Source organism: Roseateles oligotrophus, from assembly GCF_025717515.1.
Lineage (GTDB): Bacteria > Pseudomonadota > Gammaproteobacteria > Burkholderiales > Burkholderiaceae_C > Paucibacter_A > Paucibacter_A oligotrophus.
Window position 1 is genome coordinate 56,225 of record NZ_JAJIRN010000010.1, and the last position, 57,671, is coordinate 113,895.

The 57,671-nt window shown below is 63.0% G+C and carries 47 protein-coding genes (2 of these 47 running past the window's edge); 20 read left to right on the plus strand and 27 right to left on the minus strand.

Features of this window, described 5'->3' with window-relative positions:
• Positions 1-3, plus strand: the final stretch of a protein-coding gene (locus LNV07_RS21160; RefSeq protein WP_263573180.1) for an ATP-binding protein. Its footprint begins 1,263 nt before the window's first position; only the last 3 of its 1,266 coding nucleotides appear in the window; the start codon falls outside the window, past its left edge; its stop codon occupies positions 1-3.
• A gap of 52 nt (positions 4-55) precedes the next feature.
• On the opposite strand, the gene LNV07_RS21165 is transcribed toward LNV07_RS21160, so the two are convergent.
• The 3 genes from LNV07_RS21165 to LNV07_RS21175 form a co-directional block, all read right to left on the minus strand.
• Positions 56-2,158: a M13 family metallopeptidase gene (locus LNV07_RS21165; RefSeq protein WP_263573181.1), complete on the minus strand. Its 2,103-nt coding sequence runs from the start codon at positions 2,156-2,158 to the stop codon at positions 56-58.
• Between the two features lie 64 nt (positions 2,159-2,222).
• Positions 2,223-3,488, minus strand: a complete 1,266-nt coding sequence (locus tag LNV07_RS21170) for a nitronate monooxygenase (RefSeq protein ID WP_263573182.1) — start codon at positions 3,486-3,488, stop codon at positions 2,223-2,225.
• Between the two features lie 186 nt (positions 3,489-3,674).
• Positions 3,675-4,583, minus strand: a complete 909-nt coding sequence (locus LNV07_RS21175) for a LysR family transcriptional regulator (protein WP_263573183.1) — start codon at positions 4,581-4,583, stop codon at positions 3,675-3,677.
• 101 nt (positions 4,584-4,684) lie between these two features.
• Here LNV07_RS21175 and LNV07_RS21180 point away from each other — a divergent pair, with 101 nt between their 5' ends.
• Positions 4,685-5,698 (plus strand): hypothetical protein, encoded by a 1,014-nt coding sequence (locus tag LNV07_RS21180; protein ID WP_263573184.1) that lies wholly within the window; start codon positions 4,685-4,687, stop codon positions 5,696-5,698.
• On the opposite strand, the gene pip is transcribed toward LNV07_RS21180, so the two are convergent.
• The 6 genes from pip to LNV07_RS21210 all read right to left on the minus strand — a co-directional run bounded on the left by pip (position 5,684) and on the right by LNV07_RS21210 (position 13,880).
• Positions 5,684-6,652 carry a prolyl aminopeptidase gene (gene pip / locus LNV07_RS21185; protein ID WP_263573185.1) on the minus strand — a complete coding sequence of 323 codons (969 nt, stop codon included), beginning with the start codon at positions 6,650-6,652 and terminating at the stop codon, positions 5,684-5,686. The genes LNV07_RS21180 and pip overlap by 15 nt on opposite strands.
• Positions 6,653-6,682: 30 nt before the next feature.
• Positions 6,683-10,342 (minus strand): hydantoinase B/oxoprolinase family protein, encoded by a 3,660-nt coding sequence (locus LNV07_RS21190; protein ID WP_263573186.1) that lies wholly within the window; start codon positions 10,340-10,342, stop codon positions 6,683-6,685.
• 124 nt (positions 10,343-10,466) lie between these two features.
• A complete protein-coding gene (locus tag LNV07_RS21195) occupies positions 10,467-11,666 on the minus strand; it encodes a class I SAM-dependent methyltransferase (RefSeq protein WP_263573187.1) in 1,200 nt (399 codons plus the stop codon).
• Positions 11,667-11,754: 88 nt separating this feature from the next.
• Positions 11,755-12,321 (minus strand): single-stranded DNA-binding protein, encoded by a 567-nt coding sequence (locus LNV07_RS21200; RefSeq protein ID WP_263573188.1) that lies wholly within the window; start codon positions 12,319-12,321, stop codon positions 11,755-11,757.
• Positions 12,322-12,417: 96 nt separating this feature from the next.
• Entirely contained in the window at positions 12,418-13,479 is a 1,062-nt protein-coding gene (locus LNV07_RS21205; protein WP_263573189.1) for an FAD:protein FMN transferase, read from the minus strand.
• A gap of 11 nt (positions 13,480-13,490) precedes the next feature.
• Complete coding sequence (locus LNV07_RS21210; RefSeq protein WP_263573190.1) at positions 13,491-13,880, minus strand: c-type cytochrome; 390 nt, start codon at positions 13,878-13,880, stop codon at positions 13,491-13,493.
• 361 nt (positions 13,881-14,241) lie between these two features.
• Here LNV07_RS21210 and nosZ point away from each other — a divergent pair, with 361 nt between their 5' ends.
• The 10 genes from nosZ (at position 14,242) to LNV07_RS21260 (ending at position 25,887) form a co-directional block, all read left to right on the plus strand.
• A complete protein-coding gene (gene nosZ, locus LNV07_RS21215; protein WP_263573191.1) occupies positions 14,242-16,170 on the plus strand; it encodes a TAT-dependent nitrous-oxide reductase in 1,929 nt (642 codons plus the stop codon).
• Positions 16,171-16,240: 70 nt separating this feature from the next.
• A complete protein-coding gene (locus tag LNV07_RS21220) occupies positions 16,241-18,871 on the plus strand; it encodes a NosR/NirI family protein (RefSeq protein ID WP_263573192.1) in 2,631 nt (876 codons plus the stop codon).
• Positions 18,868-20,127 (plus strand): nitrous oxide reductase family maturation protein NosD, encoded by a 1,260-nt coding sequence (locus LNV07_RS21225; RefSeq protein ID WP_263573193.1) that lies wholly within the window; start codon positions 18,868-18,870, stop codon positions 20,125-20,127. Before LNV07_RS21220 ends, LNV07_RS21225 begins: the two co-directional genes overlap by 4 nt.
• Positions 20,096-21,049: an ABC transporter ATP-binding protein gene (locus tag LNV07_RS21230; protein ID WP_263573194.1), complete on the plus strand. Its 954-nt coding sequence runs from the start codon at positions 20,096-20,098 to the stop codon at positions 21,047-21,049. The genes LNV07_RS21225 and LNV07_RS21230 overlap by 32 nt, the downstream gene beginning before the upstream one ends.
• A gap of 1 nt (position 21,050) precedes the next feature.
• A complete protein-coding gene (locus LNV07_RS21235) occupies positions 21,051-21,866 on the plus strand; it encodes an ABC transporter permease (RefSeq protein ID WP_263573195.1) in 816 nt (271 codons plus the stop codon).
• Positions 21,863-22,396 carry a nitrous oxide reductase accessory protein NosL gene (locus tag LNV07_RS21240; protein WP_263573196.1) on the plus strand — a complete coding sequence of 178 codons (534 nt, stop codon included), beginning with the start codon at positions 21,863-21,865 and terminating at the stop codon, positions 22,394-22,396. The genes LNV07_RS21235 and LNV07_RS21240 overlap by 4 nt, the downstream gene beginning before the upstream one ends.
• A gap of 6 nt (positions 22,397-22,402) precedes the next feature.
• Complete coding sequence (locus tag LNV07_RS21245) at positions 22,403-23,035, plus strand: nitrous oxide reductase accessory protein NosL (RefSeq protein WP_263573197.1); 633 nt, start codon at positions 22,403-22,405, stop codon at positions 23,033-23,035.
• 95 nt (positions 23,036-23,130) lie between these two features.
• Positions 23,131-24,246, plus strand: a complete 1,116-nt coding sequence (locus LNV07_RS21250; protein ID WP_263573198.1) for a sensor histidine kinase — start codon at positions 23,131-23,133, stop codon at positions 24,244-24,246.
• 82 nt (positions 24,247-24,328) lie between these two features.
• A complete protein-coding gene (locus LNV07_RS21255; RefSeq protein ID WP_263573199.1) occupies positions 24,329-25,084 on the plus strand; it encodes a LytR/AlgR family response regulator transcription factor in 756 nt (251 codons plus the stop codon).
• On the plus strand, positions 25,081-25,887 hold the full coding sequence (locus LNV07_RS21260; RefSeq protein WP_263573200.1) for a head GIN domain-containing protein: 807 nt from the start codon (positions 25,081-25,083) through the stop codon (positions 25,885-25,887). Before LNV07_RS21255 ends, LNV07_RS21260 begins: the two co-directional genes overlap by 4 nt.
• Before the next feature lie 139 nt (positions 25,888-26,026).
• On the opposite strand, the gene LNV07_RS21265 is transcribed toward LNV07_RS21260, so the two are convergent.
• The gene (locus LNV07_RS21265) at positions 26,027-26,548 is read right to left on the minus strand and encodes a cupin domain-containing protein (protein ID WP_263573201.1); all 522 of its coding nucleotides are present in this window, start codon (positions 26,546-26,548) and stop codon (positions 26,027-26,029) included.
• A gap of 29 nt (positions 26,549-26,577) precedes the next feature.
• Between LNV07_RS21265 and recQ the strand changes: the two genes are divergently transcribed.
• On the plus strand, positions 26,578-28,455 hold the full coding sequence (gene recQ, locus LNV07_RS21270; protein ID WP_263573202.1) for a DNA helicase RecQ: 1,878 nt from the start codon (positions 26,578-26,580) through the stop codon (positions 28,453-28,455).
• Between the two features lie 2 nt (positions 28,456-28,457).
• Here the strand turns inward: recQ and LNV07_RS21275 are convergent, their stop codons facing one another.
• On the minus strand, positions 28,458-29,993 hold the full coding sequence (locus tag LNV07_RS21275) for a DUF1501 domain-containing protein (protein WP_263573203.1): 1,536 nt from the start codon (positions 29,991-29,993) through the stop codon (positions 28,458-28,460).
• A gap of 9 nt (positions 29,994-30,002) precedes the next feature.
• Positions 30,003-31,811 carry a DUF1800 domain-containing protein gene (locus LNV07_RS21280; protein ID WP_263573204.1) on the minus strand — a complete coding sequence of 603 codons (1,809 nt, stop codon included), beginning with the start codon at positions 31,809-31,811 and terminating at the stop codon, positions 30,003-30,005.
• A 251-nt stretch (positions 31,812-32,062) separates the two neighbouring features.
• Here LNV07_RS21280 and LNV07_RS21285 point away from each other — a divergent pair, with 251 nt between their 5' ends.
• On the plus strand, positions 32,063-33,355 hold the full coding sequence (locus LNV07_RS21285; protein WP_263573205.1) for a GMC family oxidoreductase N-terminal domain-containing protein: 1,293 nt from the start codon (positions 32,063-32,065) through the stop codon (positions 33,353-33,355).
• On the opposite strand, the gene LNV07_RS21290 is transcribed toward LNV07_RS21285, so the two are convergent.
• The 7 genes from LNV07_RS21290 to glk form a co-directional block, all read right to left on the minus strand.
• Positions 33,352-33,819, minus strand: coding sequence for an Lrp/AsnC family transcriptional regulator (locus LNV07_RS21290; protein WP_263573206.1), 468 nt, complete (start codon positions 33,817-33,819; stop codon positions 33,352-33,354). The two genes, LNV07_RS21285 and LNV07_RS21290, sit on opposite strands and share 4 nt — an antisense overlap.
• Positions 33,820-34,145: 326 nt before the next feature.
• Positions 34,146-35,660 carry a tryptophan halogenase family protein gene (locus LNV07_RS21295; RefSeq protein ID WP_263573207.1) on the minus strand — a complete coding sequence of 505 codons (1,515 nt, stop codon included), beginning with the start codon at positions 35,658-35,660 and terminating at the stop codon, positions 34,146-34,148.
• The gene (locus LNV07_RS21300) at positions 35,657-36,664 is read right to left on the minus strand and encodes a cupin-like domain-containing protein (protein WP_263573208.1); all 1,008 of its coding nucleotides are present in this window, start codon (positions 36,662-36,664) and stop codon (positions 35,657-35,659) included. The genes LNV07_RS21295 and LNV07_RS21300 overlap by 4 nt, the downstream gene beginning before the upstream one ends.
• Positions 36,665-36,666: 2 nt before the next feature.
• Complete coding sequence (locus LNV07_RS21305) at positions 36,667-37,386, minus strand: SapC family protein (protein WP_263573209.1); 720 nt, start codon at positions 37,384-37,386, stop codon at positions 36,667-36,669.
• Positions 37,383-38,927: a tryptophan halogenase family protein gene (locus tag LNV07_RS21310; RefSeq protein ID WP_263573210.1), complete on the minus strand. Its 1,545-nt coding sequence runs from the start codon at positions 38,925-38,927 to the stop codon at positions 37,383-37,385. Before LNV07_RS21310 ends, LNV07_RS21305 begins: the two co-directional genes overlap by 4 nt.
• A 177-nt stretch (positions 38,928-39,104) precedes the next feature.
• On the minus strand, positions 39,105-42,059 hold the full coding sequence (locus tag LNV07_RS21315) for a TonB-dependent receptor (protein ID WP_263573211.1): 2,955 nt from the start codon (positions 42,057-42,059) through the stop codon (positions 39,105-39,107).
• A 204-nt stretch (positions 42,060-42,263) separates the two neighbouring features.
• The gene (gene glk / locus LNV07_RS21320; protein ID WP_263573212.1) at positions 42,264-43,256 is read right to left on the minus strand and encodes a glucokinase; all 993 of its coding nucleotides are present in this window, start codon (positions 43,254-43,256) and stop codon (positions 42,264-42,266) included.
• 221 nt (positions 43,257-43,477) lie between these two features.
• On the opposite strand from glk, the gene LNV07_RS21325 reads away from it, so the two are divergent.
• On the plus strand, positions 43,478-44,836 hold the full coding sequence (locus LNV07_RS21325; RefSeq protein ID WP_263573213.1) for a glycoside hydrolase family 30 protein: 1,359 nt from the start codon (positions 43,478-43,480) through the stop codon (positions 44,834-44,836).
• Positions 44,837-44,855: 19 nt separating this feature from the next.
• Here the strand turns inward: LNV07_RS21325 and LNV07_RS21330 are convergent, their stop codons facing one another.
• From LNV07_RS21330 to LNV07_RS21365, 8 genes are read right to left on the minus strand one after another with little or no spacing between them, the layout of a single operon-like run.
• Positions 44,856-45,566: a molybdopterin-dependent oxidoreductase gene (locus tag LNV07_RS21330; protein ID WP_263573214.1), complete on the minus strand. Its 711-nt coding sequence runs from the start codon at positions 45,564-45,566 to the stop codon at positions 44,856-44,858.
• A 16-nt stretch (positions 45,567-45,582) separates the two neighbouring features.
• A complete protein-coding gene (locus LNV07_RS21335; RefSeq protein WP_263573215.1) occupies positions 45,583-46,671 on the minus strand; it encodes a hypothetical protein in 1,089 nt (362 codons plus the stop codon).
• Positions 46,672-46,726: 55 nt separating this feature from the next.
• The gene (locus tag LNV07_RS21340; protein WP_263573216.1) at positions 46,727-47,575 is read right to left on the minus strand and encodes an alpha/beta hydrolase family protein; all 849 of its coding nucleotides are present in this window, start codon (positions 47,573-47,575) and stop codon (positions 46,727-46,729) included.
• Positions 47,576-47,587: 12 nt separating this feature from the next.
• Positions 47,588-47,995 carry a DUF6463 family protein gene (locus LNV07_RS21345; protein WP_263573217.1) on the minus strand — a complete coding sequence of 136 codons (408 nt, stop codon included), beginning with the start codon at positions 47,993-47,995 and terminating at the stop codon, positions 47,588-47,590.
• 3 nt (positions 47,996-47,998) lie between these two features.
• Positions 47,999-48,394, minus strand: a complete 396-nt coding sequence (locus LNV07_RS21350; RefSeq protein ID WP_263573218.1) for a DUF4345 domain-containing protein — start codon at positions 48,392-48,394, stop codon at positions 47,999-48,001.
• On the minus strand, positions 48,391-49,734 hold the full coding sequence (locus LNV07_RS21355; RefSeq protein WP_263573219.1) for an ABC1 kinase family protein: 1,344 nt from the start codon (positions 49,732-49,734) through the stop codon (positions 48,391-48,393). The genes LNV07_RS21350 and LNV07_RS21355 overlap by 4 nt, the downstream gene beginning before the upstream one ends.
• Complete coding sequence (locus tag LNV07_RS21360; RefSeq protein WP_263573220.1) at positions 49,724-50,239, minus strand: DUF2867 domain-containing protein; 516 nt, start codon at positions 50,237-50,239, stop codon at positions 49,724-49,726. The genes LNV07_RS21355 and LNV07_RS21360 overlap by 11 nt, the downstream gene beginning before the upstream one ends.
• Positions 50,236-50,970 carry a TetR/AcrR family transcriptional regulator gene (locus LNV07_RS21365; protein WP_263573221.1) on the minus strand — a complete coding sequence of 245 codons (735 nt, stop codon included), beginning with the start codon at positions 50,968-50,970 and terminating at the stop codon, positions 50,236-50,238. Before LNV07_RS21365 ends, LNV07_RS21360 begins: the two co-directional genes overlap by 4 nt.
• Before the next feature lie 132 nt (positions 50,971-51,102).
• Between LNV07_RS21365 and LNV07_RS21370 the strand changes: the two genes are divergently transcribed.
• From LNV07_RS21370 to LNV07_RS21390, 5 genes are all read left to right on the plus strand, one after another.
• Positions 51,103-51,705: a TetR/AcrR family transcriptional regulator gene (locus tag LNV07_RS21370; protein WP_263573222.1), complete on the plus strand. Its 603-nt coding sequence runs from the start codon at positions 51,103-51,105 to the stop codon at positions 51,703-51,705.
• Between the two features lie 216 nt (positions 51,706-51,921).
• Positions 51,922-52,830 (plus strand): alpha/beta hydrolase, encoded by a 909-nt coding sequence (locus LNV07_RS21375; protein ID WP_263573223.1) that lies wholly within the window; start codon positions 51,922-51,924, stop codon positions 52,828-52,830.
• 170 nt (positions 52,831-53,000) lie between these two features.
• Positions 53,001-55,097, plus strand: a complete 2,097-nt coding sequence (locus LNV07_RS21380) for a GGDEF domain-containing protein (RefSeq protein WP_263573224.1) — start codon at positions 53,001-53,003, stop codon at positions 55,095-55,097.
• Positions 55,094-57,121 (plus strand): GGDEF domain-containing protein, encoded by a 2,028-nt coding sequence (locus LNV07_RS21385; RefSeq protein WP_263573225.1) that lies wholly within the window; start codon positions 55,094-55,096, stop codon positions 57,119-57,121. Before LNV07_RS21380 ends, LNV07_RS21385 begins: the two co-directional genes overlap by 4 nt.
• A 13-nt stretch (positions 57,122-57,134) precedes the next feature.
• A protein-coding gene (locus LNV07_RS21390; protein WP_263573226.1) for a SulP family inorganic anion transporter crosses the window boundary here: on the plus strand, positions 57,135-57,671 show its start. It continues 1,122 nt past the right edge of the window; only the first 537 of its 1,659 coding nucleotides appear in the window; its start codon is at positions 57,135-57,137; the stop codon falls past the right edge of the window.

The window sequence follows — 57,671 nt, forward strand, 5'->3', positions numbered from 1 at the left end:
TGAGCGGGAGGGCCGAGCAGCAGGTCGTCGCTGCCCCACCCCCCGGGCGAGCTGCTCACCAGACCTTGCAGCGCTTGGCGTCGGGCTTGACCATGGCCTGGCCCGGCTTGCAGGCAAAAGCCTTCTCGAACTCCGGCATATTGACCGTCACGCCGTTGATCCGGTAGCGGCCCGGTGAGTGCGGATTGGTCGCGGCCTGCACGCGCAGCGATTCGGGGCGCGCATTGTTGCAATCCCATTGGGCAAAGCCGACAAAAAAGCGCTGCTCCGGCGTCAAGCCTTCACGCGGCTCTAACTTCATGTTCGCCGTGTGGGCTTTCCAGGCCGTCATCGCCAGCACCATGCCGCCCAGGTCGGCCAGGTCCTCGCCCAGGGTCAGCTTGCTGTTGATCTTGATGTCATCGACGATGGTGTACTGGGCATACTGGTCGGCCACACAGGCGGCGCGCTGCTCAAAAGCCTTGCCATCCTTCTTGCCCCACCAGTCGCGTAGATTGCCCTTGGCATCGAACTGCCGGCCCTCGTCGTCAAAGCCGTGGATCAGTTCATGGCCGATGGTGCCGCCGGTATTGCCGTAGTTCGGCGCGGCGTCGATCTTGGGATCGAACAGCGGCGGCTGCAGCACGGCAGCGGGGAAGTTCATGTCATTCATCTGGCCCGAGTAATAGGCATTGACGGTTTGCGGCGTCATGCCCCATTCGGCCCGGTCCAGCGGCTTGCCGATCTTGGCCAATTGCCGCCGGGCCTCGAAGGCATTGCCGCGCTGCACATTGCCGAGGAAGTCGCCCTGGGCCACCGTCAGCGCGCTGTAGTCGCGCCACTGATCGGGGTAGCCGACCTTGTTGACGATGGCATGCAGCTTCTCCATCGCCCGCTCCTTGGTGGCGGCCGACATCCAGCTCAGGGACTTGATGCTGACGGCCATCGCCGCTTCGATCTCCTGCGTCATCTCTTGCGTCATCGCCTTCAGCTCGGGGCTGAAGTTGTCGCGCACAAACTCCTGACCCAAGGCCTCGCCCAGTTGCGCATCCACCAGTTCGACGCAACGCTTCCAGCGGGGCTTGAGCTGCGGCACGCCATTGAGTGTGTGGCCAAAGAAGTCAAAGTCGGCCTGCACCAATTCAGCGCTCAAATGCGCCGCTTGGCTGCTCAATAACTGCCAGCTCAGATAGGTCTTGATGTCCTCCAGAGAGCTCTTCTTCAACAAGTCGCCGACGGCCTTGAAGAAGGCCGGTTCGGTGACGTTGTACTCATTCAGGTCCGCCGGCAGGCCGAGCGCCTGCCGGTAGTTGGTCCAGTCGAAATTTGGCGTTAGCGCTTGCACGCCTCTGGCATCAAATTTGTGAAAAGACTTGTAGGGATCTCGCTTGTCGACCTGCGTCAAACTGGCGCGCGCCAGCGCTGTTTCGGTGGCCAGTACGCTGCGTGCGGCCTGGGCCGCAGCCTGTGGCGCCTTGCCCATCAGCTCAAACATGCGCGCCACATGGGCGACGAACTGCTGGCGCAGTTTGACCGACTTTGGGTCGCTCTTCAGGTAGTAGTCACGGTCCGGCAGACTGATGCCGCCGGCCGAGGCGAAGGCAATCACACGGCTGGAATCGGCAAAGTCCTGGCCCGAGCTCAGCGAAAAATAGAAGCGCGCATTGTTGGTGGCCAATTGCAGCTCGGCCAACAGGGCCGGCAGCTGAGTTTTGCCATCTACGGACTTGATCCGGTCCAGCAGCGGTGCCAGCGCTTGCAGGCCGCGCGCATTGGCGGCGTCTTCGTTCATGCAGGCGCCAAAATAATCGCCCATCTTGATCTGGTTGGCGCTCAAGGCCGCTTTGTCGGCGCTGTTCTGAGAAGACGCGGCCAGCTTAACCAGCGTGCCCCAGAGATAACGCTGATTCTCGACTGCCAGCTTGTTGTAGACCGACCAGCGGGCCTGATCGTCCGGGATCGGGTTGTTCTTGATCCAGCCGCCGCAGCTGTATTGGTAGAAGTCCTCGCAGGGGTCAATGCTGCGGTCCATTGCCTGCACGTCCAGGCTGGGCGTGTAGGGCAGCGCGCTCAGCGGCTGCTCGAGTGCGGCGGACGGTGCGCTGATGGCAGCGCTGCAGGTAAGCGCCAGCGCGAGGCCGTAGCTGAGATTCGATAAGAGGCGGATGGACTTGGACATGAATGGGTTCTCTCGTGAAGAGAGGGCATTCTCACTCATGCCAAGGCCGGACCTCTGGGTCTGCTCAGGCGCTGACCGCCAGCTCCGGTTCGGGCAGCTTGACCTGGTTGTCGGTGCTGAACTGATAGTCCTTGAACACATGCTCGGCGCTCAGCAATTGGTAGCTGCCATCGGGGTTGCGGTGGGTGGTGTCTTTCAGGCGCCAGGTCAGCTGGCCGCAGGTCCAGATGTCGAAGTTGCGCATATGGGTGCACAGACAGGTCTTGTCGCCGACCGAGACGCGGCGCTCGCCCGGATGCGCGGCCACCTCGCGGTTGTAAGACGTGATGTAGGCGCATTTGCCATTGGCGTCGAGCAGGTAGCCATAGGCCTCGCAGTTAGGCCGGATGCCGTCGCCGATGCCGGGGCTGGCCTTGATCATGCGCATCGGGTAGCCGGTCGGCGAGATTTCGTTGACTTCGATGTCGGCCTCGCTGGCCTTGAAGTACTCCTGCTTGATGTCGTCCGGCAGCCCGCATTCGCGCGTGACGGTGAAGCGCGTCGCGACCTGCACGGCCGAGGCGCCCAGCTCCAGAAAGCGCACCGCATCGCTGCCGGTGAAGATGCCGCCTGCGGCGATCAACGGGATGTCCAGCTTTTCGGTCAGCAGATATTGGTGAATTTCGGTGACGATTTTTTCCAGGTCGTATTCGGCCCAGTCCATGCCAAAACCCAGGTGGCCGCCGGCCAGTGGGCCTTCGATCACCACATAGTCGGGCAGGCGATTCAAGCGGCTGTTCTTCTTCAGGAACAGCTGCAGCGCGCGCAGCGAGGACACGATGATGCCCAGCTTGGCCTCGCGGAAACGCGGGTGCTCGGCGATCAAGGCGAGTGAGCCCAGGTGCAGGCCGGCCGCCAGCGTGATGCCGTCGATGCCGGCGTCCAGCGCGGCATTCATGCGCACGCTGAGCGTTTCCTTCGGCCCATTCATCGTCAACTTTTCCATGCAGTTGATGAAGATCAGGCCATTGCCCTGTTTGCGCGCCATGGTCTTCTCGACATGCAGGCGGGTCGCCTCGGCCAAATGTTCCAGATTGAATTTGACGTCCGATTTGTCTTCCGACGCGACGTTGTACTGGAACTGCGCCTGCTTGGCCTTGGTGTACTTGGTCTTGTAGCGGCGATCGGTCAGCGTGTTGACCATCGCGTCCGAGATATGGCCGATGCCGCCCAGGCGGGCCGCTTCCAAAGCCAGATCAGTGGAGGAAATATCAACCCCCATGCCACCAATCACGATGGGCACCAACTCATGACGGCCCATCTTCAGGCGGAAATCATCCAGACGTTTCATTGTTCTACTCTTAACTTTTGAGGTGTTGACTCGGCCAACGTCGCCGAGACTACGGACTCTCGGCCAAACGGCGAGTGTGCAAAAAAAAGACTCTCTTTGTCTTGTCTTGCAACAAGACTTGACGCCCCGTCACAAATTTACGTGGGCGCAAGTATCGCCGCCAATCGGCGACGATTGGGCAAAACCTCATTCATCCAATGCCAATGCCGGCCCCAGCGACGCGCAAACAAAGTCGACAAAGCTGCGCAGCTTGGCGCTGGGCCGCGCCTCGGGGAGGCGCACGATGTGCATAGCGCGGGTCGGCAGCGCCCATTCGGGCAAGACCGGCAGCAACTCCCCCGCAGCCAAAGCCGGTGCCAACAAGGCGTCGGACTGCAGCACGATGCCGATACCGGCCTGCGCCGCATGCAGCAGGGCCTGGCCGTTATTGCAAGAAAACTGCGCCGGCACCGGCAGCGGCACCGCCACCGTCTTGCCCTGACGCGTAAAGCGCCAGACTGGCGCATCGCCCCAGGCGGCGAAGCCCAGCAAGACATGGGCGGCCAAATCCTGCGGCGCCGTCGGAGCCCCGCAGCGCGCCAAATAGGCCGGGCTGGCCGCCAGCAACATGCGCGCGTCCGCCAGGCGCAGGGCAATCACCGCGTCATCAAGCAAGGGGCCGGAGCGCACCGCGCAATCAAAGCCCTCGTCGGCCAAATCGATCAGCCGGTCGTTCAGACTCAGTTCGACCCGCACCTGCGGCTGCGCGGCCATATAGCGCGCGATCACCGGCACCAAGCGATGCGTGCCCCAGGACAGCGGCGCCGATACCCGCAGCAGGCCTTGTGGCTCGCTGCGCAAGGCCTCGGCCACATGGTCGGCCGCATGGACGCTAGCCAGCACATCGCGGCAGCGCTCCAGATAGGCGGCACCGATTTCGGTCAGGCTGTGGCGGCGGGTGGTGCGATCCAGCAAGCGCGCCTTCATATGGGTCTCGAGCGCGCGCACATGGTTGGCAATCATCGTGGTGGACAGGCCGAACTCGTCCGCTGTCGCCGAGAAGCTGCCCTTCTCAGCCACCCGAACAAACACCGCCATGCTGGTCAGCCTATCCATTCAACACTCTCGCTTTCAGCACTTTGAAATTTTCGCTAGTTTATCCATTGATAGTTCGCAATAAGAATGGCGGCCAGTTTCAGTCAACCCGGAGTACGAGCATGGTTCAGCAAGTTTCTTTCACCCGCCTCTTGATCACTTGCGCGCTGCCGCTGGCCTTGATGAGCGCATCAATACGCACCACGGCAGCGCCAAGAAGCCAAGCACAAGTGCTGCCGCTGCCGGCCGACTGGTATCCGGAAAGCGTGGCGGCCGGGTCGGACGGCAGCCTCTATGTCGGCAGTTGGCGCCAGGGCGCGGTGCTGCGCCTGCGTCCCGGTGCCCGAGCGGGCGAGGTGCTGGTCGCCCCCGGCTCCAACGGCCTGGCCAATGCGCAGGGCTTGCTGGTGGACGCCAAACGCAATGCGCTCTGGGTGTGCTCCGGCAATAGCGGCTTCACCACCGTGGCGCAGACGCCCAGTGCCTTGAAGCGCTACGAGTTGACGACCGGCAAGCCCGTGGCCAGCTACGCCATGCCGGACGCCGGCTATTGCAATGACCTGGTGCAGGACGGCCCAGGCAATTTGTACATCACCGATTCCTTCCACCCACGCATCCTGCGCCTGCCGGTCGGCGCCTCGGCACTGCAAGTGTGGAAGGACGACCCCTTGCTCGGCGGCGCCGGCCCCTACCCCGGCCTCAACGGCATCGCCTTTGATGGCGAACACAGGCTGATCGTCAGCCTGGTCGTGGCGGTGCCGTATGTTCTCGGCATTAGCGTCGGCAGTGACGGTGCGGCCGGGCCGGTTGCTCCCATCAATGCCGAGCGCATGCTGAACAATGTCGATGCGATCCGCGCCGTCAAGCCGGGGCAGCTGATCCTGTTCGAGAGCAATGCCTTTGGCAGCCGGCCCTTCGGCGGGCAAATCAGCAGCGCGCGGATTGACGGCGAGAAGCTCACGCTGCGGCCTTTGGTGACGGGGCTCAACGAACCCTCTTCGGGTGCGGTATTGGGCGGGCGGGTTTTTTTCATCGAGTCCAAGTACCCGCTGCTCACCCAATCCCCGAACGGCGAAGCCGGCATCCCGAGGGGCGTGCCCTTTGATCTGCAGTCGCTGGAATTACCCAGCGAATAGCGCCTGCGGCTTGATGACGGCGGCCAATTTGGCCACCGCCTCGGTGACGCTAGCGACCATCAACTTGCCGCCATGCCCTTCTCCGTCGACCACCACAAACTCGCTGCCCGGCCATTGTTTGTGCAGTTGCCAAGCGGTATCCAGCGGCGAGCTGATATCGAGCCGGCCATGGATCAAGACGCCGGGCAGATGCGCGATCTTGTGCATATTCGAGCGAATGTCCGCAGCTTGCAAAAAGGCCGCATGCTTCCAATAGTGGATCACCAGCGTCGCGAACAGCAGGCGGAACTCGGGGTCTTGATAGCGCGGGTTAGGTGAGCTGTTCGGGTCGAGTGAAACATGCACATCTTCCCAAGCACACCACGCTTGAGCGGCCGCGGCTCGGATGGCGGCATCGTCGCTACGTATCTGCCGGTAATAGGCGTCGATCAGGCTTTCGCCGGACTCGGCTTGGGCCGCCTCGGCAAATTTTTCCCATTCACGCGGAAATATCAAACCCATGCTCTGCGTCAGCCAATGCACTTCGGCCGCCGTCGTCGTCGTCACGGCCGCCAAGACCAGCCCCGACACCCGCTCCGCATGGGCTTGCGCATAGGCCAGCGCCAGCGTCGTGCCCCAGGACGCACCGTAGATCAGCCAGCGCTCCACGCCGAGATGCTGCCGCAGCAACTCGATATCGACGATCAGATGCTGCGTGGTGTTCGTCTGCAAGTCCGCGGCGGGATCGGTCGCCCGCGGACGGCTGCGGCCGCAGCCTCTTTGCTCGAAGGACACGATCAAAAATACCGCCGGGTCGAAGTGGCGCCTATACCCTGTCATGATGCCGCCCCCGGGGCCACCATGCAGATACAGCGCCGGCAGCCCCCGCGGATTCCCCGAGCATTCCCAATAGATTTCATTGCCATCCGTGGTGGCCAAATGGCCACTTGCAAACACATCAATCGGCGGAAACATGGTCAAGCAATTCCTTTAATGGGGTCAGGTTCATTTAATTTCAGCCCCGTAGCCGCCACCGCCCGGCGTGCGGATCACGAACATATCGCCGGCTTGCATCTCGGCCTGGCCGATATGCGACAGCGGCTCGACGCTGCCGTCCGAGCGCTCGACCCAGTTCCGGCCCGGCGCGCCGGCCTCGCCCCCAGCCATGCCGAAGGCGCCATGCTGGCGTCCGTTGCTCAAAATCGACGCCGTCATCGAGGCGAGAAAACGCAGCCGCCGCTCGCCGCCATCGCCGCCCTGCCAGCGTCCCGCGCCCCCAGTGCCGGGCACGATTTCGTAAGACTCCAGCCGCACCGGGAAGCGGAACTCCAAGACCTCGGGGTCGGTCATGCGGGAGTTGGTCATATGCGTTTGCACGACGCTCGTGCCGTCAAAGCCCGACCCCGCGCCCGACCCGCCGGAGATGGTCTCGTAATACTGGTGGCTGGCATTGCCGAAGGTGAAGTTGTTCATCGTGCATTGGCTGGCCGCCATCACGCCCAAGGCGCCATAGAGCGCGTTGGTGACGCAAGAAGAGGTTTCCACATTGCCGGCCACCACCGCGGCCGGATGGCGCGGGTTGAGCATGCAGCCCTCGGGGGCGATCACCTTGAGCGGCTTCAGGCAACCGGCATTGAGCGGGATCGCATCGTCCACCAAGGTGCGGAACACGTACAAGACGGCCGCCATCGTGATCGATCGTGGCGCGTTGAAGTTATTGCTTAGCTGCTCGCTGCTGCCACTGAAATCGATCAAGGCGCTGCGCTCGGCGGCATTCACGCGCACCGCCACCTTGATCTGAGCGCCGTTGTCCAGCGGCAGGCAGAATTCGCCGTCTTTCAAGCGGGTGATGACACGGCGCACCGACTCCTCGGCGTTGTCTTGCACATGCTGCATATAGGCCGCGACCGTCGCGGCGCCATATTGCGCAACCATCGCCCGCAGTTCCTGCGCACCTTTTTCATTCGCGGCGATCTGCGCCCGCAGATCGGCCATATTCTGGCTCGGATTGCGCGAGGGATAGGCGCCGCTGCTCAAGAGCGCGAGCATCTCGGCCTCGCGCAGCACGCCGGCCTCGACCAACAGGAAGTTGTCGATCAACACACCCTCTTGCTCGATCGAGCTGGAGAAGGGCGGCATCGAACCCGGCGTGATGCCGCCGATATCGGCATGGTGGCCACGCGAGGCGACGAAGAAGCTGGGGCGACTTGCCGCTGCTTGGTCCAGGAACACGGGCGTTACCACTGTGATGTCGGGCAGGTGCGTGCCGCCGTGATAGGGGTCGTTCAGCACATAGACATTGCCGGGCGCCATTGAAGGGTTGCACGCGATCACGGTGTGAATCGACTCGCTCATCGAGCCTAGATGCACGGGGATATGCGGCGCATTGGCGATCAGATCACCGTCGGCGCTGAACAGCGCGCAGGAGAAGTCGAGCCGCTCCTTGATATTGACCGAGTGCGCGGTGTTCTGCAGGCGCAAGCCCATCTGCTCGGCGATATTCATGAACAGATTGTTGAAGATCTCCAGCATCACCGGATCGGCTTGCGTGCCGATGGCAAAAGTTTGGGCCCTTGCTCGCATACGACGCAGTTCGACGCAGCCGTCCGCCATCACCTTCGCCTGCCAGCCAGGGTCGACGACGGTGGTGGCATTGCGCTCGGCCAGGATCGCCGGCCCGTCGATCTGCGCGCCGGCAGTGAGCCGCTCACGCACAAACAGCTGCGCGGCGCGCCAGCCGGCCGGCTGCTCGTCGGCCGGGCAGTACATGCGCAGCTCAGCATCCGGCATGGGCCGGTGCGGCGCGGGTTCGGTCAGGCTCTCGGCCTGCGCCAGCGCCTCACCGGCCGCTATGCACTCGACTGCGACCGCTTCGATGATCAGCTCGCGGCCCGGCATCAGGAAGGCGAAGCGCTGGCGATAGGCGACCTCAAAGGCGGCCCGCAGCTCGCTCGTGCCGGCGCCATCGAACAATTCGCAGCTCAGCGCGGTGTCGGTGCCCTGGTAGCGCAAATGCAATCGCGTGACTCCGCGCAGCGAATCGCTTGCCGCGCCTTGGGCCCGCAGTTCGGCTCTCGCCTCTTCGGCCAATAACTCGGCCCGCGCTTGCGCCGCGGCGAGGCCGGCTTCATCGAGGACTTGCTCGACCGAGGCTTCACGCATCGCCATGCGGTCGGCCAGGCCCATGCCGTAGGCGCTCAAGACGCCGGCGAAGGGATGGGCCAGCACCCGGCTCATCCCCAAGGCATCGGCGACCAGACAAGCGGCCTGGCCGCCGGCACCGCCAAAGCATTGCAAGGTGTAGCCCGTAACGTCCAGTCCGCGCGCCACCGAAATACGCTTGACCGCATTGGCCATGCTGCCGACGGCGATCTGCAGCGCGCCACTGGCGGCCTCCTCGGCAGCTACCGGTCGCCCGGCTGCGATAGACATCTCGGCCGCCATCGCCGTGAAACGCTGCGCAGCAGCCTCTCGGTCCAGCGGCTGATCCGCCTGCGGGCCAAACAGCTTGGGGAAAAAGTCCGGCTGTATGCGCCCCAACATCACGTTAGCATCGGTAGTAGCCAACGGCCCGCCGCGCCGGTAACTGGCCGGCCCGGGGTTGGCGCCGGCCGATTCCGGGCCGACGCGCAGGCGCGCGCCGTCAAAGCGCACGACGCTGCCGCCGCCCGCCGCCACCGTGTGGATGCTCAGCATAGGCGCACGCACGCGCACGCCGGCCACTTCGGTGTCGAAGGTTCTTTCCAGCTCACCGTTGAAGTGGCTGACGTCGGTCGAGGTGCCGCCCATGTCGAAGCCGATCAACTTGCTGTGGCCCGCCGCCAAGCCGGTGCGCACCATGCCGACGATGCCGCCGGCCGGGCCGGACAGGATCGCGTCCTTGCCCTGGAAGTGATGGGCCTCGGTCAAACCGCCTGAGCTTTGCATGAAGAACAAGCTGACGCCCGGCATTTGACCCGCGACCTGATCGACATAACGGCGCAGGATGGGTGACAGATAGGCATCGACGACGGTGGTGTCGCCGCGCGGCACTAACTTCATCAATGGGCTGACCCGGTGCGAGACCGAAATCTGCGTGAAGCCGATCTGCTGCGCCAGACGCTCGGCCAGCAACTCATGCGCCGGGTATCGATAAGCATGCATGAAGACGATGGCGCAGGCGCGCAGGCCGGCGTCATAAGCGGCTTGCAAATCCAATTTGAGCGCCGACTCGTCCAGCGGCAGCACGCAGTCGCCCTGTGCACCGAAGCGCTCATGCGCCTCGATCACGCGGCTGTACAGCAACTCGGGCAAGACGATCTGGCGCGCAAACAGCTGTGGCCGCGCCTGGGTGGCGATGCGCAGCGCGTCGCGAAAACCGCGTGTGGTGACCAGCAAGGTCGGGTCGCCCTTGCGCTCAAGCAAGGCGTTGGTGGCGACCGTCGTGCCCATCTTCACGCAGTCGACCAGCGCCGGCGTGATCGCTTCGCCCGGCTTGAGGCCGAGCAAGCGCCGAATCCCCTCGACCGCCGCGTCGCGGTACTGCTCGGGGTTCTCGGACAGCAGCTTCAGCGTGTGCAGCGCCCCACCCGGCGCGCGACCGACCAGATCGGTGAAGGTGCCGCCCCGGTCGATCCAGAACTGCCAACGGTCGGCACTGAGGGGCGCGGCTTGAGCTTGCTTCATCTTCAAACTGGGGTCAGGTTCATTTAATTTCCAAATTGGGGTCGGGTTCATTTACTGAAAGTTAAATGAACCTGACCCCAAATCGACGAGCGACGAGCGGCGTGCGCAGGAGGCGGCAGCGAGGTCAGGCGGCGGCCAAGCGCCACAGCGAGGTCAGTTCGGCCGAGCGGGCCTTGAACAACGGGTCGAGTTTGTCCTTGGCGCGCGAATGCTGAGGCTTGACGTCGCTGCGATCGACCACGCGCAGGCCGGCGGCGGCGATCCAGCCCAGCAACTCGTCACGGCTGCGCAGCCCCAGATGTTCGGCCAGGTCCGACATGATGAGCCAGCCCTCGCCGCCCGGAAGCAGATGGGCGGCGAGCTGATTCAAAAAGCCCAGCAACATCCGGCTATCAGGGTCGTAGACAGCATGCTCGAGTGGCGAGTTAGGCCGCCAAGGCAGCCAAGGCGGGTTGCAGACGATCAGATGCGCCTGGCTCGACCCCGGCGGATACAGATTTGCCTCCAGCAATTCGACCCGTCCGGCCACGCCGAGCGCGGCAAGATTCTCGCGGGCGCAGGCCAAGGCGCGCGGATCCTGGTCGGTCGCCACCACATGGTTGACGCCGCGCTTGGCCAGCAGCGCCGCCAGCACGCCCGTGCCGGTGCCGATGTCAAACGCGATACCAGCCTTGCCGCTGCTCTTCAAGCTGCTCGGCAGCGGCGCATGCGCGACCAGGTCGAGATACTCTCCGCGCAGCGGCGAGAAAACGCCGTAATGCGGAATGATGTCGGCCTTCAGCGCGCCGACATGGACGCCTTTTTTGCGCCACTCATGGGCGCCGATCAAGCCTTGCAGTTCGCGCAAGGAAGCGACGTAATGCTCGCCAGGCCCGTCCACTGCGCCGCGCGCCTGCGCACCGGCCTCGCGCACATCGGGCGCGCGGCGCAAGGGCACGCCATGGTCGGCATCAAAAGGCAAGAGCAGCATATTCAAGACCCGCGAGCGCTGTGCCTGGGCCTTGCGTTGTGCCACGAAGCTTGCATGCGCCGAGGCTGGGGCCTGGCCGGGCTTGGCCGCCTTGGCTGCGGCACGCTCGGCCTTGGAGTCGACCCGGCGCTCCATCGCCTGCATCAGCAGCTTGGCGTTCTGGAAATCTCCGCACCACAGCAAGCCTATGCCTTCGCAAGCCCATTTGTAGGCGCTATCCGCATTGACGGTGTCGTCCACGACGTACACGCGCTTGGGGGCGGGCTGATCTGACATCGAGCGCCAGCGCGCATGGGCGGGCTGGTCTTGGTTGTCGATCCAGCGGATCTGGCTTGCGTCGGCTTGTGTATTCATTGCGTATTCTCGTTCCAATCCCGAAAAGCAAACAGCCGGCAAACCTTGGCTTGCCGGCTGTTGAGTTGCACTTCAAACCAAGTTTGGCTTAGAACGGGATATCGTCATCCATGTCATCGAAGCCGGTCGCCGACCGGGGTGCGGGGGCCGCAGCGCGAGGCGCCGGGGCGGCCGCACGCGGAGCCGGTGGACGAGCCGCCGGAGCGCGAGCGGGCTCACCGTACTCATCGCCACCGCCATATCCGCCACCGCCGCCACCGCCAGCGCCACCGCGGGCCTGACCGCCGCCGTAGCCACCGCCGCCACCTTCATCGCCGCCATCACGGCCGCCGAGCAGCTGCATTTCGTTGGCGATGATTTCGGTCGTGTAGACGTCTTTGCCTTCCTTGTCGGTCCACTTGCGCGTGCGCAGGCGGCCTTCGACATAGATCGGCTTACCCTTCTTGCAATATTGGCCGACGATTTCGGCCATCTTGTCGTTGAAGACCACGCGGTGCCATTCGGTCTCTTCCTGCTTCTCGCCGGACTCGCGGTTCTTCCAGCTGCGGGAAGTCGCCAGGCTGATGGTGCAAAAGGCCACACCGCTGGGGTTGTAGCGCAACTCGGGATCTTTGCCCAGGTTGCCGATGAGGATTACTTTATTGACCGAGGCCATGATGGGCTTTCTTTCTTGCTTGCACTTGCTTATGTCTGGAGCCGGGATTATGCCGCCGCGGCGCTTGCGCAGCGGCGGGTTATCCCTCGGCGAGCACTAAGCTGTCCGACGACGCAGCGCCTCGGCCATGCCGGCGGACTGCCAAACGCTGCCGTCTTGGTCAACGATCAGGCCCGCCAAACCTGCGCTGGCTTCGATGTGCCGGCGCCCCGCCGCCAAACCATCGACCATGATGGCCGCGCCGAGCCCATTGACCGCTTTCACCGCCCGGCTGCCCTGTGCCAACAGGCTGAGCCCATGCGGCCCTTGAGTTGGCCGGCCGCTGCGCGGGTCGAGGATATGGTGCTGCCGCTGGCCGTCTTGCGAAACAAAGCCACGCTCGTAGTCGCCACTGGAGGCCAGCAGGCCTTCACCTTCGAGCGCCACCACGCCCAAGAGCTGCTGCGGTTGGCGCGGATCGCGCAGGCCCACCCGCCAAGGCCGGCCCTGCCAATTACCGCGGTAGAAAACATCACCGCCGCCATTGATCAATGCGTTGCGAATACCCTCGGCGGCCAAAATACGCATGCCGGCCTCGAGTATCGGCAACTTGGCAATACCACCCAAGTCCAAGGCCATACCGCGCTCGCTCAAATAAGCGGTTCCGGCAGTTTGATTCAATATCAGGCGCCGATAATCAATTAATTTAGCCTGCCGATTTAATAACTCATCGCTGGGTTTTGCAATTTGACCCAAATCAAAGCGCCAAGCCTTCAGGGCGCCGACGGTCATATCAAAAGCGCCGCCGGTTTGCTGCGCCAAGGCTTGCCCATCCAGCAGGACGCGCATCAACTCGGCCGGCACCGCGACCGGCTGCACGCCCGCCATCAAGCCGATGGCGCTGACCGGGCTGGTCGGCACGTAGCGGCTCATCATATTGCTCAGCCTGGCCATTTCCGCATAGGCGCGTTCAACCGCCAGCGTCAAGCGCGCCGGCTCGCTGCCCTCGACCGCAATGTCAAGCTGCGTACCCATCAGACGGCGCGAACTGCGCTGCTGAATCGGGCTTGCGCCCCGCGCCGAGCCAGCCAAGCTCAGCAGCCCGCCACCCAAAAGGGGCAGGGCCATGACCAGACGCCGGCGACCGATATCGGTGCTGGCTTCGGCTCTACTGCGCATAGACAGATGCCTTACTTCGACAAGGCAACCATGTGATCGACGGCGGCCTTGACCTCGTCATCGCTGAGCGTGGAACCACCGCCGCGTGCCGGCATCATGCCCTTGGCGCCGGTAAAGCCTTCGATCGCGTGCTTGTAGAGCAGCTCATTGCCCTGGGCAATGCGCGGGCCCCAATCGGCCTTGTCACCGGGCTTGGGCGCACCGGCCACGCCGGCCGCATGGCACATCGCGCAGGTCTTGCCGAAGATGCTTTTACCCAAGGCGTTCTCGGGGGCGGCAGCGGCAACCACCGCCGGCGCGGCCGCACTTGCAGCGGCGGGCGCGGCCGCCTGCTCCTTCTGGCCGCAGGCCACCAACAAGGTCAGCACGGCAGCGGCGGCAAGAGTTGAAACAATTCGCATAGAAACCTCTTCAAATGACATTAATGCCGATTCTAAAAACCTGCGGCCGAAACACCAGAGGGCAGAGGGTATTTATTTCGTTTCCGGACCTATATTTTGTTTTCTTAAACCAGTTCAAGGTTCCGATTCTGATACTGGAGAACCATTCGTTCATCCATTTTCAGCAGCCATCCAGCCCCATGCCATTCCACCGATTCAGTCGCCGCCCGCGCGCTTGCGTGTGGGTACGGCCATTGATGGCTTTGGCCGCAGCGCCGCTGCATGGCGACTCACTCACCCGGCTCCGCCCTACTCGAAACCGTCGCCACCAGCGCGCGGACGGACCTCCCTCGAACCCAATCCAAACCCGATGAGGAAAACCATGAACGAAAAAGACAAAAACAGCCTTGAAAACGGCACCGGCCTGGGCCGCCGCCGTTTCATCAACAGCGCCGCGCTGGCCGGCATGAGCTTGGGCGCACTGGCTTGCACCGACAAGTCGAGCACCGCCGTGGCGCCGGCCGCCTCCGGCGCCGCACCCGCCACCCACACCGGTGGCGCCGGCAGTGCTGCGCACCTGAAGCCGGGCGAGCTGGATACCTATTACGGCCTCTGGAGCGGCGGCCACACCGGCGATATGCGCGTGCTGGGCCTGCCGTCCGGCCGCGAGATCACCCGCATTCCTTGCTTCGTGCCGGATGCGCTGGTCGGCTGGGGCCACACCAATGAGTCCAAGAAGATCATGGGCACCAAGGCCGACGGCAGCCTGCGCTACAGCGTCGCGGACACCCACCACACCCATGCCTCCTACAAAGACGGCAACTACGACGGCCGCTACGCCTGGATCAACGACAAGATCAACAGCCGCATCGCGCGCATCCGGCTCGACTACTTCGTCTGCGACAAGATCACCGAGCTGCCCAATGTGCAGGGCTTCCACGGCATCTTTCCGGACAAGGCCGACCCGGTCGACCCCAAGATCAACTACACCACCCGGGTCTTCTGCGGCGGTGAGTTCTCGACCCCGCTGCCCAATATCGGCTCGGACGACGCCAGCACCTATCGCTCGCTGTTCACCTGCGTCGATGCCGAGAGCATGGAAGTGCGCTGGCAAGTGCTGATCGACGGCAACTGCGACCTCACCGCCACTTCTTATGACGGCAAGCTGGCGGCGACCAACCAGTACAACACCGAGATGGGTGCCAAGTACGAGGACATGATGTCCGCCGAGCGCGACGCCTGCCTGTTCTTCAACATCGCCCGCATCGAAGAAGCCGTCAAGGCCGGCAAGTTCAAGACCTATGGCGACTCCAAGGTGCCGGTGGTGGACGGCACCCATGCCGCCAACAAGGACGCCAAGACCGCGCTGACCGCCTATGTCTCGGTGCCCAAGAACCCGCACGGCGTCAACGCCAGCCCGGACGCCAAGTACTTCATCTGCGCCGGCAAGCTCTCGCCCACCGGCACCATCATCGAGCTCGCCAAGGTGCTTGATTACTTCGACGGCAAGCTGGACTCCGCCGACAAGGCCATCGTGGCCGAGGTCGAGCTGGGTCTGGGCCCCTTGCACACCGCCTTTGACGGTCGCGGCAATGCCTACACCACGCTGTTCCTGGACAGCCAGGTGGTCAAGTGGAACCTCGAAGCCGCGATCAAGTTCCACGCCGGCGACAAGAGCGCCAAGTACGTGGTCGACCGCATCGACGTGCAATACCAGCCGGGCCACCTGAACGCTTCGCAGTCGGAAACGCGCGCCGCGGACGGCAAGTATCTGGCCGTGGGTTGCAAGTTCTCCAAGGATCGCTTCCTGCCGGTCGGCCCGCTGCACCCGGAGAACGAGCAGTTGATCGACATCTCCGGCGACAAGATGGTCTTGATGGCCGACCACCCGGTGCGCGGCGAGCCGCATGACTTCATCATCTTCAAGCGCGAACTGCTGAGCCCCAAGCAGGTCTACAACCTCGACGACTTCCCCAACGCCATCAAGGACCCGAAAGACTCGGGCGTGTTCCGCAAGGGCAACAAGGTCGAGGTCAAGATGACCAGCCAGGCGCCGGCCTTCAGCCTGCGTGACTTCAAGGTCAAGAAGGGCGACATCGTCACGCTGACGCTGACCAACCTGGACAAGATCGAAGACCTGACGCACGGCTTTGCGATCCCCAAGCACAACGTCAACTTCATCGTCAATCCGCAAGAGACCGCCTCGGTCACCTTTGTGGCCGACAAGCCCGGTGTGTACTGGTGCTATTGCACCCACTTCTGCCACGCTTTGCATTTGGAAATGCGTACGCGGATGATCGTCGAGGCCTAAGCCGCTGAGACCCAGGCAGCGCGCGGACTCGAGCCCCGCCGCTGCCTCCCCTGCACGTCAGAAAGAGTAGATGAAATTGCAATGTCGGAACTTGGCGGCCAAGGTAGATTTCTACCTGGCCGCATTTCTTTTTTTACTGCTGAATCTCTGCGCGCACACCGCACAGGCGGGCGCTTACGAGGCCCAGTTGCCAGCCGACCTGCACACCGCCAAGGACATGTGCGCCATCCTGCCTTGCGCCGCCGTTTTCCCCGGCGCCAAGAGCTTCTCCGAGCGCCTCGGCTCGCCGCCCTATGTCGAGGCCTACGGCGAGCCGCAGCCCGACGGCAAGAAGGCGCTGCTCGGCTATGTGATGCTGTCCACCGACATCACCGACACGCCCGCCTACTCGGGCAAGCCGGTGGTCACGCTGATTGGCATGGACCGAACGGGCCATTTCGTCGGCACCCAGGTGCTCAAGCATTCCGAGCCGATCCTGCTGCTGGGCATCCCCGAATCGGCGCTGCTGAAATTCAATGCGCAATACCTCGGCAAGTCGGTCGCCGACAAGATCGAGGTCGGCCAGTCACGCCCCGATGAAGGCGTGCTGGGCCTGGACGCGATCTCGGGCGCCACCGTCACCGTGATCGCCCAGAACCAAGTCATGCTGGCCTCGGGCCAGGCGGTGGCGCGTCAGGTCGGCATCCTGGCGCCAACCCTGCGTGAGCCCGCCAACTATGCGGGCAAGGGTCAGGTCTACAGCTGGGCCGAGTTGGTCAAACTCGGCGCCGTGCAAACCTTGCGAGTCAAGCCGGAGCAGGTCGGGCTGGAGCGTAGCGCGGAGCCCTTCATCGAACTCTGGTTCGGAGACCTGAATCACCCCGATGTCGGCAGCAGCCTGATCGGCGCCCACAGCTGGCAAAAACTGCATGCGCAATTGAAGCCGGGCGAGCATGCCTTCTTCGTCGTGCGCAGCGCCGGCATCGAGTCCTTCAAGGGCTCGGGCTTTGTGCGCGGCGGGCTCTATGACCGCGTGCAGGTCAAGCAAGGCGCGGACAGTTTCACCTTCCGCGACCTCGACTATCTGAACCTCTACGGCCTCGAAGCGGCCGGTGCGCCGAGCTTCAATGAGTCGGCGATCTTCATCATCCGCGGTAAATCATTCTCGGCCGCCTATCCTTGGAAATTATCCTTCCTCGGCAACCGCGTCGACCGCGCCACGGGCACGCGCAGCTTCACCAGTTTCGACGCCAAGATCTGGCTCGATGACAGCCTTTTGCAAGGCGGCCGCCCGGCTCTGCAGGAAGCCGCCGCGCCTTGGGTGCAGGTGTGGAAGACGCGCGCGGTCGAGATCAGTCTGTTCGTCGCCTTGCTTCTGATGGTGACCGTGGTCTACGCCTTGCGCGAAAAGCTGACGCGGATGTCCACGCACAAGAACAAATGGCCGGTCAACGCCTTCAAGTACAGCGCCTGGGCGCTGAGCATCGGCTTTGTCGGCTTCGGTGCGATGGCGCAGCCCTCGATCACGCAGGTGTTGACCTGGTTCCACTCGCTGCTCTTCCAGTGGACCTGGTCGCTGTTCCTGACCGACCCCTTCATCTTCGTGTTCTGGATCTTCATCATCCTGACCGTCTTCCTGTTCGGCCGTGGCCTGTTCTGCGGCTGGATGTGCCCGTTCGGTTCGCTCTCGGAGGCGATCTACAAGCTCGGCGAGAAGATCGGCCTGAAGCGCTTCCAGGGCCATCTGCCGGCGGCATGGCATCACCGCCTCAAATGGGTCAAGTACTCGATCTTCTTCGGCCTGTTGACGGTGTCGATGTTCTCGATGGGGCTGGCCGAAATCCTCGCCGAGGTCGAACCGTTCAAGACCACCTTCCTGGTCGGCATCACGCACCGGGCCTGGCCTTATGGTCTGTTCGTGTGCCTGATCCTCGGCAGCTCGCTGTTCATCGAGCGGCCCTATTGCAAATACATCTGCCCGCTCGGCGCGGCGCTGGCCATGCCCAGCACCTTCCGCTGGTTCGGTCTCAAGCGCAAGCAAGACTGCAACAGTTGCAAGGCCTGCGCGGTCGGCTGCGGCTCGCTGGCAATCGATGCGGCCGGCCGCATCGACCATCGCGAATGCCTGCATTGCCTGGATTGCATGATTCTCTATACCGATACGAAAGGCTGCCCGCCCTTGGCCAAGGAGCGCAAGCGGCGCGAGCGCGACGGGCTCTTGATCACGCCGATCGGGCGCGATGGCTATTACATTCCGATCGAGCCGCTGGTGATGATGAATCCCAAGGTCGCTAACGGCCCAGATCCCCGCATGCCGACCGATCCGGTCGCGCCAAGCCACAAGGCCGGCGCCAAAGGCCTGAGCTGGCTCTGGCAAGAGCTGGTCGACCACCTCTGGCCCTGGAGTCGCGACAACTGGAAAACCCAGAAGGCGCTGCAATTCGCCGGCTTCTCGCTGGCTATCGCTGCCACGCTGGCCTGGGTGCTGGCAGGCACCGGCCGGCTGTCGCAAAGCGCCATTTTGAGCTGGTGGTTCGGCTGGAGCGTCTATGAGGTCTTGATCCGCCTGTCGGGTAAGCGCTATGTCAAGGACGGCCCTTGGTGGCAGGCGAATTACCGTTATGCCAATGTGATGGACATGCTCAGCTATGTCGGCTTCAAGAACCTCTTGATCGGCGCCGTGCTGTTCCTGAGTCTGAAGACGCTGGGGCTGCTGCTATGAGACTGCTGGCCCTGCTCTTGCTCTTGCTCGGTGCGGCGCTCGGCGCGCAGGCCGCGACCGTTCGCGTCGCGCCGGGTGCGGCCCTGCAACAAGCGATAGACAGCGCACAGCCAGGAGATACCGTCGAAATCGAACGTGGCCATTATCTCGGCAACTTCACCGTCGACAAGGCGCTGACGCTGCGCGGCATCAATCGCCCGACGCTGAGCGGCGGCAACCAGGGCGACACGATTCGCGTCACCGCGCCGGACGTGACGATTGAAGGCCTGATCGTGCGCGACTCGGGCGCCAGCCTGAAGGATCAGAACGCCGGCATCTATCTGCGCCCCGGCGCCCACCGCGCCGTGGTGCGCCATAACGACCTGACCTACAACCTGTTCGGCCTGTGGATAGAGAAAGCCAATGATGTGCGCATCGAGCACAACATCATCACCGGCAAGCGCGAGCTCAACAGCTCGCAGCGCGGCAACGGCATCCAGCTCTACAACACCGACGGCGCCCGCATCACCGGCAACAATATCGGCTTCGTCCGCGATGCGCTCTATGTGGACGTTAGCCATCACGCGATCTTCAAGGGCAACAAGCTGCACCACAGCCGCTACGGCAGCCACTACATGAACTCCTACTACAACCTGTGGGAGGACAACGACAGCTATTACAACCGTGGCGGCCTGGCGCTGATGGAAGTGCGCAACCAGATCGTGCGCGGCAACCGCACCTGGGGCAATAGCGACCACGGCATCATGCTGCGCACGCTGCAGGACTCGGTGGTCGAGAACAATGTGATCGCCGGCAATAACCGCGGCTTCTTCATCTACGACGTCGAGTACGCGACGCTCAAGGGCAATCTGGTGGTGGACAACCATGTCGGCGTGCACCTGTCGGCCGGCTCGACCCGCAATATCGTCGAGGGCAATGACTTCATCGGCAACCGCGAGCAGATCCGCTATGTCGGCGCGCGGGATGAAACTTGGGGAAAAAACTCGGGCAATCATTGGAGCAACTACCTCGGCTGGGACCGCAATGGCGACGGCGTCGGCGATGTGCCCTATGAAGCTAACGACATGGTCGACCGGCTGAGCTGGCGCCATCCGAGCGTCAAGCTGCTGATGGCCAGCCCCGCGATACAGGCGCTGCGCCTGGTCGGTCAACAATTTCCGGTCTTGCGTGTGCCCACGGTGGTCGATCCGGCCCCGCGCATGCAGCCCAGCAACAAGCAATGGTATGAATGGCGTGACAAACATTTCCAACGATGAAAGAGCCGGGGCTGCAATAGAGCTGCGGTCCGTCAGCAAAACCTACGGCGCCATCCAGGCCGTGGACGGCGTTGACCTGCGCGTTGAGCGCGGCGAGATCTTCGGCCTGATCGGCCATAACGGCGCCGGCAAAAGCACCTTGTTCAAGATGATGCTGGGGCTAACGCCGGCCAGCAGCGGTGAGATTTTGATCAACGGCGGCTCGGTCGCCGGCAAGGGCTTTCGCGCGACCCGCCGATCTTTGGGCTATCTGCCCGAGAACGTGGTGCTGTACGACAACCTCAGCGGCTTGGAGACGCTCAAGTTCTTCGCCAAGCTCAAGGGCGCCGATCTCAAACAATGCGCACCGACGCTGGAACGCGTTGGCCTGGCCCATGCCGGCAGCCGCCCCTTGCGCGAATATTCCAAAGGCATGCGGCAGCGGCTCGGCTTCGCGCAGGCCTTGCTGGGCAAGCCGCAGGTCTTGTTTCTGGACGAGCCGACCAATGGCCTGGACCCGCAGGCGATCCGCGATTTCTATCTGATCTTGCGCGAGCTGCGCGATTGCGGTGTGACTATTCTGATCACCTCGCATATCCTGGCCGAGCTGCAGGAGCGGGTCGACCGTCTGGCCATCATGGTGGCCGGCCGCATCCAGGCCTTGGGCACCGTGCAAGGTCTGCGCGAGCAGCAGCAAGCCCCTTTGCAGATTGAGCTGCGCCTGAGCGAGGTGGACGCGGTATTCGCCCGCCAATCGCTGAGCGAACTGAGCGGCGTCTCATGCAGCAGTTCAACGCTTGGCCTGAGCGTCAACTGCCCCCGCGAGGCCAAGCTGGCGGTGTTGGGCGTCGCCACCGGCCTGGGCGCCAGGCTGTTGGACCTGAGCATCACCGAGCCCTCGCTCGAGGATCTCTTCTTTGAACTCGGCAAGGCCCAGAACTAGTATGGAACTCAGTCAAATCCTGACCCTGGCGGCCAAAGAATTCCGCGACCGCATGCGCAACCGCTGGGTCTTGGCGGTGGCGCTGGTGTTCACCGCCTTCTCGCTGGTGATCACCTATTTCGGCGGCGCCAGCAGCGGCCAAGTCGGCCCGCGCTCGATCGAATTCATCATCGCCAGCCTGGTCAGCCTGGTGATTTATCTGATCCCCTTGATCGCGCTGCTGCTCGGCTTTGATGCCATTGTTGGAGAGCGCGAACGCGGCTCGCTCGACCTGCTCTTGGCCCTGCCCATCACCAAGCTGGAACTGCTCTTGGGCAAATACCTGGGCCTGGCCGCTGCGCTGACCTTGTCGACGCTGGGCGGCTTTGCGCTGGTCGCCGGGCTCTTGTACAGCCAATTCGGCTGGGCCGGCCTGTTCCATTACCTCGGCTTTATGTTCAGCAGCACGCTCTTGGGCCTGGCCTTTCTGAGCCTGGCGGTCTTGCTGTCGGTCTTGAGCCGCGAGCGCACCCGCGCCTCCGGCATGGCCATCGCCTTGTGGTTCTTCTTTGTGCTGGTGTTTGACCTGTTATTGCTCGGCGCCTTGGTCGCCAGCAGCGGCGACTTTGGCGGCGAGGCCTTGGCCTATCTGCTGCTGCTCAACCCGGCCGATGTGTTCCGCATTCTCAATATTTTTTCGCTCGACGATATGCGCCGCCTCTACGGCCTCGCCAGCATCGTGCCGCCCGCCTTGGCCAAGCCCTGGTTGATGGCGCTGGTGATGGGGGCCTGGATTGTTGTGCCGCTCGCCTTGGCTCGCTGGAGATTCAAAACATGAAGACAAACATCAATCGCCGTCGTTCACTCTTGCTGTTCGCGGCCGCCACAGCCATCGCACTCGGCGGCTGCGGCCGCCAGGACGAGGCCAAGCCGCTGGTGGCGCTCGAGATCGACCCGCGCACCACCTGCGATCTTGACGGCATGCTCTTGGCCGATTACCCCGGCCCGAAGGCACAGATCCACTTTGTCGGCGTGGCTGCACCGATGTTCTTCTGCGACACGGTCGAGTTGTTCAACACCCTGTTGCGGCCCGAGCAGGTGCGCGCCATTGCCGGCGTATTTGTGCAGGACATGGGCAAGGCTGATTGGGAACAACCGCGTGGCCATTGGATAGACGCCAAGACCGGCATCTACGTCTTGGGCAGCAAACGCCATGGCTCGATGGGGCCGACCATCGCCAGCTTCGCGCAAGAGGCCGAAGCGCAGGCCTTCGCCAAGCAATGGGGCGGCCGCGTGCTGCGCTACGCCGAGATCAAGCCCGAGATGGTGGACCTCAGCGGCGGCGCGCTGCACGACAGCAAGATGTAGGGCTGGATGTTGAATTTCTGTTCGCCCTCGGCGCCAGGGCTCGGCCGGTTCGGGCGCTTGGCCTGGGCGTCATTGCTGACGCTGGCCTTGGCCGGCAGCTTGCAGCTGCTGCCCGGTCGTCCCTCGGTTCCGGCCGAGGCGCCACCCGGCGATGTCTGCCTGGTCGCGCCGCCTACCCCTTACGACCCGCGCTCAGGCTTGGATCTATTGGCGGCGCGCGCAGTGCCGCCGCATGCCCGTTGCCCGGTCTGCGGCATGTTCCCGGCGCGCTCGCTTGAGTGGGCCGCGCAAGTGATCTTTGCCGACAACGGTGAGGCCCAGTTCTTCGACTCGCCGCTGTCGCTGTTCATCTATCTGCAGGATGTGGCCCGCTTCAGCCGGGGCCGCAACGCCGCCGAGATCGGCGCCAGCTATGTGACCGACGCCTCCAGCGGCGCCTTGATCAGGGCCGAGACCGCCATCTATGTGCAGGGCTCCGACGCGCTCGGCCCGATGCGCGCCGGCAACCTGCCGGCCTTTGCGGATGCCGCCGGCGCGCAGGCTTTTGCAGACAAACGCGGCGGGGCCTTGCTGCGCTTCGAGCAGATCGATGCCAAGCTGCTGACTCGCATGGACGCACGCGGGCCTCATCGGCATTGATCCCCCAATCCCGGCAGCCCGCACAACAGCCCCCATTTCCCGCAAATGATCGCCCGCTCGGCGGTCGGCGGCACCGGCCTGCCTAAGATGGCGCCATGGACACCCAGATAGTCAAACCCAAACCCAAGGCCGGCCTCAGCAGCCGCAGCCGGTTTTGGCTCGCCTATGCCGGCATTTGCCTGGTGACCTGGTCGCTCTTTGTGCTGGCCGGCACCGATTACAAAAAGGGCGCCTGGGAGGTTTGGTCGGCCGTCTATGAGGCCAGCATGAGCTTGTGGGGCCCGACGCTGCTGGGCGTGGCCGTCTACCCCTGGGTGCGGCGCCTGCACCGGGCACAGCTCGGCTTGCTGGCCTTGCTGGGCCTGCACGCCATGGCCGCCTTGCTCTTCAGCGCCCTCTGGCTGATGGCCGATTTCGTTCTGGCCAGCCTGCTGTTCGGCCCCGAACATGCGCATGCCACGCTGAGGCAAGCGGCGCTGTGGCGCACCATCACCGGCTTGTTCGTCTATATGCCACTGGCGACCGGCTTCACGGCCGTGCTGAGCGCGCAACAGGCCCGCACCAGCGCGCTGGCGGCCGCGCAGGCCGAGGGCGCCTTGGCGCGGGCCGAGCTGGCAGCGATCAGCGGCAAGCTCAATCCGCATTTCTTGTTCAACACCCTGAATTCGCTGATCGCCTTGACGCGCAAAGATGCCAAGGCGGCCGAAACCGCCTTGATGCGCTTCTCGGACATGCTGCGTTATGTGCTCGACAGCAAGCGCGGCGTGGCCGACCGCGTCACGCTGCGCGAGGAGCTGGATTTTGTGCGCGACTACCTGGCGCTGGAGACGCTGCGCATGGGCGCCCGCCTGCGCCTCGACTGGGAAATCGCCGAGGAAACGCTGGACGACGAGATCCCGCCGCTGACCTTGCAACCGCTGGTGGAAAACTGCATAGCTCATGGCATCGCGCCCAGCGTCGGCGGCGGCACCATCGGCATCGCCGCACGCCGCGATGCGCTGACTCGAGGCTTGGTGCTGACGGTGCAAGACGACGGCGCCGGCTGCGAGCCCGCAAGGCTGGATCCAAGCCAAGCCCCCACACAACGCCAAGGCATCGGTCTGGGCGCGCTGCGCCGCCGCTTCGCACTCGACTACGAGGGCCGCGCCCGCCTGCAGATTCACACCGCACCCGGCGCGGGTTTCCGCGTCGATATCTGGATACCGCAATGACTTCAAACAAACGCCGGGCCGCCCCAAGTTGTTTGCCCCCCTCGGGGGGTTGGCGACGTATTCCGTCGGCAAGGGGACTCACATGACTCAACGCATCACCACCTTGATTGCCGAAGACGAGCCGCTCGCCAGCGAGGCGCTGGCCGAGTGGGTGGCGCAGCTGCCGCAGCTGGAGTTGGTCAGCGTTTGCGCCGACGGCCTCTCGGCCTTGGCCGAGATCCGCCGCTTGCAGCCCGGCCTGATCTTCATGGACATCAATATGCCCGGCATGACCGGTTTGCAGGTCTTGCGCACGCTGGCGGAAACGCAGGACGGCGGCGAGCACCGCGTCATCTTCACCACCGCCTATGACGAGCACGCGCTGGCCGCCTTCGAGCTGCACGCGGCCGACTACCTGCTCAAACCCTTCACACAGGAGCGCTTCAACGAAGCGGTTGAACATGCGCTGCGTTCCGTCGTTAGCAGCGCTCAGATCAGCAGCACGGTCGCAGCGGCGGCCGAAGACAGCAGCCCCTTGACGCGCATCCTGGTACGCGACCAGGGCAAGATCTTTCCGCTGCAGGTAGACGCGATCGAGTACCTGCGCTCCGACATCAAGTACACCGCGGTGGCCAGTGCCGGCAAGCAATTTCTGGTGCGACTGCCCATCACCTCGTTCGAGCAGCGCCTGGACCCGCAGCGCTTCTTGAAACTGCAGCGCAGCTGCATCGTCAACCTCGACTTTGTCGTCTCGATGACACCGGACGAGAACTCGCAATTGATCGTGCAAATGCAAGATGGTTCGCGCTTCACCGCCAACCGGGATGTCTCCAAAAAACTTCGGGAGCAATCGATATGAACAAATTAGCAATCGCCATGGGCTGCTTGCTTGGGCTGTTGGCAAGCAGCGCCTTCGGCCAGGCTCAAGCCAAAATTGTCGTCAGGCAAGGCGTTGAGGGCCGCCTCTATACGCCGGGGCCGTTCGAGCGCATCGAGCTGGCCGGCTCGGCAAATGTGAGGCTGCTGCAGGGCGAGTCAGACGAGCTGTTCATCGTTGGCGACGCCCAGGAGCAAGAAGGTGTGACGGTCACCCTGGCGCAAGGCCGCTTGGATTTCCGCAGCCACACGGGCTGGAAGATTTGGCCAGCCAAGCGCCTGCAGGTCGAGGTGACGGTGCGGCAGTTGCAGGAACTCGTGCTCTCCGGGGCCAGTGACCTGCAGGCCCCCGCCAAGTTCAAGGCCGGCCCTTTGCTCATCAAACTGTCCGGCGCCGGCTCGGCCCGCTTTGACGATTTGAACGCCGAGCGGCTGGAATTCAGCATCTCCGGCGCCGGCGAAGGTTTCTTGCGCGGGCAGGTCAATCTGCTGGACTTGAAGATTTCGGGCAAAGGCAGGTTGGCGGCCGAAGACCTGCAGGCCCACACCGCCAATGTCAGAATCAGCGGCATCGGCAACGCCGAACTGTGGGTCAGCGAGAAGCTGAATCTGGATATCTCCGGCGTTGGGCAAATTGCCTACTGGGGCCAACCCACGGTGTCGCGGACGACCTCGGGCATTGCCAAGGTGCTTGCGCGCGGCGACCGGAAAGCGCCGCCGGTGCTGCCGGCAATGCCAGCAATGCCCGCGCCACCAGCCGCTCCGGCTGCGCCAGCTCGGCAGTGAAGTTTTCGTAGCGAGCGGTCGTCAGACTAGGCGGACGGAGCACAGAAACCGGAACGTACTCCCTGTACGTGAGGATTTCGAGCATCCGGCCAACGACGTCTGGCGATCGCGCAGTAGAAAATTCGCTGCCAGCCTTGCCTCAGCGTTCGCCGTCCCAGTAATCCAAGGTGTTATCGCGCCGCTGGATAAAGGCGGGGCCCTTGGAGAAGACCGCAATTTTCTCCGAGTCCGGGTATTCGCAGACCTCGGGCCGGTCTTGCGTGCTGATCGACAGATATTTCAACTCGGCGTCCGAAGTGTTGATGATGTGATGCGGATACTCGGGACCGCAGGGAATAAAGATCACATCGCCGGCCTTGATGGCGAGCATCTCGCCAGCCACCCGCAAGGTACCCGAGCCTTCCAGCACAACGAACATTTCCTCCTGGCTGTGGTGGAAGTGATAAGGGCAGCTCTGCTTGCCGGGTGGCACGGTGTCAACCCCGCAGCCGAGCTTGCGCGCGACGGTGCCCTCGGACACTCCGCCGACCATGCTGTCGTAGACCGGCTCGCGCAGGAAGCGCTCGCGCGGAATCTCCAAGAAGTTGCGGATCAGCTTCTGGCGCAGCTCGGTAACTTTGTCAGCGGACTTGTCGATGCTGGGGTCGGTCTGCGAATTCATGCGGGTTCTCCTGGACAATGGGGCGACTCATGAGCCAGCTTACGCAAAAATCATCCCCCCTAAACATCTTGCAAGAGGTGTTTGGCTACCCAGTTTTCCGTGGTGCTCAGGCCGAGATCGTCGATCATGTGAGCGCCAACGGCGACGCCCTGGTCTTGATGCCTACCGGCGGCGGCAAAAGCCTCTGCTACCAGATTCCGGCGATCGCCCGTCACCGCGCCGGCCAGGGCGTGACGGTCGTCGTCAGCCCTTTGATCGCCTTGATGCATGACCAGGTCGGCGCGCTCGAAGAAGCCGGCGTGCATGCGGCCTTTTTGAACTCGACGCTTTCCGGCGAGCAGGCCGCCCATGTCGAACGCGAGATGATGAGCGGCCGCCTGGTGATGCTGTACGCCGCGCCCGAGCGCATCAGCAACCCGCGCTTCCTGGCCCAAATGGATTCGCTGCATGAGCGCGGCTTGTTGAGCCTATTCGCCATCGACGAGGCGCATTGCGTCAGCCAATGGGGGCATGACTTCCGCAGCGACTATCTGGCTCTGAGCCTACTGCATGAACGTTACCCCGAGGTTCCGCGGATTGCCTTGACGGCCACCGCCGATGACCTGACCCGTGCCGACATCATCGAACGGCTGCGCCTGGAAGAAGCGCAGATTTTCATCTCGTCCTTTGACCGGCCGAACATCCGCTATGCGATCGTCGAGAAGGACAAGCCGCGCGAGCAGTTGCTCCGTTTCATCCGCGACGAACACGAGGATGACGCCGGCATCGTCTACTGCCAGAGCCGCAAAAAGGTCGAAGAAACCGCCGCCTGGCTGGAGGGCGAGGGCCTGAAGGCCTTGCCCTATCACGCCGGCTTGGATGTGGCGGTGCGCCAGCGCCACCAGGACCGCTTCCTGCGCGAAGACAGCGTGGTGATGGTCGCGACGATCGCCTTCGGCATGGGCATTGACAAGCCCGATGTGCGCTTCGTCGCGCACCTGGATCTGCCCAAGAACATCGAGAGCTATTACCAGGAGACCGGCCGTGCGGGCCGCGACGGCGCCCCGGCCGAGGCCTGGATGGCTTACGGCCTGGCCGATGTGGTGAACCAGCGCCGCATGATCGACGAAAGCCCGGCCGGTGAAGAGTTCAAAAAAGGCCAGCGCGGCAAGCTCGATGCCTTGCTGGCGCTGGCAGAGGCGACCGATTGCCGGCGCGTGCGGCTACTCGGTTACTTCGGCGAAGCCAGCACCGCTTGCGGCAACTGTGACAACTGCTTGAACCCACCGGCCACCTGGGACGGCACCGACGCCTCACGCAAGCTCTTGAGCTGCATCTACCGTTTTCACCAGAACGGCGGCCAGCGTTTCGGCGCCGGCCATTTGATCGACGTGCTGCGCGGCAAGGTCACCGACAAGGTCACCCAGTACGGCCATCAGACCTTGAGCACCTGGGCGGTTGGTGCCGACCTGCCCGAGCAGCAATGGCGCGCCGTGCTGCGCCAGCTGATCGCCTTGGGTCATGTGGTCGCCGAGGGCGAATACACGACGCTGGCCCTGGCCGACAGCGCCCGCGCGGTCTTGAAGGGCGAGGTGCAACTGCTTTTGCGCGTGCCGACGGTGGCGCCGAAAAAGGGCAAGCTGGCGCGTGGCGGCAGTAGCAGTAGCAAGCCGGGAGGTGCCGGCCGCAGCGCGGCGCCGATCGAGTTGGATGAGGAAGCGCAGGCTCGCTTCGATCAGCTCAAGGCCTGGCGCGCCGAGGTCGCCAAGGAACACAGCCTGCCCGCCTATGTGATCTTTCAGAACGTCACGCTGGCCGAAATGGCCCGTCTGCATCCACAGACCCTCGACGAGTTGAGCGGCATCAGCGGCGTCGGCGCGAAAAAACTGGAGGCCTATGGCGAGCAGATTCTGCGGGTGCTTGAGTAGGCTCAGGCCATAAACCCCAAGTCCCGCTTGGCCGCGTCGAAGTTCTTCAGATTCGGAAAGATGTCGGCCAGATTGCTGTCCGACACCCCCATCCAGCGGCCCAGCGTGGCGCCGAGCTGTTCGACCGAGGTTTCCGGTAGCAGGCTGCCATTGCCGAGCTGGTTGGGGCTACTGTCGAAGTCATTGTTCTTGGCGTTTTTGGCCCCGACGACCGGGAACTTGCCGTAGAACTCGCGCCCCTTGACCGCGCCGCCCATCACGAAGTGGTGACTGCCCCAGCCATGGTCGGTGCCATCGCCATTGCTGGTGAAGGTGCGGCCAAAGTCGCTCGCGGTGAAGGTGGTGACGCTGTTGCGCAGGCCCATGGCGCCGAGCGTGTTGTCAAAGTAGGCCAAGGCCTGCGAGAGCTTGGCCATCAAGTCGGCTTGGGCGCGGTTCTGGCCGTCATGCGTATCGAAACCACCCAGGCTGACGAAGAAGACCTGCCGGCCCGCGCCCAAGGCGCTGCGTGCGCCCATGGTGCGTGCCACCACTTGCAACTGCTGAGCCAAGGAGTTAGTTGACTTGGCGCCGGTCAAGGGGTTGTCGTATTGCAGCAGCGGGTCGGCTGCGCCATTGGCCAGGCCGGGCGTGCCATAGGGTGCGCTATTGGCGGCCGGCAAGGCGCTACCGATCAAGGCCTCGGCCGCCAGCGAGCGACTGACCACGGTCGCGTGATCGCGCGCTATCAGGTCGTTGCTGCGGCCGCCGCGCATCACGGTGCGCATGCGCTCCAGCGCCGTGGTGGAGCCGAACAAGCTGCTGTCGCTGCCACCGATACGGATCGCGCCACGGGTGCTGATCTGGTACTGCAGCGCCTGCTTGCCACTCAAAAACACCGCATTGCCGCCGGCCGAGACGGCACTGAAGATGGGCTGAGTATTGCCCGCCATCAAGAGGTCGGCAAAGCGCCCACCCCAGCCCACCGTCGCGCCTTCGGGTGTCAGCGACTGCCAGGTCGACTGCTGGTCGTTATGGGAATACAGACCCGGCGGCCGCGCAAAACTGGCGATCTTCAGATCCGCCTTGGTCGTTGGCCGCACCAAGGGGCCGATATTGGGCAGCACCGCCAAACGCCCGGCGGCGAACAGGTCGCGCACGCCGCCCATGCTCGGATGCAGGGCGAAGCTGCGGCCTTGCGAGGTGATGGGGTTGATGGCGAGCACGCCGCCAAGCCGTTCGGGCGAGCCCGCACCGGCATTCATCTGCGGGGCAGTGCCGGGCGCCAACAGCGCGATCGACTCGGGCGCTTGATTGCGCACCTGGCTGTAGGCGGCCCAGGACTCGGTGTCAGTCGGCAAGACCATATTGAAGGCGTCATTGCCGCCGAACAAGAACACGCAAACCAGCGCCTTGTAGTCCCCGGCGGTTTGTGCGTTAGCACTGCCGAGCGCGGCCAGATTCATCGCCATCGGCGCCGCAGCGCCTAGGCCGGCATAGCGAGCAGCCTGGGCCAGGAAGGCGCGGCGGGAGGCGGGGGAGTTGAAGTTGCTTTTCATTGCAAGCCCTTATTTTTGGACCAAATATTCCGGCGCCACCAGCGCCAGATAGACGCCCAGCTTGGCGCGATTCAAGGACTGGTCATCGACGGTCTTCTTGTTGCTGCCGTCGGCCTTCAGCGCATCGAGCTTGGCCGACTCAACCGCCGCCACCATCTCGGCCTTCAGCGCCGCATTGCTGCGGCCCCCAAGCAGCTGCTTGCTGACTTGCTCGACCAGCTCGCTGGGCTTGGCCGCCAGCGCGACAAAGGCCGTCAGATCGAACTGCACATCATTGCGGGCGGCCTTGTAGTCCAGGCCGCGCTGGCCCAAACCGTTGGCCACGGCGCCCTTGATGTAATTGGCGTAGCCGGCCACCGAGGTCTCCTGCACCAATTGCAACTCCGGCATGGTCAGGCCGGCGGCGCCGCTTTCGCTGCCGGGCGCCACAAAACCGGGGCGGTAGAAATTGAACACCGAGGGCGAGCGCAGCGGTGACTGACCGAGCTGGGTGGATGGGTCGTCGGTGGCGCCGATCAGCCAGGCACCGCTGTCGCTGCTGGCGCCGAGTGCGCGCAGTGCCGCCGTTAGGCGCAAGACCGGCTCTTGCAGCTTGCCGTAGCTCGGCTGCGCGGCCGAACCGGCGTCACGGGCCTCGCTGTCCAGCAAGATGGCCTTGACCATCGCCTTCATATCCCCAGCGCCAAAGGCCTTGGCGACCCGCGCCACATAGGCCGGGCTGGGATTGCTGGTAACGAGGCGCTGAATCATCTGGCGGCCGATAAAGGGGCCGACATTGGCGTGCGTGGCCAAGGCATCCAGGCCGGCCTTCAGGCTCGCCGCCGGGTCGGCCTTGGCCTGTGCCGCCACGACCTTGCCCAAGAAACGCTTCTCGCTGATCGAGTGAAACTGGCTATAGCCTTGCATGGCCGTGATCGCACGGTCGGCTTGGCAATAGTCGGGGCACCAGCCCCAGAAGCGCCCGTCCGCGGTGTCGGGGCCATCCCAGCTGAAGCCGGTGAAGACCTTGGCCATGCCGGCGATATCGTCCGCCGTGTAGCTGGGCTTGGGGGCAGCGGCTTCCAGCTTGGCGCTGCCGTCGGCATTGAGCTCAACCAGGCCGATCGAGAACAGCTGCATCACCTCGCGGGCGAAGTTTTCATCCGGCACCCGGCCGGTCTTGGCGTCTTCTTTCTGGTTCTTCAGGTGCGACAGATACAGGCCCATGGTCGGGTGGGTCGCCACCTGTTCCAGCAAAACGCGGTAGTTGCCGAAGGCATTGGCGGACAAGGTGTCCATATAGGAAGCGACGCCGCGCGGCTGGTTGGCGACATTGTCTTGCGCCATCGACACCACCATGATTTGCGACAAGGCATAGGCGACGCGCTGACGTAACTGGTCATCGCCGGTGATGGCGACCTTGTAAAAGGAGTCCAGCACTTCGCGGGTGCCGGCCGAATCGGTGGCTTTGAGCGCCTTGACGGCCGCGTCCGACGCCTCCCAATTCAGTCGGTGCATGCTGGCGGGCTTGGCGAACTGCTCATCCAGCCAAGGCTCATAACCTTTATCCATGACGGCAGCGATGCTGGCCTCGGTAGGGCCGAAGCTGGCCTGCATCAGGAATCGCATCGCCTCTTCGCGGCTGCCTGGTTTGATGACGACAGGAGTCGGCGCAGGCAAGGGCGGCGCACCGGGAGCCGGCGGCGCGACAACACCATCGCCCGAGCCACCTGAGCCACCACATCCGCTCAGGCCCGCCACCAAGGCCAGCGCCGCCAGCCAGCTCAGGCTGCGGCCGGCCATCGCGGGCGTTGCAAAACATAAAGGAAAGTCGCGCATACATCCAACTCCAAACTGCCGGCGCAAGGGCTGCGCGATGTTGCGGACTGTATTGAACGGCTGCGAATTCAGGTCTGCGAAAAAAGCAAGAGATGTAAGCACCTGTTGCCATTGGTGGCGCGGCGGCGACACCTTGGAACAATGCGTGAAAAACTACCGCCCCAACATCGCCGCGCCGGGCGCTCGCACAAGCTGAACTACCATCACCGTGATGCAAAAGACCACTGGCTCAGAACAACCCAGGAGCAACGATGACCGCAGTGCTTCGATCTAGCCACGACGTCATCGTGGTCGGCAGCGGGCCGGGCGGTGCCACGGTGGCGCGTGAATTGGCGCGCCAGGGGCAAAAGGTCCTGGTGCTGGAGCAGGGCAGCGACGCGCCATTGCGCGGCAGCTTGGCGCAAATGGCGGCGATCGCCGCGGTGCCGGGCCGTGGTTTATTCATCAACCGGGACGCCTCCCTGCTCTTGCAAGGCATCACCGTCGGCGGCAGCTCGGCGATCAATTTCGCCACCGCCATGCCGCCGCCCTTGCCGCTTTTTGCGCGCTACGGCGTTGACTTGCAGCACGCAGTCGACGCGGTGCGCCGCGAAGTGCCGATGGCGCCCTTGCCGGACGCCCTGATTGGCCCGATGGCGCAGCGCATTGCGGTGGGCGCGAAGGCGCTCGGTCACGCCTGGAAAAAGCTCGACAAGATGATCTATGCGGATCAATGCCGCAGCGCTTGCTGGCGTTGCGCCTATGGCTGCCCCTTTGGCGCCAAATGGACGGCGCGCCGCTTTCTTGAAGACGCGCTGACGCTCGGCGCGCAGCTGCTGGCCTCGGCCAAGGTGCTGCGGGTGTTGAGCCACAAGGGCCAAGCCAGCGGCGTGGAGTTCATCCATCAAGGGCGTTTGCAGCAAGCCTCGGCGCCTGTGGTGGTCTTGGCCGGCGGCGGCATCGCCAGCCCCAGATTGTTGAAGGCCTCGGGCGTGGCCAGCGCCGAGCCGCGCCATTTCAGCGATCCGGTGGTGGCGGTGATGGGCAGCGTCGATGATCTGGACGGCGGCGCCGAAGTGCCTATGGCGGCCGGTATGCATCTAGAGACCGAAGGCATCATGCTGGCCGATATGACCTTGCCGATGCCGATGTACGCCGCCTTTGCCGCCCAGGTCGGCCGTTTCGACCGCCTGCTGGCGCACCGACGCAGCTTGACGCTGATGGTCAAGGTGCGCGACGAGATTGGCGGCAATATCGGGCCGCGCTGGGTCAATAAATCACTGCAAGCCAATGACAGGCAGAAGCTGGCGCAGGGTGTGGCCATGGCTAAAGCGATCTTGGCCCAAGCGGGCGCCCGGCACATCTTCAAGACCTGGCATTTCGCCGCCCACCCCGGTGGCAGCGTGCGCATCGGCGAAGGTGTCGACAGCAACTTGCAAAGCCGGCTGAAGAATCTTTACGTCTGCGACGCCTCGGTGATCCCCGAAGCCTGGGGCCTGCCGCCCACCGTGACCCTGTTATGTCTGGCGAAGCGCTTGGCTTGGCATTTGAAGTCGGGCCTTTAGCCCGCTACCGGCAAGACCGTGCGGCTGACCACCTGCTGCAAGACAAAGCTCGAATGCACACCGGTGACGCCCTGGATGCGCGTGAGCTTGCCGAGCAGCAGGCTTTGAAAGTGATCCATATCGCGCACCACCAGCTTGAGCTGGTAGTCGGCCGCTTGGCCGGTGATCAGCAAACACTCCAATACCTCGGGCAAGATCTGCACGGCGGCTTCGAAGTTGGCAAAGCGCTCCGGCGTGTGCAGATCCATCGAAATATGCACCAGAGCCATCAGGCTCAGGCCCAGCTTTTTGGCATCCACGAGCGCGCGGTAGCCGGTGATCAGGCCGCTCTCCTCCAGCGCTCGCACACGGCGCAGGCAGGGCGAGGGCGACAGGCCAACGCGGTCGGCTAGCTCTTGGTTGTTGATGCGGCCATCTTGCTGCAAAACATCAAGAATCTGCCGATCAATTCGATCCAATTCCATGGCACAAGCTCCGATTCGATGAATTGAGCAATTTTCTGCCAAATTTCAAACTTTTCAGGCCATCTTCGCAATTTTCTGCCCAGGCTCACTGCCTACACTGAATGCACTGGTTTCAAAGAGCCAGCTAATCAGCAAGCCAAGCGGACCATCTCCGTGAGGCCCAGGGCCGGCGCAGCATCCAAGGCGCCGCGTGGATCTGCCACTGCCCTGCCGCACAGCAAACCCCAGCCGCCACAAGCGCCTGGGGTCTTCGGCGTTACGGGTCCGTCCGCTTGGACCTCGGCCGGCCGCATTGTGCCGATTCAAACGCCGCCTGCGGAACCGCGTTAAGTCGACGTTTTGGGCGCCACCTCGGCCACTCCGCAGTAAGACCCCACATAGGCTCTATGGGTCGGCAGTTGCGCCACGGTGCGCACGACTTGCGCGCGGATGTCACCCAAGAAGTTACCCAGCTCGACATCGCCCATCAGGTCGGCCGTGGGGTGATGGGCGCCGGGCAAGATGCCCTGACCCAGCATGACCTGAATCCAGGAATTCTCGCCAAACAGCTCGTTGGCCGCATGGAAGACCCGCCCGGTTTCGCGGAACAGCTCAATCCGGCGCGCCAGCGAAGCCGGCACGTCCATGCTCCCGCAATGCTGCCACAAGGGGGCGTCGCGCCGGTTGGTGACGTGGTAATGCAAGATGATGAAGTCGCGAATATGCTCGATCTCGTTCTGGCTCTGACGGTTGAATTCTTCGATGTCGCACTCGCGCACGCCGCCGGCCGGGAACATTTGCATCAGCCGGATCGCGCTGCGCTGGATCAGGTGGATGCTGGTGGACTCGAGCGGCTCCAAGAACCCGCTCGACAGGCCGATGGCGACGCAGTTGCGGTGCCAGGTCTTGTGACGCTGACCCGGCGTGAACTTGAGCGTGCGCGGTGTGGTCAGCGTTTCGCCCTCAATATGGGCGAGCAGGGTGCTGCGGGCCGCGTCGTCGCTGAGCCGGCGGCTGTCGTAGACCAGCCCATTGCCGACCCTCCCTTGCAGCGGGATGCGCCATTGCCAGCCGAAGGGGTGGGCAATCGATCGGGTGTAGGGCAGGGGCTCACCGACCGATGCAGTCTGCACCGCCACCGCGCTGTCGCAAGGCAGCCAATGCGACCAGTCCTCATAGCCTACGCCCAGCGCTTGGCCCAGCAACAGCGAGCGGAAGCCGGTGCAGTCGATGAAGAGATCGCCTTCGATGCGCGTGCCGTCGCCCAGCTTGAGCGCGGCGATATCGCCCGAGGCGGCCAACTCCACCTCGCCGATCTTGCCTTCGATGCGTTGCACGCCGCTGGCCTCGGCGAGGCCGCGCAGATATTGGCCATAGCGGGTGGCGTCGAGGTGGTAGGCGTAGTTCAGACCATTTTTCGGCAGGTGGGCAAAGCGGCCGGCCTTGGCCGCGCTCCACTCCAGGCTGTAGTTGGTGTAAGGCTCGGCCAGGCCGCGCTCACGGCCCTTCAGCCAGAAATGCTGGAAACCGGCGGTCCAATGGTCTTTGCCGGTCGTGCCGAAGCCGTGGAAATAGTCCTCGCCCAGATTGCGCCAGCCTTCGAAGTGGATGCCCAGCTTGAAGGTGGCCTGGGTGGCGGCCATGAACTCGGCCTCCTGGATGCCCATCAGCTCGTGATAGCTCAGCAGCGTCGGTATGGTCGCCTCGCCCACCCCCACGATGCCGATCTCGTCGGACTCCACCAGGCGGATGTCTAGCTGCTTGCCCAGCACCTTGCTGATCAGGGCGGCCACCATCCAGCCGGCGGTGCCTCCGCCGGCAATGACGAGGCGGCGAACGGGGGTGAGTGTGTGGGGTGTCATCGTTTGAGTTTGTTCAAGAGTTGGGTGCGTGCCTGGCGCGACACGGCCTCGGTCACAGGCCCGAGCAAGCCGCGCGCCTCGGCCGGGATATGCGCCCAGGTGCTGTCGTCGGCGTCAAATATGTAATGTTGAAACAGCTGCTGCCAAGCCCGCCTTTCCTTGGCCGGCAGGTCGCGCAGCGTCATCAAGGCCAGGTTCAGCGCGTTGACCGGCGTGTCGACATAAGCAGGCGATTGGCTCCACCAGGCGTTGACGAGCAGATTGACGGGCGACAAAGCCTCGACATGGTGCCACCACATGCTGGGCAAATAGAGGGCGTCACCGGCTTCCATCTCGGCCACCTCGGCGGCCTCCAGGGCGTGGGCAAAGCGCGGGAAGCGCTCGAAGTCGGGCTTGGCAAAATCCACCAGGCTGATGGCCTGGCCGGCTGGCGTGGGGTCCATCGGGCCGATGTAGAGATTGCCGACCTGCTCGGGCGCAAACAGCGTGAAGCGACGTCGCCCGGCCACCACGCAGGCCAGGTTGTCGGACACGTCGAAATGCGCGGCAATGCGGCTGCGATTGCCCAGCCACAGGCTGACCAGCCCGTCGCGCCCGCCCAGGTTCAGCCGGTTGGCGTCCAAAAATCCCGGCAGCACCATTTCGACCGTGGTGGAACCCACATAGAGTGCCGGCGGCTCGGCCACCGGCGCCAACTTCAAGAGCCCCTCCAGCACCTGGTCCAAGGGCGCGATGTGGCGCTCAAAATTGAAACCGCGCAGTTGCTCGTCGCCGTAGAACACGCGTCCCTGCGCCTCGGGCGGCAGCTGGAACAAGCCCACATTCTTGCCGCCCCAAAAGCTCAGCAGATGCTGCGCCAACGCCTGATCAGACTGCTTGGCCGCCTGCACGGCCGGCCAATGCGCAAAGGCGCCGCGCAGCAGATAGGGCCGGTCTGCGGTCAGCAGCGCCTCGGGCAAGCAGTCGGGGTCGAGGGGGCCGGTCCAGACCGGCACGGCGCGCATGCTTAAGCCCCCTGAAGGCGGCGCTGCTGGCGTTCGACCAGGCCCGCCAAGTTCGCCATCGACGCGATCTGCATATAGATCGGCAGCAGATAGCCCTCGCGCTGCAGGCCTTCCAAAGCGGTGCCGGGCAGTGCGGCCAAGCGCTCTTCGTGGATGGTGTGCAGGCCCGACAAACGGCCCTGGCTGCCGTCATTCAGCTCGACGTCAAACACAAAAGGCTCCAGCAGTTGCAGCGCCGTCAGCGCCGCGATGAAGCCGGGCAGACGCTGGGCCTGCGCATGCAGGTGCTCGAGCAGGTTGACGACATGGTCAAGGTATTCGCTGTGGCCGCCATGCGGCATGAACACCGCCAGACCGAGCTCGCCCTCCTCGGGCTTGACGATGCGGGGGCTGTCCATGTCGATGTGCAGTTTCAACTCGTCGCCGCTGCGGCCAATCAGGAAGGGCTCGCGCTGCAGCGCCATCGGCACCACCGGGGCGTCCCAGATGCCGTCTTTGAGGAATAAATTCTGCTCGGGCTCGAGGCCGAGCAAGACGACGGGCTGAAAGCCGCTGTCACCGTCGACCTTCTGAAACACGATAGGAAAATGCGCCTGCAGCTCGCGGAATTCCGCGGGCATCGCCAACACCGTCTGCCTGGCATCGCCGAGGGCGGCGGAGCGTTCGTGACGGACGCGCAGATCGCGGTGGGTGACGTTATCAAGAAGTGTGGGCTTGGTCATCGCGGTAGGCCGTTAAGGTGTATGTGGTTGATCAGGCTGCGGTGTCCGGGCAGCGCGGGAACAAGGCGGCGAACCTGCCGGGCCGCTTCGGCCAAGCAAGCCTGGCCGGCCTCTAATGTAGATCTGGCAAGCGGCGTGGTCTGCGGGCGAAAACCCATGCCGTAAAGAACATATTGGTAGCTGGCGGCGGGGAACACCTCGTCGATGCGACCGAAGTCATGCCTTGCCGGTGGCCGCAAACGCCATTGCAGCAGCAGCTCGCTCAGGCGCTCGGGCCAACTGCCCGGATCACGGTGGGCGCGCCAGTAGTCGCTGTCGTCGCGGCGGCTCAGCGCGTAATGCAGCTTGAGGAAATCGATCACGCGCGCCCAGCGGTAGGCGAAGTCATCGTTGTAGCGGCGTGCCACCGCCGCCATCGCGCTGCGCTGCATCGGTAACTCCTCGCACAGACGTGCAGCGGCCTGCTCGACCAAGGCCAGGGCCGAAGCCTCCAGCGGCTCGATGAAGCCGGACGACAGGCCGATGGCGACGCAGTTGCGCACCCAGAACTGCTCGCGATAGCCGGGCTCGTAGCGAATCGGGCGCGGCGTACCGCGCTCGGTCGGCGCGCCGGTCGCGTCGAGGTAGGCGGACAAGGCGGCATGCGCTTCCTCGTCACTGGCATGGGTGCGGGCATAGACGACGCCCACACCTCGTCTTGTCGGCAGGCCAATGTCCCAGATCCAGCCTTTGGCCCAGGCGGTGGCGATGGTGCAAGAAGCCAGCGGCGCGTCCGCCTGCGCGTAGGGCACTTGCAGGGCCAGCGCGGCGTCGTTGAATAGCACGGCGCGCTCACTCTTCAACGGCACGCAGAAATGCTTGCCGACCAACAGGGCGGCGAGGCCTGAGCAGTCGATGAAAAGATCGGCTTCCAGGGCGCCATGCGCGCGCGTTTGCAAGGCCGCAATGTCCCCATTGGCCTGGCTCAGCACCGCGTCCACATGATCCACGACATGGTGCACGCCCAGATGCGTAAGGGCATGCTCGCGCAGCATCTCGCCGAACAAACCGGCATCAAAGTGATAGGCGTAATTCGCCACCGACGCGAACTCGGGCGTCTGCACTTGCTTGGGGCCGCGACCGGCATCGCACAACTGTGGCGAGGGGCTGACGAGGTCGGCAAAGGCTTGTTCGCCCTGAGATTCCACAGCAGCAAGCCAGGCGGGCACGACGTCCACATCGCCATGCCCGACCGGCAAGGAGAAGGGGTGGTAGTAATGATCGGTCGTCGTCCCATCGGCCCAGCGGTCAAAACGGGAGCCTTGCTTGAAAGAGACGTGACAGCGCCTAACGAACTCCGTTTCGGACAGGCCGATGCGGCGCAGGGTGTCTCGCATCGAGGGCCAGGTGCCTTCGCCCACCCCGATGGGCGGCGCTTGCGGCGACTCGACCAGGGTGAGCTTCAGCCCAAGGGGCCCATGTTCGGCGGCCAGCAGCGAGGCCGTCAACCAGCCTGCCGAGCCTCCGCCCAAGACCAAAATATGCTTAACTTGTTCAGGCACGCCGATGAAACTCGTTAGGGAAATATGCGGTTTCAGAACAAACCAATTTGCACGCAAATTGCTTGCAGCCACCTATGAAGAGGGCCGCGCAAGCGCGGCCCTAGACTTTTACGGTTCAAGGCCAAACCCTGCGCAAGGCCCTGAAACCTCAGAAGGGCGCTGCGCAGCCATTTGACATCAGAACCGGTAGCGCGCGCCCAGCATGAAGCGACGACCCAGCTGCGTCACATTGCCAATCTGCTCCACATTGCGGAAATGGGTGCGGGTGATTTCATCGGTGAGGTTGATGACCTCGAACTGCACCGACAATTTCTTGTTGACGTTGTAGCTCATGCTCATGTCCCACTGGCCGTATTTCTCCACGTACAAGGGCTGAGCGCCTTCCGCGCCGGCTGGGCTTGCCGACAGGAACTCACCGCGCCAGTTATAGGCCAGCCGGGTGCTGAAGGTATCGTTTTCATAGAAACCCACCAGATTGCCCGAATCGCCCAGTCCAACCAGTGCAAACTGCGCGCCGAGAGCATTGTTGTCGGCCTTCAGGTCCGAGCGAACTCGGGTGTAGTTGGCCGATCCACCGAAACCATTCTTGAACGTGTGTTGCACGTTCAGCTCCATGCCGTTGAGGCTTTGCTTCTTCGGGTTGTTGCTGCTCGTATTCAGTTTGACAGGCAGCAAGGGGTCGGACGGCTGGCCGGTGATGGTCTTGCCGGCCACATCCACGCCCGCAGCATTCGGGAAGGTCTTGAAGATGTAGTCACGAATGCAGCCGGAATTCGACGCGGAGCAACCGCCCAGGCTGATCGCATCCTTGTACATCGCCCCGCCCACCGGCGTGTGCAGATTGGCCACCGTGGTCGGTGTGATCACCGCATCGATGTAGTTCGAGATCGACTTGTGGAAATAGCTGGCCGAGACAAAGCTGCCCTTGCCGAAATAATGCTCGGCAGAGAGGTCGATGTTTCTCGACAGCAGTGGCTTCAAGGCCGGGTTGCCGACCGCGCCCGAGCCGCCGTCGATTCGAGCGAGGCCGTCAATGGTCCGGCCGCCCTGAATTGACGCCCAACCCGGGCGTCCGATGGTTTCGCCATAGCTCACGCGCAGCTTGGTATTGGCCGTCACGTCCGCGCTCAGGTCGATAGAGGGCAAGAAGTAGTCATATTTGCCCGAGCGCGAGGAACTGGTGACACCACCGAAGACGACGGGCAACTCGTTGTCCGCCACCCAGCGAACCGATGTGGGGACGGACTCGGTGGACGGCGACTCGACGGTGGTGCGCTCATAGCGCCCGCCCAGGGCGATGTCGATCGGGATGCCCGCGTCGAACGAGCGGTTGTACTGCGCAAACAGGCCGTTCGATTTTTCCGTGGTTCGGTAATCATCCTTGAAATCGAACGAGGCCCTGAAATTCTTGTCGGAGCCTTCAAGCTTGATGGCCGCATTGCGGATGTCGTCGAAATTGGCGATCAAGAACTGGTTGTACAAGCGTGGATCGTTGGAGCCCGGCACTTGACTGAAGTACTTGCTGACGGATTCGAGCTTCCAGATATCGTCCGGTACGGCACCGGGTCCACCAGCGGCGTTGGAGCCCCAGTTGTTGCGCTGCACATTGGCGAAGGCCGAGCGGTTCTTCACTTCGGTCAGGCTCAGGCCGAAATCCAGGCTGCTGTCGGCATCGATCGCCCAGGCGCCACGAGCTTGCACCTGATTGACCTCGTTGCGCTGGAAGCTGTTGCCAAACACCGAGCCTTGCAACTCCTGCAGCGCTGCGTTCGTGGGCGCGTTCTTGATCGACAAGACCGGGAACTTTTGCGAGAAGTCCACAAAAGTATCGCCACGGTTCTGCGATGCCGTGCCGATGACCACGCTGGTGCCCAAGGGGGAGTCGGCACCGGACTGGGCGGTGGAATGGTGTGCGTCCAGGTCAAACTTGAGCGCGGGGCTGGCCTTCCACTCCAGATTCAAGCCCAGCGAGCGGTTCTCGTTCTTCGTGGAGATGCGCGATGTGCCGGTGGCGACGTCGGAGTTGGTCATATGCTCGCCGTAGATCAGCGGCGTTGCGATCGGGCCCTTGGTGTATTCACCGAATTGGCCACCGAAGTTGAACCAGGCCGAAAGGTCATTGCGCTTTTGCAGGAACTTCTGGTCCGACATCGTGTAATCGAGGGTGGCCGTCAAGTCCTTGATCGGGCGAGCCTGCAGCACCAACTGCCCGTTCAGGCGTTCGCGGCTGATGCCCGTCATCGAGTATTGCAGGCTCTGCGGCACGTTATAGATGTCGGTGGGACCCGGGCGGTTCTTGACCTCGGGCGCCGGGTTGGGCAAGGGACCCCAGCCGGCGGCGTCGCCCTTGAAGGATTTCCAGCCATTGTTTGCGGAGGCCGAGGTGTAGCCCGAATCTCTATCCTGGAAGCTACCGATCAGCGTCACGCCGAACATGCGGTCGGCCGTCGTGGTGCTGTAGATGCCGGACAATTCTGGCGTCACAGAATCGCCTTTCACCTCGCCCGGCAGGCGCCCTGCGGAATCGTCCTTGACCATCTTCACACCGAAGCTGGCGATGGTTTCTTTGCTATCAAAGGGTCGCGGAGTGCGGATGTTGATGGTGGCGCCCATGCCACCCGTCGGGGTGCTGGCACGGCTGGTCTTGTAGACCTCAAGGCCCGACACGCCTTCAGCGGCGAGATTCGAGAAGTCAAAGGAGCGCGAACTCGGCGCGCTGCCGTCAACCAGGGATCCAGGCATCTGGCGGCCATTGAGCAGCACCAAATTGAATTCTGGGCCCATGCCCCGCACCGTGACCCGAGTGCCTTCGCCGTTGGAACGGTCAATCGACACGCCGCTGATGCGCTGCATCGCTTCGGCGAGGTTGGTATCGGGGAACTTGCCAATGTCTTCGGCCATGATGCCGTCGACCAAGCCGCTGGCATTGCGCTTGAAGGAAACCGATGACTCAAGCCCTGCCCGAATACCGGTGACGACGACGGTCTCGAGCACGGTCTCTTTGCCCGGCGCGCTGGCTTGCTGCGCGTTAGCCGCACCGGCCATGCAAAGCCCGCAGGCCAAAGCCAGGCTGCTCATTTGAAAACTCGGGCCTGCGCCAACGCTGCGACGGCCTATTTTGGATCTATTCATGCTTGTCTCCGTTCGTAGTTTTATACAGACCGCATGCCTTCATGCGGTCATTCGGCCGGTTTTGCCAGCCCACTTTGGGGAATCGTTCAGTTCTTTGGCTCAATGCCTGAAAGCGCTTTCACGACGATACTGATTTTTGCCTTGTTGTGAATCTAGGGAACTCCCTTGGTTTGTTGTATTTTTAATCTGAGGAAAGGCGCGCACTCAGCCCAGGGGCTGGGCATCCAGCGCACGTGAGGCGCCGATCAGGGCCGGCGACACCGCCGAGTCGATGACGAAGGTCGGCACGCCGGCGAGGTAGTTGGAGAAACGCCCTTTGGCTTCAAAGCGCTCCCGAAAACGCGAGGCCCGCAACTCCGGCAGCAGGCGCGGAACAATGCCGCCGCCCACATAGACGCCGCCGCGCGCGCCATGGGTCAGCGCCAGATTGCCGGCAAAGCTGCCCAGCAAGCGAAAGAACAGATCGAGTGCCGCCAGGCAGTCTGGGTCGCGCTGATCGCGAGCCGCAGCCGTCACCTGCGCCGGCGTGATTAGCAACTCGCCGCTCCGGCCCGCAAACTGGGCCGAGGCTTGATACAAATTGACCAGACCGGGCCCGGACAAGGCACGTTCTGCCGAGGCATGGCCGAAGCGCGCTTTCAGCCAGGCGGTCAGCGCGATCTCATCGTCCTCGACTGCGGCCAAGGTGGCATGCCCACCCTCACCCGCGATCGGCGCATAGCGCCCGCCGCCCACGGCCAAGAGCCCGGCCACGCCCAACCCTGTGCCCGCACCCAACACCGCCAAGGCCTCGCCGGCCACCGACTCGCCGCCACCGATTTGGTGCATTTGCTCCGCGCGCAGCGCCGGCAATGACAAGGCCAGCGCGGTGAAGTCATTGACGACTGCCAAGCGCTGCACCGCCAACTCGCGCTTCAGTTGCGCGATCGAAAACGACCAGTGATGGTTCGTCATCTGGACCACATCGCCGACGATGGGGTTGGCAATGCCAATGGCACAGGCGCTAGGGCTGGGTTTGCCCAACTCGCCCAGGTAGCGGGTGATGGCCGCATGCAGCGAAACCTGATCGGCGCATCTGTAGCTGACGATGTCGCCGATCTCGGCGCCGGCTTCGCTGGCCCAAGCAAAACGCGCATTGGTGCCGCCCACATCGCCGAGCAGGCGCGGATAGCTGGACACAGAGGCATTCGGGCTCATCGGGACCTTCTCAGGGAAATTTCAAGACGACTTGACGGCGACAACCGCAATGCCACAATAGTAATGAAAGCGCTTTCATGAATCAAGCACTGGTTTTCCCTGATGTGGAAAAACAGCCTCTTACCCTTCACTCAAGAGCATCAAACGCCATGGCTGCTTCCCAAAAATTTCGACACGACTCAATGCAAACCCCCTCGCAAAACCCGCGGTATTTGCAACACATGCTGAGCACGGCCGACGGCCAGACCCGGTTGGCCGAACAGCCGCCCCTGCTCCTGAGTTGCGCGCCCACCGGCGCTGGAGTGGCCGCCGATTCGCCGAGTGTGGTTCTCCACAGCGAGCGGCGCTTCCAAACCCTGTTGGGCTTCGGCGCAGCCTTCACCGAAGCCGCGGCCGTCACTTGGGGCGGGTTGCCAAAGCAGAGCCAAGATTCGCTGCTGCGCCATTACTTTGCCGGTGAAGCCGCGCAGGGGCATGGCTATACGCTGTGCCGCGTCCACATCAATAGCTGCGACTTCGCGCTTGGCAATTACGCTCATGCGGCGGTAGCGGGAGACTTGCTGCTCAAGCACTTCAATATCGAGCGCGACCGCAGCTCGCTGCTGCCGATGATCAAGGCCGCGCAGGCGGTAGCGCGGCAGGCCGGCGCAGGGACGATCCGTTTGCTGGCCTCGCCGTGGAGCCCGCCGCCCTGGATGAAGAGCAACGGCCAGATGAACCAGGGCGGCGAGTTGCTGCCCGAATATGCCGCCGTCTGGGCTCAATGTTATGTACGCTTCATCCAAGCCTATGCGGCCGAGGGAGTGCCGATCTGGGGCCTCACGGTGCAGAACGAACCGGCCGCCACGCAACGTTGGGATTCCTGTATCTACAGCGCAGACCAAGAGCGCGATTTTGTGCGCGACCATCTCGGGCCCGCCTTGGCCGAGGCTGGGCTGGGCCATATCAAAATCATCATCTGGGACCATAACCGTGACCTGATGGTGGAGCGCGCTGCCACCGTCTACAGCGACCCCGAAGCAGCGAAATATGTCTGGGGCTGCGGCTTTCACTGGTATGGCGAAGATCATTTCGAGCATGTACAGCTGCTGCACGACGCCTGGCCGGACAAGGGGCTGCTATTCACCGAGGGCTGCCAGGAAGGCGGGCCTCACCTCGGCTCTGCCGCTCTGGGTGAACGTTATGCCCGCAACATCATCAATGACCTGAACCGCTGGACGGTCGGCTGGATCGACTGGAACCTGCTGCTCGATGAAACCGGCGGCCCCAACCATGTCGGCAATCTGTGTAGTGCGCCCATCATGGCAAACCGGCAAACCGGCAAATTGATGCTGCAAAGCTCCTATGACTACCTCGGCCATTTCGCTCGCTTCATCAAGCCGGGCGCGCGGCGTCTACTGTGCGCGGCCAGCAAACAGGACCTGGAAGTCACCGCCTTCATCAATCCTGATGGCAGCAAGGCGCTGGTCGCACTCAACCGCAGCGAGGTCGCCATTCACTACACGCTCAAGTGGGACGCTAGGCAATGCCAGGCGGTGGCCCCAGCGCGCTCGATCAGCAGCTTTTTGTCGAGGGACTGAACCGGGCAAGGCGCGCTCGCTACTCTTCTTGGTGAGCTCGCAAGGCGCGCTCAAAGCGAGCCGCCGTGGGGCCTATCAGCGGTCGGTAGAGCAGCCGCAGCAGCCAATTGGGTAGCCAACGACCGCGCTCCTCCAGCGCCACTCTGGCGCGCGGGTGCTCCATGAATCGATAGCCGCTGGGTCGGTAGCCGGCGCTGCTGCTGCGGAATTCGATGCGGTCCAAATGCTTGACGCTTTTGTAGCCGTAATGGGCCGGCGCCAGCAAACGCAGCGGCGCGCCGTGGGCGATGCTCAGGGCTTGCCCATTCAAGCTGTCCGCCAGCAGCACATCGTCGGCCAGCAGATCCTCCAAGAGCATGCAACTGCGGGCGCCATCCTGGCCACGCAGGATCACAAAGTTGGCGCCGCTCGCAGGCCCGGCTTTGGGTACAAGCAGTTGTTGATAAAAGTCGCGAAAACGCACGCCGCTCCATTGCAGGCCCTTGTGGGTCCAAGTAGTGACGCAATGGAAGTCGGCGGTCAGCTCAATGCGCGGCAACTGCCGCAAATCGCTGAAGCCGATCTCGATGGGCGTCCTGAGCTCCCCCGAAATCCGCAGCTTGATGGTCTCGACCTGCGTCGGGAAACGGATAGCAAATTGGGTCAAACCAAAACGCGGGAAGTTATCGCTCGCCCGCTGACCCGGCGGCAAACCGGTAGCGGATAGTTTCTTGTGCTCGGTATTTTTCATAAATCGCCAGGCCGGACTATTTGGCCGGACTCTTGTAAGGGATCTTCAAGATACGATCGCCGGTAAAAGAGCCCAGGTAAATAGAATCTCCCAACTGTTGTGCAACGGTTGCGGCGCCCATGGGTGGGCCGGCATGCTTGAAGACCTCTTGTGTCGCCATATTTTCAGGATTGATGCGGACGATATCGAAGGCCAGCCCGCAATTTTCTCCGGTGTTCTTGATACATGAGAGATTCTCGAGCCGAGAGCCGGTGAGCGAAGCCACCAGCAAGAAACCATGTTCGTCCCAGCGAATATTGTCCGGGCGCTCAATTCTGACCGCCGCCAACAAATCGCCGCTGCCACGATCGATTTTCCGGACCTCATTGCCCGAAGTGACGCTGACAAATACGGTTCTTTCGTCGGCACTGAGTTCAATCCCGTTCAGAAACGGGCCGCGGCTGCCCTTTAAAACCCGAAACTCTTGTTCCGCCGCCGGCAGCCATTCAAAGGCGTAGCCGGTGTCGAAGCCGAGTTGAGATTTCCAGATACCGGTGCTAAGTCCAAATAAATTCGGTGCCGTCCGGTCGAACATATGGCTGGCCACAAAGCCGCCATTGCGCAGCAAGACCACGCTGTTCATGGACACCTCGGCGGGCGGGACCACACAGCCGCGCCAACTCAGCCCGAACTGCTCGCCTGTCTTGAGCAACTCGAACATCTCGACTCGCATGCCTTGGCCATGGTTCACGGCGGCCACCTGCCAGCGCCCATCGTCGCGCTGCTTGACGGAAATACCCAGCGGCGAAAATTCGGCGGCCGGCTTTCCCGGGCAATTGCTGGCGCCCCAATTCTCGCCAGCCAATTCATTAAATACCGCCGCCGTGGGATATGCCGCCCTGATTTTCAGGGTCTGCGCATCAAAAAACACCAAACTGCCCGGACTCGGCAGCCCCAGCGTGCCGACCTGGCTGACCAGCAAGGTCTTGCGGTCGGGCAATGCCCGAATATCTTCCGGGTTCTTGAAACCACATATCGCGGTAATGGCCGCTATGCTTTCGCAAGCACGCATGTCCTGACTGCTGCAACTGGCCAACAGGGCGCAGGCAGTTGCGAGCAGCATCAAGCCAGGCGTAGCTGCCATCCATCGCATAAGTTTCATGATTATGTTTGCCGCTGAATCAGCGCTGATTTTTCAGCGTCTGCACAAAATGATCGATGATCAGCTGTTTGATTTCCGGCGCAGTTTCTTTGCTGAAACCATGCCCGGTTGGATACGATTTATGGACTACCGAGTATTTGAAATCATATTTTTTCAAGTATGCCATGATGTCCTGAGTCATCGCCGTGCCCGGCCATATTTGGTCATTTTCCGCCGAGATCAATAACATCGGCCCGCCTATTTTTTCAAACGCAAAAGTGGCTTTCTTTACTTTCTCGCTGTCTTGCAACGCCATATTGAAACGCTGGATTTGGGTGGCGTTTTCCAGCTCCGGCAAATCCATGGATGGAATGTCCTTGCCTTGATAGGTCCAGGCCGATTGAGCGCTGGTCATGCCGGACCAAGCCACCTTGCTCGGGGTGGTGATGACGACAGATTTGATCCGCGGATCCAATATCGCCAGCAGAAAACCGGCTTCCGAGCCGCGCGAGCCGCTGACCACACCGATGCGCGAAGCATCAATCTCCTTGACCGTTTCGGCATAGTCGATGGCGCTGATGAAATACTCCATCGGAATATGGTCCAGCGTGGCCGGCAAGCCAGGCTCCGTCTTGAAGTAGACCAGGCCGATCACCGCGATACCGTTGGAGGCCATCATCTGGCCATTCGCCTCGGCAAAGCCCCAGCTCGGGTCCGAGCCGCCAAAGCCGATCACGGCCGGCACTTTCTCGGTGGTTTTCGGCAAATACAGCCGGGCGGCCAGGTTCTTGTAGTTGACGGTTTTGACTTCGTATTCGTACGTGCCGGCAAAGCAGTTGTTGAAAAAGAAGATGAGGCTGGTCAAAAGCAGGAAGAAACGAGAAGACATATGGGTCGGGCCTTAGATTGAATCGATTGTGCGAACGATGGGCCGCCGGAGCAGAAGAGCGATGCCGGCCGGAATCGCCAACCAGAAACCCGACTCCGGCATCAGGATCACGCCCACCATACTCATGGCCAACAAGCCCCAACCTTGCCGGCGCAGCGCGGCGTGCTGCCCGCTGCGCTCAAGCGAGGTGATGGCCAGCGCCTGCATGGCCAGCGGGGCGGCAAAAAGCAGGAACCAGACGGCGGCGGCCGTCAGCGGGTCCTGACCGACGGTGTTGAAGACGCCTCGCCGCACGATGTCCTGCAGCGGCTTGAGCAAGAAGACCAGGGCGAACAAGGTGTGCAGCGCGGCCACGGCCATCAGCCAATGGCCGATCCAGATGCGCTGAGTTGGCTGGGGAGTGAGGTGTGTGTTGTTCATGGTTTATCCAGCATGTGCGGCGGCCACGCGCGTTTGCCAGAGCACAAACAGCGGCGCGCCAATGAGTTCAAGAGCGGTGAAAGCGACGAAGGGCAGTGGCGGCCAGCCGGCATAAAGCAGCGACAGCAGCCGCCCGAGGCCACCCAGAAAAATCATGCCCCAGAGGGCGCGAAACAAGGCAGTCTGACTGTCGATTCTGGGGGCCAGCCATAGCACCGCGATTCCCAGCCCGAGCCAGACGCCACTCAAAAAGCGCAGATTGCTATCGAGCAGCGCGTTGGCAGGCAGTCCCGCTGCGGCGTAGAGAGGGTCACCGAGCCCGGCCATGCCGACCAGGCCGGTGAGCAGCGGAACCAGCCCCAACAGGGTGGTGGCGATTTGGAGTTTTCGTTTGCTCATGGCGTTTGGGACTGGTCGGCGCTTATCCAACGGTTGCTGGTGTTGACGCGCGCGCCGAGCGACTTGAGCATCAACACCAGGCCGAGGTAGGCGCGATCAAAGTAGGGCAGCTCGGGCGTCATCGATTGCAGAAAGTGCACCGCCTGCCGTTGCTGCGACGGGTCGGGCCTGGGCATCACCGGGTGCTGGCCGAAGTCATAGACGGCCACGGCAAAGGGCGCCGTCTGCCAGGCCAAGGTTTGGGCCAGCGCCGGCATCAGCTGTTCGCGGAAATCGGCCTTGCTCAAGCCGGCGGCGATCAAACCCAGCTCCAAATAGACTTGCTGCAGCCGATCCAAATCGCAGGGCCGACGCAGCAAGGCCGACCAGGCGCCGCCGATGCCCGCGCAGAATGGCTCGCTGAGTTTTCTGGTGCAGCCAAAGTCCAACAGCCCCAGCCGACCGTCGGCCATGAAGAGATAGTTGCCCGGATGCGGGTCCGCTTGCAGGCGCTTCAGCTCGAACAGGCTGAACAAAAAATTGTCGAACAGCAGCTGACCGAAATGGTCGCGCTCGGTTTGGCTGGGCCCGGTCGCTAACCATTCATTCAGATGCATGCCGGGCAAGCGCTGCATCGTCAAGACCCGCTTGCTGCTCAAGTGGAAAAAGGTCTGCGGGACGACCAGACTCGGGCGCCCAGCGAAGGCCTGCCGGAACCAGAGCATTTGCTCGGCCTCATGCAGGTAGTCCAACTCTTCGGCCAGCTTGGCTTCGATATCGGCCAGCACGCGCTCGACGATGTCGGCCTTGGGCAGGCTGTCCGAGCCGCGCCCCAAGGTCTGCAAGAGCGTGCGCAACATTGCCATATCGCTGCCAATGGAGGCGGCCATGCCGGGATATTGGAGTTTGACGGCAACGGCCTCGCCGCTCTTCAGCGTTGCGCCATGCACCTGGCCCAAGCTGGCGGCGGCAAAGGCGCCGGGCTCGAACTGCGCGAACAATTCGTCCGGCCCCTGGCCGAACTCCTGGCGCAGCAGCTTGATCACCAGCGCCCGGTTCAGCGGCGTGACTTGGTAATGCGCTTTGGCCAATTCCTCACGCAGGCCCTCGGGCAGCAGACCCAACTCCAGGCTGAGCAGCTGCGAGGCCTTCAAGGCCGTGCCCTTGAGTTGGTTCAAGGCGGCAAACAAGATCCGGCCCAGCTTGGCCTGATGGGCAATCTGCGCTTGTTCGACCCGATCGTCGGAGCGAGCCAGAGCCTGCGCTCGGTGACTCAGATGCGCGGCCCCCGCTCGAGCCACCGCCAGCCCGGCTATCGCGCCACGGGCCAAGCGGCCGGTGCGCGGCGCCTTAGCGGACATTGCCACGCTGCCTCAACATCATGGGCACGATCAGGCCGTGCACCGGGCCGACCACGCTCATATAGAGGCGGCCTAGCCGGTTGTGAATGTGCACGACGGTGCTCATTTGCAACTCGGCTTCGCCCAGCCTGAACAACGAAACCTGCACATGCAGATGCTTGTCGCGGTCCTCCAGGATCACCTCCCGGTCGTCCGCATATTGCAGCGTGAAGATGCCGACCCTGTCGCCGGGCCGGTAGCTTGAAGCCGGCTTGCGCGAGTCGCTGACGGCCATGCCGCCGAGGTCTTTCAGCCCGACCCAGCCCACCACTTGATTGCGCAAGCTCATCAAGAAATTCATCCAGGCCGGCGTACGGGCGGACAGCGTGAGAAATTGTTCCAAGGCGCTGGCCTCGGGCTCGGCGCTGGCGAATCGATAGCTGTCGGAAAAATCCGCACCCGCCTTGGCCAGCAAGATGCGGCTGCCCGCGGGGAAAGTCGTTTTCAAGACCTCGCCGGGCTTCATTTCCCGACTCCGCTCAAGCCCATGCGTGCCAGCTTGAGCAAATCAAGCAAGCCATTGCCATCGCGCAACAAGCGCGTCAACTGGCTACGCAGCAGGAAGCCACCCAAGTCCAGCGCCTTGTTGATGATGCCGCTGTGCAAGGTCAGCACCAACAGGTTCAGACTCAAATCGACCATCTGCGTGGTGTTGGCGAACTCGTCGGATTCGTCGCGCAGCCAATAGGCGGTGATCGCATAGACGCCATCGGCCAGCAGCGCGGCCAGGCTGGGCTGGAAGCCGCAGGCCGCTATTTCGCCCTTGCTTTCGGCCTGCTCCAGCATCTCGGCAAAGGCCTGCTTGAGCACCTGCTTGCCCGGCAACTCATCGCCCATCAACAGCAGCGGCGCACCCGCCACCAGCTTATGAGCCAAGGCCACGAACTCGCGGTCGGCCAAAAACTGCTCCAGCAGCGCGTCGATCAATAGCTGCATGCGCTCTTGCAAGGTGAAGCTGGCCAAGCCCTTGGTCTTGCCAATCTGCGCCAAGGCATCCGTGGCGGCCTGCTCGAAGTAGGCGAGCACCAACTTCTCCTTGCTGGGGAAGTATTTGTAAATCGTTGCATCGCCCAGCTCGGCAGCGCGCGCGATCTGTTTCATCGTCGTGCCTTCGAAGCCCTGACTCGTCATCAGGTCCACCGCCGTCTGGATGACCAGCCGACGGTTCTTCTCGGTTTGTGACTTGGATATGCGCATTTTGTGTACCAGCTACTCTTTAAAAGATTATTTACTCATTTCAATGGATAGTCAACACACTTAATTCAAGCGGCGCGCAGTCATTGCAAAATTCCCTGGGCATATTTCGCACGATCGTGCTAAATTGCAGCCATGCAAGCAAAAACCGAACGCAGCGAGTTGACGCAGGCCGCCATCGTCGAGGTGGCGCTGGAGATGGCCGCGCTGGAAGGGCTGGAAAGCCTCAGCATTGGCGAGGTCGCCAAACGACTGAACCTGTCCAAGAGTGGCGTGTTTTCACGGGTCGGCTCACGCGAAGCCTTGCAACGGGCGGTGCTGGCCGAGTTCGATCGGCGCTTTCAAGCGGACATCATCGCGCCGGCGCTGCTGGAGCCGCGCGGGCTGGCGCGCTTGGACGCGATGGTGAAGGCTTGGACTGCACGTGCGACGCGGCCGGGTTCGCGCGGTAGCTGCCTCTACACCGCCGGCGCCTTCGAGTTCGACGATCGCGACGGCCCGCTGCGCGACTTGCTTCTCGACGGCCTGCAGCGCTGGCGCGGCGCCCTCAAGCGCACGCTGATACAGGCGCTGGACGCCGGCCAATTGCGCGCCGATGTCGATATCGCCCAGCTCGCCTTCGAGATCAACGGCCTGTTCACCGCGCTGGTGCTCGAGGCCCGCTTCATTCGCAATCCAGAGGCCGAAACACGCGGCTGGCGCGCCTATCGGAATCTGCTCGCACCCTATCTGATTTGAGCCTCTAGGCCTTGTCATCCGCATGATGTTTTGCCCCAATTTCGCACGACCGTGCTAAATATGTTTTCTACCCACTCAACAGGAGAACTTGATGTTGTTACTTTTGCTTCTCGCGGCGGGCTGCGCCGGCTGCCTACTCAATCAAGGCCTGCGCCTGTGGCACGCCATTCCGTCCGACAACCGCGATTTCGTTTTTCTGGAATGAGTCAACAAACCATGAAGTCCTCCACCTCCTCCAGCCTCAATCCGGCCACGATGTTCTTCGCAGGCTCCATCAGCCTGCCGCTGCTGCGCGGCCTGATGGGCTTCGCTCAGTGGCTAGCGCCGACGCTCGCCGGCCGCCTTGCCTTCGCACTTTTCAGTACACCGATGCCGACGAAACGACGCAGCCCGTCGGCGGCAACCGACGGCCCTTGGCGGGCCGAACATTGGGAGCTGATGGGTCTGCGCCTGTGCACCTGGCGGCTTAGCGAGGCCGAAGGCGAGCCCACGCGACCCAGGGTGCTGCTGGTGCATGGGTGGGCCGGCAGCGCCAAGCAGATGCGGCCGCTGGCCGAGCGCCTGTGGAGCCAGGGTTACGAGCCCTTGGCTCTTGACCTGCCGGCCCATGGTCATAGCCAGGGCTGGCAAACCCATATGCCGCAGTTTGTGCAGGCGCTGCACGCAGCGGCGCAGCGTTACGGCCCTTTGCATGCGGTCGTCGCGCACTCGCTCGGCGCGGTCGCGGCCAGCCACGCGGTGGCCACGGGCCTGCCTGCAAGCAAGCTGGTTTTGATCGCTTGCTCGGCGCCACCGCGCCAGGTGCTTTCATGGTTTGTGGCCTGTTTCGGACTGGGTCGCGCCGGACTGACGGCTTTGCAGGCTCGGCTGGAACATTTGGCCGGCATCCAGTTGGACGCCTTTGAGCCGGCTTGGCTGGCCACGCGACTCAAGCTGCCATTGCTGCTGATCCATGACGAACAAGACAAGGCGGCTCCGCTGATCCATGCCCAGGCGCTTCAGCAGGCGCTTCCCCGTGGCAGGCTGATGTTGACACAAGGACTGGGCCATCGGCGCATCCTTGCCGACCCGGCGGTGGCCGAGGCCGTGCTGGGTCATCTTGCAGAAGACCAAAGTGAGGGCTAATGCCTATGCGGAAGATGTCCAAATGACGCCGATGAAGGCGCAGGCATCACTACACTGTCGGCGGTTCGGCGTGAATATGTCGCGGTGCTTGCCAAATCAGGTGCAAATGCAGCAGATGACATGCCATGCAGGGAATCAAGTCAGACGCAAGGATGTCGATAGCAAACCCAATGAGCAGAGTTATTTCCGCAAGCATCAAGGCGGCACGGTCACCCGTGGGTATGCGTTTGGCCGGCTATTTATCGGTCTTGCTGCTGAGCATCGCGGGCTTGAGTGCCTGCCAACCTGAAACGAAACCGCCCGCCAAGACCTCGCAGGTGGCCGCAGATGAGACGGTAATGGCGATGCTGGAGCGGATTGCGCGCAACAGCGGAATTCAACAGGCCAAGCACGAGGAGGAGCTGCGGATCCTGCAGCCCAAGCTCAATCCGGGCAGCCCGGAGCTGATGGAACTGCTCTTGCTGCGTGGCGGGATGAGCCTGAGGTCGAACCAAGAGGACGTGTTCGAGAGCTCGCTCAAAGTCTTGGGCGACTGGCCCGAGGGGGCCGGCAAGAACAACGCAAAATTGGCCCACCAGTTGCTGCTGGCCAGACGCTTCTTGGCCAAGGGTCAACTGGCGCCGGCCAAGAAGGAAATGACCGGTTTTGCGGCCTATACCGAGGCCAACACCAACATCACCATGTTGTTGCGCGGGCATGCGCTGATGAGTGGCTTGATGGCCGAGTCCGGCGATCTGGACGGTGCGTTGAGTCACATCAATATCGCCCTCAAGCTGGCCGAGAAAGCCCAGAAGTCTTGGCGCCGGGCCGATCTTCTGGCGACGTTGGCCGACCTCTACGTGCAGGCCCAGCAGGTCGACAGAGCGGAGCAGACCATCGTCGACGCCTTGCATGAGGCCGAGCGCGACCCCGACCCGTCGATGATGTACTCGATTCAGACCATGCAAGGCATCATCTACGCCGAGCAGGGCAAACAAAAGCTGGCGAGGAAGGCCAAACTGGCGGCCGTGGAAAGTGCTCGAACCAGCGGGGCCGAGGATCTGCTGGCCTTGGCCCTGGCCAACCTGGCGGATCTGAGCCTCAAACAAGGCGATTACGCGACGGCATTGAGCTTGTCCGAGGAGGCTCTGCCCTTGGCGCAGTCGGCCAAGGACATGTCCACCGAGTCGCTGGCTCGCGCCAATAGCGGCCTCGCCAAGATCGGTCTCAAACGCGTGGCCGAGGGCAAGCGCGATGTGCTGGCTTCGATTGCCTTCGACGAAAAGCGCGGCGCCAATAGTTCAGCCGCCGGCACTTGGCAAGAACTGGGTAGCTATCTGGAGCGCGCGGGTGATTTGGAGGCGGCGGTCCATGCCTATCACCAGCATCGCAAGCTGATCGATGTGGTGCTGCGCGATGACACCCGCAAGGCGGTGCTGGAGTCACAGGCCGCCTACGACGACGAGCGTCGCGCCAAAGACATTGAACTGCTCAACCGCGATATGAGCCTGAAGGCCGAGCAGTTGCGGGAGCGCGACCTGCGACTCAAGCTGTGGGCGGCCCTGGGTGGCTGCGTCTTGCTATCGGGCGTGCTGCTCGGCTTGGCCTATCAACGCATTCGCAACTCCAACCGGGCCTTGGCCAGAAGCAATGCTGCGCTGCGCGTTCAAGGTGAGCGAGATCCCTTGACCGGGCTGTCGAACCGGCGCCATTTCCAGGCCGCCATCAAACGGCTGGCCGACCAGGGCAAGCTCAGCGGCACGGTATTCCTGATCGATATCGACCATTTCAAGCGCATCAATGACTCCTACGGCCATGCGGCCGGAGACAGCGTCTTGGTCGAAATTGCCAAACGCCTGCGCAGCACCCTCAGGGATGAAGACCTAGTGGTGCGCTGGGGCGGTGAGGAATTTTTGATCGTGGTGGACACGCGTGACGCAGACTATGCCGGTGTCTTGGCGCAACGGCTGCTCGACAGCATCGGCTGCGAAGCCGTCAGCCACGGGCAGCAAAGCATTCCCATCACAGCGTCGATCGGTTTTGCCAGCTTCCCCGTAGCACCCCAAAGCCTGGCATTGAGCTGGGAGCGCGCGATCGATCTGGTCGACACCGTGATGTATATGGCCAAGGCCCATGGGCGCAACAAGGCTTATGGCATCCAGGCAATTGCCGCCGATGACGAAGCAAGTCTGCTGCTCTTGGCCGCGCGCATGGAGGCGGCCTGGCATGAGGGAAGCATCAAGCTGCTGGCCTTGCATGGCCCCGAACAGGCGTCAGCAAGCTCATGAGCGGTAAACATCTGATCTGGTTTGGCCTGGGCCTTTGGCTCTTGAGCGCCGGTGCGAGTGCAGCGGATGCTGGCGGCCATGCGCAGTTTGATCCGGTTTTGGACGCCCAACTCGCCCGTCTGCAACGGATTGCTTACGACAAACCCTCGTTGGCGCTGCAAATCCTGGCGCAGTTGCGGCTTGATCCGGCCCATGCCGAACGAACCCAGCAACTGCTGCTGGCCGAGGGCCGCATTCAAGTGGTGGCGGGTAACAGCGCAGCGGTCAATGCCATCACCACCGGTATGGCGCTCGATCCGCAGCAGCAGACAAGCTTCAACCTCTTGCGCGCAGAACAGGCCGACCTTGAGGGCCGCAGCCTGCAAGCCGCCGAATATGCCGAAAAGGCCATCGCCGGTTTGGCGTCAGTCTGCCCACGCGAGCAATTGGCCCAAGCGATAGCGCAGGGCTGCGACTTCCGCAGCGTCTGGGCCGCCTTGCGCGTGCTGGCGCGCAAACAAATGAACGAGGGTTTGCTCAGTCTGGCCGAGTCCTCTGCCCGCCACGGCCTTGCCTTGGCCGAGGCGGGCCATGACAACTATTTGCGGGCGCTGAGCATGGGCAGCTTGGCCCTGCTCAGTCATTTGCACGGTCAAACAGAAGACATGCAACGCTGGTTGGCGCAGGGCACGCAAGTCGCCAAGGGCGATGTTCTGGCGATGGCGCAGATGAAAACCTACGAGGCCGCGCTGGCCTCTCGGACAGGGCGTTATGAGGAGCAAGGCCGAGCGCTGGAAGAAGGCCTGGCCTTCGCCACCAAGGCCGATGCGCCTCACTTGATTGCCCATATGCAGGTAGGGCTGGCCGATGTCTACCTGCAACAAAAGCAGCCGGCCAAGGCCATGGCGGCGGCCATGCAAGCCTTGCCCTTGCTGCGCTCCTTTGGCGACCAACGCCTGGAGCGCAACGCTCGCCACAATTTGATTTTGGCCCTGATCCAGTTGCATCAATTCGAGCGCGCCCGCCGTGAACTGACCCAACTGGCCGAAATGCGCAAGGCATGGAGCGACCATGCTGTTTTTATCGAGGAACTGCGTGAACAAGGCGAAGCCTGGGCCGCAGTCGGTCAACCCAAAGAGGCCTTGGCCAATTTCCACACCGAACGCCGCCTGAATGCGGAGCTGACGGCCTTGAATCGCGAGGCTTCCCTGCGCGAGCTGAAGGTCAAATACGACAGCGACCGCAAACAAGCAGATCTGGAGTTGTTGATTCGTGACAAGTCCTTGGTGGACAAGCAGCTCGCCAATCGGCAACTGGCACAGCAAGTCGGCTTCGCGGTGGCGGCCTTGCTTTTGCTGTCGATGGGCTTGGCGGTGATCATGGTCAAGCGCGTGCGCGAGGCCAATCGGCGCTTGAAAGCCAACGAGGCCTTGCTGCGGGCGCAGAGCGAACGCGACCCCTTGACCGATCTGGCCAACCGCCGGCATTTCCTCGGTGTGATGGAGCAGCAAGCCGAAGCCAGGTTCAATGGCGCCCTGTTGATGATAGACATCGACCATTTCAAACATGTCAATGACCAGCATGGCCATGGCGTCGGAGATGTGGTGATTTGCGAGGTCGCTCGCCGGCTCAGCCACGCGGTACGCGCCGAAGATCTGGTGGTGCGCTGGGGCGGCGAGGAGTTTTTGGTCTTCGCCCCGGACGTCAGCCTGGATCATCTGGCTCAGTTGGCCGAGCGCATCCTGCAAGGCGTCGGCGCCGAGCCGATCAAGACCGAAGGCGGCCCGCTGCGGGTGACGGTGTCCATCGGTTTTGCCCATTTCCCCTTGCCGCCGTCCAAGCTCGAACTGCAATGGGAGCAGGCGGTCAACTGGGCCGATATGGCGCTCTACACCGCCAAGTCGCGCGGCCGCAACCGCGCGATGGGCATCGCCACCGTGGATGCTCGCGACAGCGATGCATTGATGCAGATCGAGGCCGATTTCGATGCCGCCTGCTCGTCCGAGCGGGTCAGCCTCTTGCAGGTCTTGGGGCCAGCGGCCTGAGCACAGCCTCAAGATGAAGCTGCCGTTCGCCTATGGTCGTGATCTGGCAACGGCCGACTTGCTGGCGGCCCTGGTCGTTGCGGTATTGCTGATCCCGCAATGCTTGGCCTATGCGATGTTGGCCGGCCTGCCGCCGCAGATCGGGCTCTATGCCAGCCTGTTGCCCTTGCTGGCCTATGCCGCTTTGGGCTCCAGTCCGGTATTGGGCATCGGGCCGGTGGCCGTGCTGGCGCTGATGATCGCGCAGGCGCTCGGGGCATTGCCGGCCGGCGTTAGCCCCGGCGAGGGCGCGCTGGTGCTGGCGGCCGAACTCGGCTTGATCCTGGCCTTGGCCGCCTTGCTGCGCCTGGATGCGCTGGCTTCGCTGCTGTCGGTGCCGGTGCTGCATGGCTTTGAAACCGGCGCAACCTTGGCGATTGCACTGAGCCAATTACCGGTTCTGCTCGGCAGTTCGGCCAAGGGCTTCGATCTGCCGACCGTGATGGGCAGCCTCTTGCAAGGTGCGCGACCCTGGCATGGCCCGACCGCCTTGTTGGGCGGTTTGAGCGTC

What these genes read in the sequence shown, in the direction of transcription:
- LNV07_RS21165 (WP_263573181.1), bottom strand. Translation starts at nt 2,158, where the DNA reads ATGTCCAAGTCCATCCGCCTCTTATCGAATCTCAGCTACGGCCTCGCG.
- LNV07_RS21170 (WP_263573182.1), bottom strand. Translation starts at nt 3,488, where the DNA reads ATGAAACGTCTGGATGATTTCCGCCTGAAGATGGGCCGTCATGAGTTG.
- LNV07_RS21175 (WP_263573183.1), bottom strand. Translation starts at nt 4,583, where the DNA reads ATGGATAGGCTGACCAGCATGGCGGTGTTTGTTCGGGTGGCTGAGAAG.
- LNV07_RS21180 (WP_263573184.1), top strand. Translation starts at nt 4,685, where the DNA reads ATGGTTCAGCAAGTTTCTTTCACCCGCCTCTTGATCACTTGCGCGCTG.
- pip (WP_263573185.1), bottom strand. Translation starts at nt 6,652, where the DNA reads ATGTTTCCGCCGATTGATGTGTTTGCAAGTGGCCATTTGGCCACCACG.
- LNV07_RS21190 (WP_263573186.1), bottom strand. Translation starts at nt 10,342, where the DNA reads ATGAAGCAAGCTCAAGCCGCGCCCCTCAGTGCCGACCGTTGGCAGTTC.
- LNV07_RS21195 (WP_263573187.1), bottom strand. Translation starts at nt 11,666, where the DNA reads ATGAATACACAAGCCGACGCAAGCCAGATCCGCTGGATCGACAACCAA.
- LNV07_RS21200 (WP_263573188.1), bottom strand. Translation starts at nt 12,321, where the DNA reads ATGGCCTCGGTCAATAAAGTAATCCTCATCGGCAACCTGGGCAAAGAT.
- LNV07_RS21205 (WP_263573189.1), bottom strand. Translation starts at nt 13,479, where the DNA reads ATGCGCAGTAGAGCCGAAGCCAGCACCGATATCGGTCGCCGGCGTCTG.
- LNV07_RS21210 (WP_263573190.1), bottom strand. Translation starts at nt 13,880, where the DNA reads ATGCGAATTGTTTCAACTCTTGCCGCCGCTGCCGTGCTGACCTTGTTG.
- nosZ (WP_263573191.1), top strand. Translation starts at nt 14,242, where the DNA reads ATGAACGAAAAAGACAAAAACAGCCTTGAAAACGGCACCGGCCTGGGC.
- LNV07_RS21220 (WP_263573192.1), top strand. Translation starts at nt 16,241, where the DNA reads ATGAAATTGCAATGTCGGAACTTGGCGGCCAAGGTAGATTTCTACCTG.
- LNV07_RS21225 (WP_263573193.1), top strand. Translation starts at nt 18,868, where the DNA reads ATGAGACTGCTGGCCCTGCTCTTGCTCTTGCTCGGTGCGGCGCTCGGC.
- LNV07_RS21230 (WP_263573194.1), top strand. Translation starts at nt 20,096, where the DNA reads ATGAATGGCGTGACAAACATTTCCAACGATGAAAGAGCCGGGGCTGCA.
- LNV07_RS21235 (WP_263573195.1), top strand. Translation starts at nt 21,051, where the DNA reads ATGGAACTCAGTCAAATCCTGACCCTGGCGGCCAAAGAATTCCGCGAC.
- LNV07_RS21240 (WP_263573196.1), top strand. Translation starts at nt 21,863, where the DNA reads ATGAAGACAAACATCAATCGCCGTCGTTCACTCTTGCTGTTCGCGGCC.
- LNV07_RS21245 (WP_263573197.1), top strand. Translation starts at nt 22,403, where the DNA reads ATGTTGAATTTCTGTTCGCCCTCGGCGCCAGGGCTCGGCCGGTTCGGG.
- LNV07_RS21250 (WP_263573198.1), top strand. Translation starts at nt 23,131, where the DNA reads ATGGACACCCAGATAGTCAAACCCAAACCCAAGGCCGGCCTCAGCAGC.
- LNV07_RS21255 (WP_263573199.1), top strand. Translation starts at nt 24,329, where the DNA reads ATGACTCAACGCATCACCACCTTGATTGCCGAAGACGAGCCGCTCGCC.
- LNV07_RS21260 (WP_263573200.1), top strand. Translation starts at nt 25,081, where the DNA reads ATGAACAAATTAGCAATCGCCATGGGCTGCTTGCTTGGGCTGTTGGCA.
- LNV07_RS21265 (WP_263573201.1), bottom strand. Translation starts at nt 26,548, where the DNA reads ATGAATTCGCAGACCGACCCCAGCATCGACAAGTCCGCTGACAAAGTT.
- recQ (WP_263573202.1), top strand. Translation starts at nt 26,578, where the DNA reads ATGAGCCAGCTTACGCAAAAATCATCCCCCCTAAACATCTTGCAAGAG.
- LNV07_RS21275 (WP_263573203.1), bottom strand. Translation starts at nt 29,993, where the DNA reads ATGAAAAGCAACTTCAACTCCCCCGCCTCCCGCCGCGCCTTCCTGGCC.
- LNV07_RS21280 (WP_263573204.1), bottom strand. Translation starts at nt 31,811, where the DNA reads ATGCGCGACTTTCCTTTATGTTTTGCAACGCCCGCGATGGCCGGCCGC.
- LNV07_RS21285 (WP_263573205.1), top strand. Translation starts at nt 32,063, where the DNA reads ATGACCGCAGTGCTTCGATCTAGCCACGACGTCATCGTGGTCGGCAGC.
- LNV07_RS21290 (WP_263573206.1), bottom strand. Translation starts at nt 33,819, where the DNA reads ATGGAATTGGATCGAATTGATCGGCAGATTCTTGATGTTTTGCAGCAA.
- LNV07_RS21295 (WP_263573207.1), bottom strand. Translation starts at nt 35,660, where the DNA reads ATGACACCCCACACACTCACCCCCGTTCGCCGCCTCGTCATTGCCGGC.
- LNV07_RS21300 (WP_263573208.1), bottom strand. Translation starts at nt 36,664, where the DNA reads ATGCGCGCCGTGCCGGTCTGGACCGGCCCCCTCGACCCCGACTGCTTG.
- LNV07_RS21305 (WP_263573209.1), bottom strand. Translation starts at nt 37,386, where the DNA reads ATGACCAAGCCCACACTTCTTGATAACGTCACCCACCGCGATCTGCGC.
- LNV07_RS21315 (WP_263573211.1), bottom strand. Translation starts at nt 42,059, where the DNA reads ATGAATAGATCCAAAATAGGCCGTCGCAGCGTTGGCGCAGGCCCGAGT.
- glk (WP_263573212.1), bottom strand. Translation starts at nt 43,256, where the DNA reads ATGAGCCCGAATGCCTCTGTGTCCAGCTATCCGCGCCTGCTCGGCGAT.
- LNV07_RS21325 (WP_263573213.1), top strand. Translation starts at nt 43,478, where the DNA reads ATGCTGAGCACGGCCGACGGCCAGACCCGGTTGGCCGAACAGCCGCCC.
- LNV07_RS21330 (WP_263573214.1), bottom strand. Translation starts at nt 45,566, where the DNA reads ATGAAAAATACCGAGCACAAGAAACTATCCGCTACCGGTTTGCCGCCG.
- LNV07_RS21340 (WP_263573216.1), bottom strand. Translation starts at nt 47,575, where the DNA reads ATGTCTTCTCGTTTCTTCCTGCTTTTGACCAGCCTCATCTTCTTTTTC.
- LNV07_RS21345 (WP_263573217.1), bottom strand. Translation starts at nt 47,995, where the DNA reads ATGAACAACACACACCTCACTCCCCAGCCAACTCAGCGCATCTGGATC.
- LNV07_RS21350 (WP_263573218.1), bottom strand. Translation starts at nt 48,394, where the DNA reads ATGAGCAAACGAAAACTCCAAATCGCCACCACCCTGTTGGGGCTGGTT.
- LNV07_RS21355 (WP_263573219.1), bottom strand. Translation starts at nt 49,734, where the DNA reads ATGTCCGCTAAGGCGCCGCGCACCGGCCGCTTGGCCCGTGGCGCGATA.
- LNV07_RS21360 (WP_263573220.1), bottom strand. Translation starts at nt 50,239, where the DNA reads ATGAAGCCCGGCGAGGTCTTGAAAACGACTTTCCCCGCGGGCAGCCGC.
- LNV07_RS21365 (WP_263573221.1), bottom strand. Translation starts at nt 50,970, where the DNA reads ATGCGCATATCCAAGTCACAAACCGAGAAGAACCGTCGGCTGGTCATC.
- LNV07_RS21370 (WP_263573222.1), top strand. Translation starts at nt 51,103, where the DNA reads ATGCAAGCAAAAACCGAACGCAGCGAGTTGACGCAGGCCGCCATCGTC.
- LNV07_RS21375 (WP_263573223.1), top strand. Translation starts at nt 51,922, where the DNA reads ATGAAGTCCTCCACCTCCTCCAGCCTCAATCCGGCCACGATGTTCTTC.
- LNV07_RS21380 (WP_263573224.1), top strand. Translation starts at nt 53,001, where the DNA reads ATGAGCAGAGTTATTTCCGCAAGCATCAAGGCGGCACGGTCACCCGTG.
- LNV07_RS21385 (WP_263573225.1), top strand. Translation starts at nt 55,094, where the DNA reads ATGAGCGGTAAACATCTGATCTGGTTTGGCCTGGGCCTTTGGCTCTTG.